This window comes from Gluconacetobacter azotocaptans, from assembly GCF_014174355.1.
GTDB lineage: Bacteria > Pseudomonadota > Alphaproteobacteria > Acetobacterales > Acetobacteraceae > Gluconacetobacter > Gluconacetobacter azotocaptans.
Genome location: NZ_JABEQF010000011.1, coordinates 1 through 57097 on the forward strand (window position 1 = coordinate 1; position 57097 = coordinate 57097).

Below are 57097 nucleotides of genomic sequence, written 5' to 3' on the forward strand. Positions count from 1 at the left end.
GGAAGCGGGGGCCGCCGACGCGGGGGCGCGGGGCGCGGCGGGGGCGGCCATGGCGGGCGCGATGCCCGACACCGCGATCAGCCCGGCCAGAATCCACCGTCGCGCCGGGGACGTCCCGGTCCGGCCGTGTCCGGCACTGAAGGCTTCCGTCATGATCCCGATCCGTGGCTGTTGCAGGCGATGCATGTTCCGTTGCCTAGCGGATCGGCGGGGGCGTGACCAGTCCCGCGACCGCAAACATACAAGATCGCCGATGAACGGCGCGCCCGCCTGTGCCATACTCGCCCACGCCCCGGCGGACATGGATCGGCCGGGTGATGCCGGGACGCCCATCCGGAAAGGCAGAACCATGACATCAGAATACAGGATGAAGCGGCACGGGACGATGGCCCTGGCCCTTCTGGCCGCCCTGCCGCTGCTGGCCCGCACCGCGCCGGCCCGCGCGGCGGCCCCGCCGGCCGCCCCGCATTCGGCTTACCCCGACGGAACCGGGGATTCGCTGATCGATCGGCTGAACGCGGCGCAACTGTCCCCCAATTATCGCGGGCAGATCTATTATCCCGGCCAGCCGATCCCGTCGGCGCAGCCGATGGATGTCCAGCAACTGCCGCCCGACGTGCCGCAGGTCGTCCCGCCGCCCCCGGTCGGCGAACGCGCGCCCCAGCCGTCGATGCGCCCGCCGGGCATGGGTACCACCCTGCCGCCGCCGGTACCCGCCTGCGCCGCCACGTCCTCCTGCTGAAAATCGGTTCGGAAACGCTGTTTTAGGGCGCTCCGGCATGCCGAAAGCACCACGGCATGCCGGTTCGTCATAATTTAGTTACATTTCAAACCTATGGTCACGATGTGACGTCGGTGCGTGATGCAAAATGTTCCCGGCGTCACGCCTCTTTGCCTGTCGCCTTACAGCCGCCACAGCAGCGGCGTGTGCGACAGGAAGATCAGTCCCAGCCCCGACACGAACAGCGTCTTCAGCGCCAGCGGCCCGCCGGCCGACACCAGCGCGTCCAGCGTCAGCATCTGCATGCAGGGATCGACCGGCCCCTGTCGTCCGTCCGGGGCAGCCGCCCCGGGTGCGGCAATGCGCGCGCGCCAGTCCTGGCGTTGCCGCGCCTGCTCGCCCTGCGAAATCCTGGCGCGGCTGTAGAGAAGGCCGACAAAGCGATCCAGATCCTCGACCCGGTACATCAGGTCGCGCCCATGGCGCACCGCCGGGCGGGGGCCCGCGCCCAGCAGGCCCAGCACCCGCAGCCGCCGGGCCGGCACGCCCAGATAGGCCGCAGCCTCGCGCAGAGGCAGCATGCGCCGCAAGGGGAAAGGGTGGACAGTCGCCGCACCGTCGCTGGCGCCGTCCAAGGGCGACCGGCCGTTCATTTCCCCGATGGTGTTGTGGATCGGCTTTTGCTGTCAATGACAACCTGCACAGCCCGCCCCGGCGATTTTCTATAACCCCTATGCGCCGTGCTGGAGGCGGCCACCTCTGAGCAGGCTTTCAGCGACAGACGTGGCGGTGGCCGTCGGCGCCGATAAAGGTGCTGGTCAACGGGTCGAAGCACGCACTGGCGACGCAGCTGTTCCCCGATACCAGGGGGGCAGGGTTCACCCTGGCCCCGGCGGCAACGGCCTCGCGCGCCGCCGCGCCGCAGAGCGGGGTGTTCAGCGGGGCGGACGGATCGTTGACCAGTTGCGCCTCGTTCGCCGGGGGCGGGGCCTCGACCACCGTGCCGGGCGCGAATTGCAGCGGCGGCCGGCGGGCGACGGGGGCCTGCGCCACCGGCCGCGTCGCCGGTTGCGGCGCGCAGGCCGCCAGCCCCGAAAGCATCAGCGCCGCGACCGCAAGGCGCGCGACGGAGGGCCGGGGACGATCGTTCATGACATCTTCCTGTCAAAGCTGTGCACCAGACATGCCCGCCGGCACCCCGGCGCGACGATGCCGCATCCCCCCACTGTCGCGCGACACTCCGCATTTGCAAACAGCCCTTTCGCGTCGTCCCACCTATGGCCCCGGCCGAGGGGTATCAGATCTGCCTGGGGTAATAGTTTCTGTAGGTACGGCCTATGCTGGGAATCGCCTCCCTGACGATGCTCTTGATCCCGAGCGCCTTGCCGTTCCGGCGGAAGTTGAAATTCTCGACCAGGCGCCGCATGACGTCTTCCGGATAGGTCGCCGCGAAATACCCCAGCGCGTTGCACGCGGCGAGGCGTTCGTGAAGGAACGACCCCTTCGGGGGCGCCACGTTCTTCCAGTACCCCATCCTGACCAGGATGTTGTTGATGAGATGAACCGTGATGGCGGTCCTGCATGTTTCCGAACATTCATCCCTGAATTCCGGCAACAGCAGCTTATGGATATCGCCATGTGCGATAGGGCAGAACATGGCCTGCGGGGACAGGCGCGGCCGGTTCCTTTCATCGCGCAGCAGTCGCGTCAGCAGCAGGGGCCCGGTCTCGCCCCATTTCAGGTTCCTCCCCACCCGCTGCATCGCTTCGTGGGCCAGGCCTTTCAGCAAGGCCGCGTCGCCGGTGTAGAACACCGCGCCGTTGACGCCGGATTCGTCGAGAGGGAAAATATCCCGTGCCCGGAATGGCGTGTTGTCGGACAGCAGCAGCACATCCAGATCGATCCAGACCAGATCGCGCGTCGCAACCATGCGATAGCGAAAGAGATCGGAAAAACGGCCGGGATCGGGCTTGCCGTTATACAGGAAGCGGGATTCCAGATCGCGCGAGACGATGGCGTTCGCGTCGTCCACCCGCACCCCGTCGGGCACATTCGAAATCCGTTCAAAGGAGAACAGCGTTACGTCATATCCCCTGGAGGAAAATGACGCGAGGCAGGCCTGTTCCATGGCCGAAAGCGTCGTGCCATGCCAGAATGTTCCAAAGCCGCGCCCTGGAAAGCGAGTTCGATCCATTCCAGAGCCTCTTTGCGTTTTCCCCGCGAGAGAACGTCCCCTGGTCAAAACGGTTCCCGCGCGGGCGTGAAGGAAGGTCGGGCGCTGCCCGAACACGCCAGGGCCTGAGCCCCTGGACCCCGATCAGGAATAAACGATCGGGCTTCCAAAGGGCGCCGCCCTTTGGCGGGTTTCAGGGCAGCGCCCTGAGGTTCAGAGCCGGTTTGAAATGTGGGCTGGCAAGCGAGAGCGGAACGCAGTGAAGCGCCCGGCGTGTGGTTTCGAACACCGAAGCGGAGCGGCCTTATCGGCCGTGAGCATCGGAGCGCAGAAAATGCGCGTCGGATCGCCGCCAGCGCGCATTTGCAAACCGGCTCTCAGATGTCCAGCAGCCCCTGGGCGGCCTCGGCCGGCTTTTCGATCTTCGCCATCGCCTCGCCGTCGGCGAAGGTCAGCACGACGCGGTGGCCGGGCCGCAGATCGGCCGCCCGCGTCACCGGCACGCCCGCCGGATTGCGCACCAGCACGTAGCCGCGTTCCAGCACCGCCATCGGCGACAGCGAGTCCATATGACCCGACAGCCCGGCCAGGCGGGTGGCGCGTTCGCGCAGCAGGGCGGCCAGCGGCGCGGGGGACAGGCGGGCGCGATCGGCCCGGGCGCGCCGGTCGCGCAGCACATGCCGCAACCCGGACTGCAGATGGCTGGCGGCCAGCATCAGGCGCGTCCGCCGGTCGCCGATCAACACCGCCGGGGGAGGCATGCGGCGTTCCACCGCCACCAGCGCCGCCCGCCGGCGATCGACCAGCGCCGGCAGCGCAAGGTCCAGCCGATAGCCCCGGTCATCCAGCCGCATCCGCGCGGTGCCCAGCAGCGACGGCAGGTCGGGCAGCCGCCCCGCCGCGCGGTCCAGCCGCAGGCGCAGCATCTGCGTGCAGCGCGCCAGGCCGCTGGTCAGCCGCGCGGCGCGATGCGCCAGGTCGGCTACCAGTTCGGTCCGTGCCGGCGCGGCCAGTTCTGCCGCCGCCGTGGGCGTGGGGGCGCGCCGGTCGGACACGAAGTCGATCAGCGTGGTGTCGGTCTCGTGCCCCACGGCGGAAATCAGCGGAATCGTGCAGGCCGCCGCCGCGCGTAGAACGGCCTCATCGTTGAAGGCCATCAGATCTTCCAGCGACCCGCCGCCGCGCGCGACGATCAGCACGTCGGGGCGGGGGATGCCGCCCCGCCCGTCGATGGCATCGAACCCCGCGATTGCCGCCGCGACCTGCGCCGCCGCCGCCTCGCCTTGCACGGCCACCGGCCAGATCAGCAGCCGGCGCGGGAAGCGCCGCGCGATGGTGGTGCGGATGTCGTGCAGCACCGCCCCCTGGGCCGAGGTCACGACACCGATCACATCGGGCAGGAACGGCAGGACCCGCTTGCGCGCGGCGTCGAACAGCCCTTCCTCGGCCAGTTTCAGGCGCAGCCGTTCGATGCGCGCCAGCAGCGCGCCCTCGCCCGCGTATTCCAGCCGGTCGATGATGAGCTGGTAGGACGAACGCTCGCCGTAGGACGAGATCTTGCCGGTGGCGATGACCTCGACGCCGTTTTCCGGCTTCAGCCCCAGGCGCGACACCGACCCGCGCCAGACGACGGACGAGATCTTGCCGCCTTCGTCCTTCAGCGAGAAATAGAGATGCCCGGACGGGTAGCGCTTGAATTCCGTGATTTCGCCCCGCACGCGGATGCGGCCGAACGTGCCTTCCAGCGTGCGGCGGATGGCCCCCGAAATCTCGGAGACCGAATATTCGGGCACGTTGCCCGCCCCGGCGGTGCCGGAATCGCGAAGTGGTTCGTCCATCGCCGCAGGGTATGATAGAGACGGCCCGCCCGGAAGGCCGGGCGTGCAGATGGAACAGGGAAACGGATTGATGCGGGTGCTGCTGGTCGGATCGGGCGGACGGGAACATGCGATGGCGGCCGCGATCGCGCGCTCACCGCTGCTGGAAGCCCTGTTCATCGCCCCCGGCAACCCCGGCACGGCGGCCTTGGGCACCAACGTCGCCATTGCCGCCGACGACGTCGCCGGGCTGGTCGCCCTGGCGCGCGCCGAGCGCATCGACCTGGTGGTGCCCGGCCCCGAGGCCCCGCTGGTCGCCGGCCTGGCCGATGCCTGCGACGAGGCCGGCATCGCCTGCGCCGGCCCGACCCGCGCCGCCGCCGAACTGGAAGGCAGCAAGAGCTTCACCAAGGACGTCTGCGACGCCGCGCGCATCCCCACCGCGCGGTGGGAGCGGTTCGACAGCATGGCTCCGGCGCTGGAGTTCGTGCGCCGGCGCGGCGCGCCGATCGTCATCAAGGCCGACGGGCTGGCCGCCGGCAAGGGCGTGGTCGTCGCCATGACCGAGGCCGAGGCCGAGGACGCGATCCGCGCGATGATGGACGACGCCAGCCTGGGCGACGCCGGCCGGTCGGTGGTGATCGAGGAATGCCTGGTGGGCGACGAGGTGTCGCTGTTCGCGTTCTGCGCCGGGGAAACCGCCGTGCTGATCGGCGCGGCACAGGACCACAAGCGCATCGGCGAGGGCGACACCGGCCCCAACACCGGCGGCATGGGCGCGGTCTCGCCCCCCACCGGCTTCGATCGCGCGCGGCAGGAAGCGGCGCTGGATGTGCTGGTCCGCCCCATGCTGGACGAGATGGTCCGGCGCGGCACCCCCTTTCGCGGCGTGATCTTCGCCGGCCTGATGCTGACCGACGACGGGCCGAAGCTGATCGAATATAACGTGCGTTTCGGCGACCCCGAGGCCCAGGCCCTGCTGATCCGGCTGGAATCCGACCTGCTGCCCGCCCTGGCCTCGGTCGCCGACGGCACGCTGGATACGACGGACATCCGCTTTTCCGACGACCATTCCATCAGCATCGTGCTGGCCGCGCGCGGCTACCCCGGCAAACCCGTGGCGGGCGGCGTCATCGACGGCATCGCCGAGGCCAACCACCTGCCCGGCGTGCATGTCTTCCACGCCGGCACCCGTCAGGACGCCGAAGGCCGCATCATCGCCGCCGGTGGCCGGGTGCTGACGGTCTGCGCCACGGGCACGACGCTGGCCGAGGCCCGCAGCCGGGCCTACCACGGCGTGGCCGCCATCCGCTGGGACGACGCGATCTGGCGCCGTGATATCGGCGAGCGGGCGTTGCGGGGGGAGTCATAAAGCCCCCTCCCCCGGCCGGCCGTCGCGGGTGATAGGACGGATGGCCGGGAGCGGACCAGCAGCTTTGGGCATAGATATGCGAAAAGCTGACATCGGCCGGAGTGGTACATATTACGCTTTCGCCTCAAGTAGGCTATCAAATCGTAACTATGTCACCTTCTGAAAGCAGATACCGAGCGCATAGAGACCAAAATATGATCATGGAACGGAAATGCGATGCTCTGGGTCTTGCATGCCAGTTAGTTACGCCCAAGGGTATTAATAGGCCAAGTTCTAACAGCCAAATCGGCTAGATGAGCTTGACGATTTTCGATTTCTTCTGGGCCCCATTTTTTGTATTCAGCAACGCCTTTTGTTATTACGAATGGGCTCTTGGAAAAGGCGAGACGTTTAGATGTAAAATCTGCATTACCTGCTGATGAATTGAGCCTCGCATTAAGAAGTACTAAATTGCCCAGTCTTGTCGTATAGCTTGCCGCGTCTTCGAAAGACTCAATGTCGAAGCTTTCAGGCTTAATTGGCAACACGTGTTCCAGATTAACAGCTTTCGTGTCTTCATTCGGAACTTGTTCGGGAAGGCCAGAATTATCAGCAGATCGCTCGAGGGCCATAAGATAGTACCTTGCCAGCTTTGTCTTGGAAACATGACACTTCGCGAAAGCATCTCTGAAATCTCTATCATTTGCAACATGTGGCGCCATGCGTTGCACTAAAGCTTCTGCTGTCCTAATTCCGATTTTTGTATGAATATTATGAGCGAGCGATGCATAGATAGACTCAAGGCGACCCACTCGACCGCTATCTGCAATAAACATCCTTACTATCCACGAGACAAATAACTTAAATGATCTATCCGCCTCATGCTTGCTGAAATGATGCGTCACCGCTAGCATCAGGTGACGAATTTGGGTTACCCCCAACAGGTTGAGAGTTGCAACGGATCTGCGAATGCTTTCAGGATAGCTCTCCCACTTAAAATGATGTGGAGTAAGCATTGCAACATAGTCATTAGAAAAACTGTTAATGGTCTCTAAAAATGTAACAGCTTTTATAGGTGATTCTGTCAGCGGCTTTATTCTTTCGAACACCTGACGCTCTCTTGTTAGGCCATTGATTAAAGTACTCACCAACCTAAGGTAATCAATTGCCGTATCTTCCTTGTCGACTGTCTCCAAAGATCTAATCATTGATGCCCATTTGGCTTTCGCCTCATCAAGTCTATTCCCTGCCTGACCAAAAAGATAATTTTTAACGAGATCTGCCTGTGAAACACGAAGGCCTCTATCGTTTAAAGTTTCAAACATAACATATGCATTGACGTCGTCAGATACTGTAAGAACAATCAAATTCGCATGCTCTCTCAAATATGAGAGCCAGTCTTTCAAATGTTTTTTTCTTGTCTCCACAGTCATTGTTTTGGTTTCACTTTCCAGGAACCGACGCAAAATGGTGGCAGCATTTTTTATCCGCACATTGGAATGAGTGCCTACCGCAGGTTTGGCTTTTCTCTTAACATCTGAAGGCCTAGGAAGAATGCAGTTTTGGTAAAACTCGTGATCTCTTACGTTGAGGTGAAATTTAGGAGTGTCTTCTTCTGTATCCAAGTCTAAGCCGAATAAATAAGTTTCCTCTATCCCATGCGCCAGTCTCACTTCGTCCATTGCCAGCAACATATCTCTTATGACGGCGATCAATATGGTTGTAGTTGCGAGTCTCTGCTGCCTATCGACAACTTCAAGATAACCATCTTTTGTTTTCGTCAGAACAACCGTTCCAAGAAAATAGGATTCTTTACTCTCTGACAATGCGTCACTGATATCGCTACAAAGAGCCTCTACATGCTCATCATCCCATGCATATTCACGTTGGTTTGCTGGAACACGCAATCTTCCAGCAGAAATCAACTCACCAATACCTTTATACGTAAAGTCTATAGCGCTCATCCGCTTCTTCCTTAGATTAATTCATTTCCAATTAATGGAATGAACGAAAAGATTTTAGCATGATACCTTTTCACTTTTTGTCGGGGTCACAAAGTGAAAAAATATATTTCCACAACATATGGGGATTAGCAGGCTTGGATAGCGAAGCGGCTGATTGGAAATTCGACCGTCTACCTTTTGTTATTGCAGTATCTCCACTAATACCAATCCAGTGTTAGCTAATTTCAGGCTCTCGACCCAATGTCCATTTGGCAATTTCGGCCGTATTGCGGACAGTCTCGTTTCCCCGCGCGGCCCGATGTCCGCTTCCGAGACATGGACTGTCCTGCCTGAATGACGGGATGGGGTGCATAGCGGCTGACAGTGGTTATTGCGGGATGTCGCTATTGGGATCGGAAGCCGAGCCGTTGACCGTCCGAATGGGGTCGAAATTACACGGTCCTGTTGACATCATCCGAAGGCGAGGAAGGCGGTGACGAGGAAAATCATGGCGCATTCGAAGTGGGGCTCCTCCGATAGCACCGATCGCACCGCCCCCCTTCCCCCCTCAGAACGCAGCGGACAGGCTGAGATTGAACGAACGCCCCAGGCCGGGCAGTGGTCCCAGGAGGCCGGTGGCGCGGTAGTCGCCCAGGGACAGGCCGCCCAGTGGCAGATCGTATTTCTGGTTGGTCACGTTCTCGATGCTGGCGTCGAGCGTGAGGTTGCGCCAGCGGTAGGTGCCGCCCAGGCCCAGCAGCGCGTAGCCGGGCGTGCGCGGTTCGTTGCGTAGCCAGTCTACCGTGCTTTTGGCTTTCACCAGCGTGACCTCCACATGGCCGGTCCAGTTCCGCCAGGTCTCGTGCAGGCTGATTGCGCCGTTGGCGGGCATCTGGTGGTACAGGCCGGAATGCGTCACCAGGTCCTGGCCGCGCACCCAGTTGAGGTTGGCGTGAAGCTCGCCGGTCCCAAAGGCGTCGGATTTCCACAGGCGGACGAAGGCGGAGCTGTTGATGCCGTAGCTCTGGGCGTCGTGATTGGCGAATTGCAGTTTCGACAGGCCGCTGGCGAGTGCGCCGATCCGCACCACGTTGATGTAATGGTGCGTGTAGGTGTAATAGGGCTGCACCTTCACCTGCCAGGCGTTGTCCACCGGGTCGTGCCAGGTGATCGTGGTGCTGGCGGTATTGGCGACTTCCGGCGTCAGGTTCAGGTTGCCGACATAGCCGTTGCCGTCGCCGAACCAGCCGATCATCGTGGTGGCCATGTTGCCCATGCCCCAGGCATAGCGTTCGTACAGGTTCGGCGAGCGCGTCTTGCGGGCATAGCCGCCGTCGATCATCAGGCTATCCAGCGGATGCCAGTGCAGCAGCGCCGTGACGTCGAAATTGGTATCGGTCCGCCCGCGCGACGCCGCGTTGAAGCGGCGGGCCGCCATGGCGTCGCTCATGCTCATCATGCCCGTCCAGGAATAGGGCGCGACCGGGCCGGCATTCATCATCACCAGGTCGCTGCGCAGGCCGAGTTCGGTCGAAAAGCGCGGCAGCCACTGCGCCTTCCATTCGACGTAATGGCCCAGCCGGTCGCGGTGGCCGTCGTTGATGTTATGGAACGTGCCCGGCCCCATCATCATGCTGCCCTGCAGGGGCGGCCACCAGTCGTTCACCCCGTTATGGTCGAACGAACTGCCCAGGCCCAGCGTATGGCGCGGGCCCAGCGGAATGGTCGCCTTGATGGAATAGGCGGCCGTCCGCGTATCGGTGTTCATGGGCATGCCGGTGGTGGGGCTGTGGCCGCCCTTGTCGGACAGCATGTTCATGGCGTGGTCGACCCGCTGCCAGAAGCCCCGGGCCTCCAGCGTGCCCCAGTTGAAATCGCCCGTGTACTTGCCGTTGACGAAGGTGGACCGGTTGTTGGTCATGTCCATGTACTGGTTGGCGAATCCTTCGTAGGGGATGTCCTGCTGCCCGAACGTCAGCGCCAGTTGATGGTTGGCCTTTCGGACGCCCAGCGTCACGGCATGGTTGAAGCTGAGATAGTTGGTCGACAGCACGCGCTGGCCGCCGCCGCCCGCGTGATAGTCGTCGGCATGGCTGTACGAGCCGGTGTAGCGCAGGCTCAGCCAGTCGTTGGCGACGGTGACGGAGCCGGAAGCGCCGGAGCCCCCGCCATTGCTGCGATAGTCGCCGCGCGCATGGCCGGTGACGAGGATTTTGGAATTGCGGGCGAAGATCGGGTCCTTGCGATCGACCTCGATGGTGCCGCCGGTGCTGTCGCCGCCCTGGCTGACCGAGGTGATGCCCGCGATCGCGACGGCGGTGGAAACCGCGTCGGGGTCGATATAGGACATGGCGGGATTCATGTGGTTGGGACAGGCGGAGGCGATCCGCATGCCGTCCACGAACGTCGCGACGCGATCGTCCGCCATGCCGTTGAGCACGGGCAATGCCGAGACGCCGCCGGCCGAATAGGTGCTGAACCCGAGGCTGTGCCGGAACAGGCCGGTGGTGTCGTGGCCGGTCGTGAGGGTGCGACGCAGGCCGTTGACCGTGATCACTTCCTGGTCGGCGGCGTCGATGGCCGGTGCAATGGCCCGCGTGACGGGGTCCTGGGCCCGGGCGGGCGCGACAGGCGCCAGCAGCGTGGCGGAGCAGCCGCAGGCAAGCAGCCCGGCGCGGGACGCGCGCCGGACACGAATGAATGTCATGACGAAAGAACCTTCAGCGGAACGAAGACAGCCGCCGCCCCGCCCCTTCCGGTGGTCCGGAAAAGGCGCGGTCGCGCGGCGCTTTATGCGTTTCGGCTGAAGGCGGGCGGCCCCGTGGGGGGCGGAAGGACGACCGGGCGCGCGCAGGGCGGGGCGCGCGGCATGTGCGCGCCGTACAGCAGCCGCCGCCAGCCGGTGACGGTCAGCACGATGGCGGGGGCCGCGCCCAGCACGACCATCGGGAGATGCAGCAGCGGGCACAACGGGCAATACCCGTCGTCATGGTGATGCGTGTGATGACCGTCGGCCATGCCCGCCATGTCGGACATGTCCATGCCGGGCATGGCCGCCGAAGCATCGGCCGGGCCGATCGACAGACCGGTCAGGCGTTCGAACGTCGCGCGCGGCGTCTCGTCAGGGCGGGCCTGCCCTTGCAGCACAAGCTGGCCCACCAGACCCGCCAGGACGCAGACGACCAGCAGCCAGCGCGGAAGGCTGGCCGGCGGAAGGCTCCGACATCCGGGATGGGTCGCGCGCAGGGGCCTGCCTTTCACGTCGCCGCTGATGCGGGCAAAAAAAACGGAACGCGCCGACCTTGTAAACCCCAAGGCGGAATGCCTCAGCCGCCCGCCAGCGGGAAATGGCACGCCACCTGCCGGCCGTCGCCCGGGTCACGCAGGGCCGGCGGGTCGGTGCGGCAGCGGTCCTGCGCGATGGGGCAGCGGGTGTGGAAGCGGCACCCCGGCGGTGGCGCGATCGGGCTGGGGACGTCGCCGCGCAGCGGGGGCGCGCGGTCGCCGTCGGGCAGCACCACCGGTTCGGGCACGGCGGCGATCAGGGCGGCGGTGTAGGGGTGCGCCGGGCGGTGCAGCACGGTATCGGCGTCGCCCAGTTCGACGATGGCGCCCAGATACATCACCGCGACGCGGGTCGAGATCTGGCGCACCACCGCCAGATCGTGGGCGACGAACACGTAGGTCAGGCCCAGCCGGTCGCGCAGGTCCATGAACAGGTTGACGATCTGCGCCTGGATCGACACGTCCAGCGCCGAGACCGGTTCGTCGGCCACCACCAGCCGGGGCGACAGCGCCAGGGCGCGGGCGATGTTGATCCGCTGCCGCTGGCCGCCGGAAAATTCGTGCGGGTAGCGCGCCAGCGCCGCCTGCGGCAGGCCCACCAGGGCCATCAGTTCGGCCAGCCGCGCCGCGATATCGGCCGCCGTCCGCCGCCGCCCCTGCCCGTCGCGATGCACGCGCAGCGGCTCGGCGATCAAATCGCCGATGCGCCGGCGCGGGTTCAGCGAGGCGTAGGAATCCTGGAACACCATCTGCATTCCCTGCCGCAGCGGGCGCAGCGTGCGTTCGGACAGGGCGGTGATGTCGGTGCCGTCGAAGACCACGCGGCCCGCCGTGGGCCGGGCCAGGCGCAGCAGGCAGCGCCCCAGCGTCGATTTGCCGCAGCCGGATTCGCCCACCAGCCCCAGCACCTCGCCCGGCCGGACGGCCAGCGACACCCCGTCCAGCGCGCGCAGCACCTGCCCCCGGCCGACGCGGTACTCCATGCGCAGGGACTGGGCCTCGATCAGCGGTGCGGTCATCGCGTTCTCCTTGGGGCGCTGCCCCAAACCCCGCCAAAGGCAGTCGCCTTTGGAAACCAGTTGTTGGGAGGCTGTTTCACAAGGCGGTCTGCCGAGCGAGAGTGCCGCGAAGCGGCACGCCCGGCGTGTGTTTCCGAGCACTGGAGCGGAGCGGCCTTGATGGCCGTGAGCACCAGCGCGCAGGAAACGCGCGTCGGATCGCCGGCAGACCGCCTTGTGAAACAGCCTCTGGGGTCAAGGAGCCTGCGGCCCCTTGCGGGTGCGGGCAGAGCCCGCGTTCTTTTCCCGATCATACGGTCACGCACCGCGCCGGCAGGTCGCGCCCTTCGGCGGGCAGCACGCAGGCGATGTCCTGCACCCCGCGCGGCAGCAGCGGCGGACGCACGGCGCAGGCGTCGTGCGCGTAGGCGCAGCGCGGGGTGAAGGGACAGCCGGCCGGGCGGTCGGCGGGGGCTGGGGGGCTGCCGGGGATGGAGGGCAGGCGCGCCGGCCGCGCGCCATGCAGCGGCGGGATCGAATCCAGCAGGGCGGCGGTATAGGGGTGGCCCGGCCGGGCAAACACCGCGCCGGTCGGCCCGCGTTCGGCGATGGTGCCGGAATACAGCACCATGGTGCGGTCGCAGGTTTCGGCCACCACCCCCATGTCGTGGGTGATCAGCAGCACGGACGACCCGTATTCCCGCCGCAGGCGGCGCAGCAGGTCCAGGATCTGCGCCTGCACGGTCACGTCCAGCGCCGTCGTCGGTTCGTCGGCGATCAGCAGCGAGGGGTTGCAGGACAGCGCCATGGCGATCATCGCGCGCTGGCGCAGGCCGCCCGAAAGCTGGTGCGGATAGCGGTCGGCGACGCGCGCGGGGTCGGGCACGCCCATGTCGCCCAGCAGGCGGATGGTGCGGGCGCGGGCGTCCTTGCGCGTGACCCGGCCGTGGGCGCGGATCTGCTCGTCGATCTGCCAGCCCACCGTGTAGACCGGGGTGAAGGCGGTCATCGGATCTTGGAAGATCATCGCGATTTCGCGGCCGCGCAGGGTGCGGAAGGCGCGCTGCGGCAGGCCGACCAGTTCGCGGCCCTTGAAGCGCGCCGAGCCGGTGATGCGCGCACCCGGCGCGTCGATCAGGCCCATCAGCGCCAGCGCCGTCATGCTCTTGCCCGACCCGGACTCGCCGACGATGCCCAGGATTTCCCGCGCGCCCAGCGTGAACGAAACGGAATCGATGATGTTCACCATCCGCCCGCCGACGGGCAGCGCGATCGTCAGGTCCCGGACCGCCAGCAGCGGGGTTGCGTCAGCGTCCATCAGGCCCGTCCATCCCGCACCCGGGGGTCCAGCAGCAGATACAGCATGTCGACCACGGCATTGGCGATGACGACGAACACCGCCGAATACATTACCGTCGCCATGATCAGCGGCAGGTCCAGATTGCCCAGCGCCTGGTAGGTCAGGCGCCCCACGCCCTGCAGGCCGAACACGACCTCGGTCAGCAGCGCGCCGCCGCCGACTAGCTGCGCGAAATCCAGCCCGAACAGCGACACGAAGGTGATCATGGAGGTGCGCAGCCCATGGAACAGCAGCACCCGCGCGGGCGACAGGCCCTTGGCGCGGGCGGTGCGCATGAAATCCTCGCCCCGGACGGCCACCAGGTCGGCGCGCAGCACGCGGCTGTAGATGCCGACGAACAGCACCGCCAGCGTGATCCACGGGATGACCAGCGCCCGGAACCAGCCCAGCGGGTCCTGCGTGAAGGGCACATAGCCCAGCCCCGGCACCCAACTGAACAGCCAACTGTCGTGATAGCGGCTCTGCGTCAGCAGGTTGGCGACCTGGCCCAGCCAGAAGACGGGGATGGAAATGCCCACCAGCCCCAGCATCATCAGCCCCCGGTCCACCCATGTGCCGCGCAGCGCCGCCGCCAGCGTGCCCATCGCCACCGCGGCCAGCACCCAGATGGCCGCCGCCCCGGTGACCAGCGACACCGTGACCGGGGCCGCCTGGAAGACCTCGGGCACCACCTTTTCCCCGCGATTGACGTAGGACGTCAGGTCCCGCGTCACGAACAGCTTTTCCATCATCCGGACGTACTGCACCGGCAACGGCCGGTCGAAGCCATATTCGACCCGCACCCGCGCGATGGTCTGGGGCGAGGCGTTGCGCCCGGCGATGCGCGCCGTGGGGTCGGCCCCCGGGGTGGCGAAGAACACCAGGAACACCAGCACCGAAATGCCGAAAAGCACGAACAGCGTCTGCCCCAGCCGCCGCAGGATCGCCATCGCCATCAGCCGCGCCCCCGGTCGCCGTCGCGCACGTCCAGCGCGTCGCGCATGCCGTCGCCCAGGATGTTCAGCGCCAGCACCACCACGATGATGGCGAGGCCGGGGGCCACGGCCACCATGGGGCGGGTGTAGATCAGCCCCTCGCCGTCCTGGATGATGGTGCCCCACGACGCGGCGGGCGCCTGCACGCCGATCGACAGGAACGACAGCGCCGATTCCGCCATCAGCGCCAGCGCCGTCATCAGCGGCGCCAGCACCACCAGCGTGCCGGTGACGTTGGGCAGGATGTCGCGCAGCACGATGCGATGGCCCGGCACCCCCAGCCCGCGCGCGGCGGTGACGAATTCCGACCGGCGCAGCGCCATCACCCGCCCGCGCACCGGCCGCGCCGCATAGGGCACATAGACCAGCGCGATGATGCAGATGGGGATCAGCAGATTGTCGCTGGCCACCGTGAACGGCCCGATGCGCAGCCCCTGGCTGACGGTGACGATCGACAGCGAGATGGCGAACAGATAGACCGGCACCGCCCACATGATGTCCATCATCCGCGACAGCACGGCATCCACCACGCCGCCGGCATAGCCGGCCACGATGCCCACGCCCGCCGCCACCACGATGCACAGCGCCGCCGCGCTGAAGGCGATCAGCAGCGAATTGCGCCCGCCGTACAGCAGCCGCGCCGCCACGTCGCGCCCCTGGCTGTCGGCCCCCAGCGGATAGGCCGGAACACGCCAGGTCGGCCCGATGGGCGACAGGCCCAGGTGCAGCGGGTTGTCGTTGGGCTGCATGATGTCGAGCTGCCGGCCGTCCAGCATCACCGTCCCCGCGACGTTCGAGGTGAAGGGGTCGGTATGGGCCACGTCGCGGGCATAAACCGGCGCCAGCAGGCAGGCCACGCCGACCAGCGCCAGCACCGCCAGCGACGCCATGGCGCCCCGATTGCGCAGCAGCACGCGGCCGGCCGTCCGCCACGGGCCGGCCGAGGCGCGCCCGGCCGCGGCCGAAGAGGGGGCGGCAGGCGAAGAGGGGAACGCGGTCGTCATCACGCCTCCTTAGCGGACCCAGAGCTGGGCGATGAGCAGAAGATAGTACGGGCTGACCGCCACATGGCCCACCCGCGCGGACACGACATCCACCCGCCGGGTCTGGACCAGCGGCACCACCGGGGCCTGCGCCATCACATCGCGGCCGACCTGCCGCCACAGGGCGTCGGCCCGCGCCGGATCGGTCATCTGGGCCAGCGACGCCGCGCGCATCGCGCCGTCCAGCGCGGGGTCGCACAGGCCGGACATGTTCAGCGAATTGTCCGACCCAGGATGGAAGCTGTCGCAGGCGAACAGCGTGTGCAGGTAGCTGGCGGGCGCGGGATAGTCGGATTCCCAGCCGGTAAAGCCGATCTGCACGTCGTTGGCGGTGTTCTGGAGGTACGAAAATTCCACCGTGGGCGTGATCGCCCGCGTGGTGGCGCGATAGCCCAGCGCCGTCAGCACGTCGCGCACCTCGCCCGCGATGGCGATGGCGACCGGCGCGGTCTGGGTCACGATGGACACCGCCTGCCCCGCCGTGCCGCTGGCGCGCACCAGCGCGCGGGCGCGGTCCATGTCCGGCCCCTGCCAGGACGGCGCCGGATGCTCGGCCGAGGCGCCGCGTCCGTAGGCGCAGGCCGGGTCGTATCCCATCAGGCCGCGCGGCAGCATGCCGCATGACGGCAGCGCCAGCGCCGGGCCGCCTTCGTGGATCACCACGGCGTGCCGGTCGATGGCGTCGTTCAGCGCCCGGCGCACCGCCGGATTGTCGAAGGGCGGCCGCCGGACGTTCAGTTCCATGTAATAGACCACCTGCATGTCCGAGATGTGCACGCGCGCGGTGTAGCGGTCGCCCAGTTCGCCCAGCCGGTCGCCGGGCGGCGTGTCCAGCATCCAGTCGTACTGGCCATTTTCCACTGCCGTAACCTCGGCCTCGGCATCCAGGCCGAAATCGTACTCGATGCGGTCGGGATAGCCGTCGGGCTGCGCCACCGGGTTCCAGGCGTGGAAGTAGGGGTTACGTTCCATCCGCAGCCCGCGGTCGGGATCGTAGGAAGTGATGCGGTACGGCCCGGTGCCCGGCGGGGCAATGTTGCCGGTATCGGCGCCGGGCGTATCGGCCGGGACGATCGCGGCCTGGGGAAAGGCCAACTGGTACAGGAAATCCGGATCGGGCCGCGCCAGATGGAAGGTGACGGTGCCCGCCGCCGCATCGGCCACCACGCCGCCGGCCAGGGTGCAGTCCGCGCCCCCCTTCAGGCAGGGGCCGGCGCCGACCAGATCGCCGAAATAGGGGCCGGCGGCCGGGCTGTTGACGCGAAAGATGCGGCGCATCGTCGCCGCCACGTCGGCGGCCGCCAGCTCCTGCCCGTTGGAAAAGCGCACGCCGCGCCGCAGGCGAAACACATAGGTCAGGCCGCCGTCGCGGATGTCGGGTGGCCCGTCGGCTAGGTCGGGGATCGGCTGGTCGCCGTCGCCGGGGCGGACGGGGCCGCTTTTGGGAAAGGCCATCAGCCCGTCGTAGACCGGGGCTTCCAGTTGCAGGTTTTCATGTTCGTAGGCGATCTGCGGGTCCAGCGACCCGCCCGATACCGTCGCGGTCAGGCGCAGGGTACCGCCGCGATGGCCGGGATCGGCCGCCCCGGCCGGGCAGGCCGCCGCCATCCACGCGGCCCCGGCGCAGGCGAGGCCGGCCCATCGGCGCGCCCTCATGCCGCCCGGCATCCCGCCCCGGTCACTGCACCCATACGCGCGAAAAGCACAGGTGATAGAGGTTGGTGTAGAAATAATGCCCCAGCCGGCGCGACACTAGGTCGATGTAGTTCATCCGGATCATCGGCACGTCGGGGCTGTCGCGGTCGATCGCGCGGTTGGCCTGCGCCCACAGGTCGGCCGCCTGCGCCGGATCGGTCGCGGCCTTGGCGCGGTCCATCAGCGCCTGGGCCGCGCGGTCGCAATAGCCGGCGATATTGATGGAATTGTCCGAACCGGGATGGAAATTCTCGCACCCCAGCAGATCGTCCAGGAAGTTCGACGCCGACGGGTAATCGGCGAACCAGTCGGAAATGCTGATCTGGACCTTGTTGGCGGTGTTCTGGATGTAGCCGAGCTGCACGGAGTGGGCCAGCGGCTTGACGCTGGCGTCATAGCCGATGGCCTGCAGCATGTTGCGCAGATAGACACCCATGCTCATGTCCACGGCGGTGTTCTGCACCACCAGGGTCACATGCTGCCCGCGCGTGCCGCTCTGCGCCACCAGGGCGCGGGCGCGGTCCAGGTCCGGGGCCTGCCATGTGGCGGCCCGATGGTCGGGGTCGGCCCCGCGCGTATAGGAACAGCCGTCGATCGCCCCCGGGATGCCGTTCGGCACCATGGTGCACAGCGGGGCCGCGACCCCCGTGCCGCCATACAGGATGACCATCGCCCGCCGGTCCATCGCGTAGTTCACCGCCTGCCGGGCCAGCCTGTTGTCGAAGGGCGGCAGGTTGACGTTCATCGGGGCGTAATACATGCCGAACAGCGGACGGACATGGACCTGCGCGGCATAGCGCGACCCCAGCTCGCCCAGCCGGTCCAGCGGCTTGTTGTCGAACATCCAGTCGTACTGGCCGTTTTCGATCGCCGTCACCTCGGCCTCGTCCGGCAGGCCGAAATCGTAGGTGATATGATCGGCGTAGCCGTCGGGCTGGGCGTCGGCGCTCCAGACCCGGAAATACGGATTGCGCTCCAGCTTTGCGCCCCGGTCGGGGTCGTACGAGGCGAAGCGGTACGGCCCTGTGGTGGGGGCCGGCACATTGCCCAGATCGTGGTCCGGCAGGTCGGCCGGCAGGATCGACGCATGGGGGAAGGCCAGCTTCTGCAGGAATTCGGCGTCGGGATCGCGCAGGTGGAACACCACGGCGCGGGTCGCCGGATCGACCTCCAGCCCGCCTCGCAGGGTGCAGTGCGCCGGGTCGCGCAGGCAGGTGTCGGCGCCGACGATATTGCCGTAGAACGACCCCGCTGTGGGGCTGCCGACGCGGAAGATGCGGCGCATCGACGCCGCCACGTCGGCCACCGTGACCGCCCGCCCATCGGAAAAGCGCAGGCCCTGCCGCAGGACGAAGCGCCAGGTGCGCCCCCCGTCGACGGGCTGCGGCACCGCTTCCGCCAGGTCGGCGACGACTGCGTTGCCGTCCGGCCCCTCGGCCTTGGGGAAGGTCACCAGCCCGTCGTACAGCACCGCGAACAGTTGCGCGTATTGCGAGGTGTAATTCAGTTGCGGGTCGAGCGTCCCGCCCGACGACGACGCCGTCAGCCGCAGGGTGCCGCCCCGATGCGGGCTACCCAAAGTCTGCCCGTTATCGGCTGGCCCGCTATCGGTGTGCCGGGCATCGGCGGCCGCGCCCCCGCGATCCTGCGCCCCGGCCGGCGCCGCGCCTCCGGCCGCCGCCAGCAGCAGCCCGGCGGCCAGGGCGCGCGACGGCCAGGCCCCCATTCAGTGCGCCGCCATCAGGCCGTTCAGGCGGGCCGCGATGTCGTCGGCCGACGCCGTGGCATCGATGGTGCCGGAATAACGGCCTTCGGGCGACATGATGACGATGCGCGGCGACGGTTCCATGCTGTAGTCGCCGTCCTTGCCCTCGTGCCGGACGTAGGGCGCGTGATATTCGCGCGCCACCGCCTGGATCATGTTGGGCGCGCCGGTCAGCGCGAAGATGCGCGGGCCGAAGCGCAGGGTATAGGCCCGCAGAAGCTCGGCCGTGTCGCGCATCGGGTCCAGCGTGATGAACAGCGGCGCCACCATGCGCGCGCGCGGGCCCAGCCGGTCCATCGCGCCGGCCATGGCCGTCAGCGTGGCGGCGCATTGCGTGTCGGGGCAGCGGGTGTAGCCGAAATAGACCAGCATCCACCGGCCCTGGAAATCGGTGTCCGACACCGCGCCGTCGGCGGCGCTGACCAGGCGGAACGACCCGCCGACCTCGTTGCCGTTGCTGGACAGGACCGGGCCGATCCGGTCCGCGATCCGGTATGCACCGTACCCTGCGATAATGGTCGCCACGACGATGATCAGGATGACCGTCAGCCTGCGTTTGTCCCGTTGCTGCATCAATGCGCGTCCGCCCAGTTCGATCCGGTCCCGGTTTCCACCACCAGCGGCACCGAAAGGGACGCGGCGGATTCCATGACCTGTTTCACGAGGGCCGACAGCGCATCCGCGTCGCGCGCCTGCACCTCGAACAGAAGTTCGTCATGGACCTGAAGCAGAAGCGATCCGTCAAGCCCGGCATCGGCCAGCGCCGCCGGCAGGCGCACCATCGCGCGCTTGATGATGTCCGCCGCCCCGCCCTGCAGCGGCGCGTTGATGGCCTGCCGTTCGGCATAGGCACGGCGGGCGGCGTTGCGGTCGTCGATGCCCGGCACCCAGCAGCGCCGGCCGAACGGGGTGGTGACGTAGCCCTGCGCCTTCGCCTCGGCGCGCATGCGGTCCATGTAATCGCGGATGCCGGGATAGCGGGCGAAATAGGCATCGATATACGACCGCGCCTCGCCCGGAGAAATGCCGAGCTGCCGCCCCAGCCCGAAGGCGCTGATGCCGTAGATGATGCCGAAATTGATCGCCTTCGCCCGGCGGCGGGTCAGCGGGTCCATGCCCGCGATGGGAATGCCGAAGACCTCGGACGCGGTGCGGGCGTGGATGTCCTGGCCCAGCGCGAAGGCCTCGCGCAGCGGCGCGATGTCCGCGACATGCGCCAGCAGCCGCAGTTCGATCTGCGAATAATCGGCCGACAGCAGCACATGGCCGGGTGCTGCCACGAAGGCCCGGCGGATGCGCCCGCCTTCCTCGGTGCGGATGGGGATGTTCTGCAGGTTCGGCTCGTTGGACGACAGGCGGCCGGTCGAGGTGATGGCCATCTGGAACGAGGTATGCACCCGCCCGCTGCGCGGGTCCGCCTGGCCGACCAGCGCATCGGCATAGGTCGATTTCAGCTTGGCCAGCTGCCGCCAGGCCAGGATGCGGCCCGGCAGGTCGTGCCCCTTGTCCGACAGGTCCTGCAACACCGATGAATCGGTGCCCCATGCGCCGGATTTCATGCGCTTGCCGCCGGGCAGGCTCATCTCGTCGAACAGGATCTCGCCCAGCTGCTTGGGCGAGCCGACGTTGAACGACCGGCCCGCCAGCACATGGATCTCGGCCTCCATGCCCGCCATGCGCTCGGCGAAATCGGCCGACATGCGGCGCAGTTCGGCGACGTCGATGGCGATCCCGGCCCGTTCCATGTCGGCCAGCACCGCCACCAGCGGCCGTTCCAGCTCCTCATACACCGCCAGCGAGCGGTGGATGCGCAGCAGCGGGCGCAGCGTCAGCCACAGCCGCAGGGTCACGTCCGCGTCCTCGGCGGCGTATTCGGTGGCGCGTTTGACATCCACCCGCGCGAAGGGGATGCGGTTGCGGCCGGTGCCCGTCACGTCGTCATAGGTAATGGGGGTGTGGCCCAGGTACAGGCGCGACAATTCGTCCATGCCCTGGCCGTGGCGGCCGGCGAACTGCGCGTAGGAAATCAGCATCGTGTCGTCGATCGGGGCCGGCTGCGGCGCGCCCGCGCGCGTCAGCACCAGCAGGTCGAACTTCGCGTTCTGGAAGATTTTCAGCACCGCCGGGTCGGCCAGCAGCGGCCCCATGACCGCCAGCACCAGCCCGACCTCCAGTTGCGGGCCGACCGGATCGGCTTTCGGACCGGTCTCCGCCTCGCCTTCCAGGGGCAGAAGCTGGGGCTCGGCCTCGGGTTCCGCCTCATGCCGCAGGGGGATGTAGCACGCCCGGCCCGGCCCGACGGCCAGCGACAGGCCGATCAGCCCGGCGTGCAGCGGGTCCAGCCCGTCGGTTTCGGTATCCACGGCGCAGACCCCGGCGCGGCGTGCCTCGGCCACCCAGGCCTCCAGCGCGTCGGTGGTCGTCACCGTCACATAGGGGCCGTAGGGCACCTGGTCGGGGGCCACCGGCGCGACGTCCGGCGCAGCACCCGGGGCTGGGGCCGTGACCGACGGGGCGACGCCGATGGCGGCGGCCGAGCCCTTGAGGCCCATCCGGTGCAGCAGCGAGCGGAAGCCCATCACGGCCAGCCATTCGCCCAGCTTTTCCTCGTCGGGCTCGCGGCAGATCAGCTCGTCCAGCGGCATGGGGCACGGCGCGTCCTCGCGCAGCGTCACCAGCGTGCGCGACAGGCGGGCCTTGTCGGCGTACTCGATCAGATTGTCGCGCCGCTTGGACGCTTTCATGGCCGGCGCGGCCGCCAGGATGCTGTCCAGCGAGCCGTATTCGGCGACCAGCGCCGAGGCCGTCTTCGGCCCGATGCCCGGCACGCCGGGCACGTTGTCCACCGAATCGCCGATCAGGGCCTGTACGTCGATCACCTTGTCGGGGGTGACGCCGAACTTGGCCTCGACCTCGCGCGGGCCGATGGGCTTCTGGCGAATCGGGTCCATCATGTCGACGCCGGGGCGGATCAGCTGCATCAGGTCCTTGTCGGACGACACGATGGTGCAGGTGCCCCCGGCCTCGGTCACGCGGCGGGCATAGGCGGCGATCAGGTCGTCGGCCTCCCATCCCGCCTCTTCGATCCCCGGCACGCCGAAGGCCGCCGTGGCGTCGCGGACCAGGGCGAACTGCGGCCGCAGTTCCTCGGGCGGTTCGGGCCGGTGGGCCTTGTACTGGTCGTAGATCTGGTTGCGGAAGGTCAGCCGCCCGGCGTCGAAGATCACGGCCAGATGGGTGCCCGCATGGTCGCGCAGCAGGCGCGCCAGCATGTTGGTGAAGCCGAACACCGCGTTGACCGGTGTTCCGTCCGGGGCGGACATCGGCGGCAGGGCATGGAAGGCACGGAAGATGAACCCCGATCCGTCGACCAGGATCAGGTGAATCGGGGCGTCGCTGGACATGATATCGCGATCAGTGCGCGCTCTCGTCCCCCGCGTCGGGATTCAGCACGAACAGGCGCGAGCAATAGGGGCAGAACGTCTGATGGTCGGCGATGCGCAGCCACACGCGCGGATGGCCCAGCGCGCCCATCCCGCCGTCGCAGGACAGGGTGCGGGACTGGACGATGATCGTCTCGACATGCCCCAGGCGGGGTCGCGGCGTCGGATTGAGCGTCTGGGCCTGCATGATGTTCGTTCCGCCTTGGTCTGTTGTCGTGGGGTCTGTAGTCAGGGAGGTCTGTGGTCAGGGGTGACGGGGGATGATACGCAGGATTGCCGTGCTTTCAAACCTCCGCCTCTCACGCCTGCTTTATCTGGCCCTGCTGGCCCCGCTGGCCGGCGGGTGCGCCCTGCGCGACATGCCCATCCCGCGCCCGCCGCCGGCCCATGCGGCCGACGGGGCGCTGGTGCCGCCCGACGGCAGCATGGCCCTGTCCGACGGCGTGCGGGTGCCCTATCGCATCTGGCCGGCCCGTGGGGCGGAGCGCGCGGTGATCCTGGCTCTGCACGGCTTTGACGACAGCCGCGACGCCTGGGAATTTCCCGCCCCCGTTCTGGCGGGGCGCGGGATCACGCTGTACGCGCCCGACCTGCGCGGGTTCGGCGGCATGCCCGACCGCGGCGGCTGGGCCGGCGCCGACCGGCTGGTCCGCGACGTGGCGGACGAGGCCCGTATCATCGCCCGCCGCCATCCCGGCGTGCCGCTGTACCTGATGGGCGAGAGCATGGGCGGCGCGGTGCTGACCTGCCTGATGGCCGGGCCGGACGCGCCGCCGGTCGCCGGCACCATCCTGCTGGCGCCGGCGGTGTGGAAACTGGGGCCGGGGGCCGAGGCGCTGCTGCGCCTGATGGCGGCGGGCGTGCCGGGCTGGCGCCTGACGGGGCACGAACTGCCGGTGCATGTCGTGGCCGGCGACGATCTGGCGGCGATGCGGCGCCTGTATTACGACCCGCTGACCCTGCGCGCGACGCGGATGCAGGCGCTGTCGGGCCTGGCGGCACTGATGCATCGGGCGGCGGACGACGCGCCGCACATGCGCGGGCCGGTGCTGGTGGTCTACGGCGGGCGGGACCAGCTGATTCCGCCATCGGCCATGGCCGATCTGTGGCGGCGCCTGCCCGCATCCACCCGCCGGGACTACATCCCCGGGGGCTACCATCTGCTGATGCGCGGCCGCACGCGGCAGGCGGTGATCGACGATGTGACGCAGTGGATCGCGGCCCCCGACCGCTTCCTGCCTTCGGGCGGCGACGCCGCCGCCGCCGCCTGGTCCGCGCTGCCGCACGACGGCAGCGACACCCCCCCGCCGTTGCCCGCGGCCCTGGACGGGCTGGCGGCCAAATAAATGCATGATCGGGACTGGCGCGTCCTATGGGTTCGAGGTATGGAGGCGTCACTGGACTCGTAGCTCAGCTGGATAGAGCGTCGCCCTCCGAAGGCGAAGGTCGAAGGTTCGAATCCTTTCGAGTCCGCCATTTCCATAAAAATTGATAAATAAAATCAATCTCTTAGATTGATCGCGCCGCTGCCTGCGGACAATCGTCAGGCCGCGACCTTCCCCAAACACCGATAGACGGACGTCCGGCCGATCCCCAGCCGCTTGGCAATCTCGGTGGGGCTGCCCCCCTCGGCCGCCAGCTTCTGGACCTCTTCGGCCTGCGACCGCGCGGTGGACTTCCGCTCCAGATAGCGCCCCTCAGCCTTGGCCTTGGCGATTCCTTCCCGTTGCCGCTCCAGCATCAGGTCGCGCTCGAACTCGGCCACCGCCGCGAGCATCGACAGCATCAGCTTGCTGGTCGGACTTCTGGTATCCAGCGTCTGGCCGCCCATCGAGAGGATGACCAGTTCGCACCCCTTGGCCTTGATCCGCCCCACGAACGCCAGCAGGTCGGCCGTCGATCGCGCCAGGCGATCGGGCTTGCACACCACCAGCGCGTCGCCCCGGCGCAGATAGTCGATGGCTGCTTCCAGCTCCGGCCTAACGGTGACGGTGCCCGACACCTGTTCCGTGAACACCCGATCGCAACCCTGCGCCTCAAGGTCCCGCACCTGGGCGGCGAGGCCAGCCGCTTGGTCCGTCGTGCTGGTCCGCGCATAGCCGAGGCGTTCGGCGTTGTGGTTCCGGATCTTCCGGGATGCTTCTCTGCTGGCGACACGTTCGACGAAGCGGTGAGCAATGCTTCCGAAGCCATTGCTCTGTGGGTCGAGGATGCCATCGATAACGGCCAGCCTGTGCCGCGCCCGTCGTCGCTCGATGGCCTGCGCGCCAGCCCAGAATGGTCCGGACCGGAATGGATCTGGGGCTTTGCCGGTGTCGATCCCGCGTTGTTCGACGGTACCGCCTTCCTTGCTCCCCATGGAGGTGAAGGCGCGCCCCTATCGACTTCCGGAGAGCAAGCGGCCCCAAATGGCTGGGGATGGATTCTCCTAAGCACGAATCCGTTCCAGTTTCGTGCCACTCTCCTAACACAAAACTGACCAAACCTTAGCTTGAATCATGACTTAAAGATGTGGCCAATATAATGGCAGGATGCACACAGATTACTGATAAGTGATATATGGTCGACCTGATAGCCATGGCCGAGCGCCTGGAATCCGCTCACAGCCGTTCGACCCTGCTGCGGTCCTACCTAAAATCCCTCAAAGAGGTTGGTGATTTTTATTTTGCGTTCGGACGCTTTGACCGGTCCCAGAATCAGCCTCACGAAATTATCCATGTGAGTTATCCGGACGACTGGATCGAATACTATACGGATCAAAAATATATTACCGAAGACCCAACAATCACAAAGGTGGCCCAAACTCACACCCCATACTGCTGGAACGAGTTGCGCGACCTTTTGCCGTCTCAGCGAAATATCTTTTCCGGACTGTCGACCTATGGAGTCCGGGACGGCTACACGATACCGCTCCATTCCCCTGACGGCATGGTCTTCGTAGCCTCCTTTGCCTGCCGCGCCTCCGTTACCCGGATTGACAGGGTGATACTGACCACCCTGACCACCCAGTTTTATTTTCGATATCAGGCTCTGACTCTATCGCCGTCCCCGTCCGTCGTGCTCTCAGACCGGGAGAAGGAATGTCTTCGCTGGGCAGCCCGTGGGAAGAGTTCTTGGGAAACCGGAATGATCATCGGAATTTCCGAAAACACCGTTAATTTCCACATTAAAAATGCACTGAGCAAGCTGCGATGCAGCAGTCGCATTGTGGGCGTTGTGCGAGCAATCTGCTTAGGTCTGATCGTTCCGTAACCCTACTAGATCTAGTAGCTGACTCATTGGTTAAAAACAAATACTCCACAATAGTCATCTGGTGGAGTTATATAATGATTGACCTGCTGACCCTAGAAACTTCACATCATTATGGATCGGCATTGGCCGAACAGTATCGTTTCAGATACAGGCACTTTATTCTTAGGGAACGATGGGATGTTCCCAACTATAATGGCATGGAATACGATCAATTCGACACGCCCGCTGCGGCCTACCTGGTCTGGAGAGACACCGACGGGGCGGTGCGGGGAATGGTCCGGCTTCTCCCGACGACGCGCCCCTACATGACCGAGAGCCTGTGGCCGGAGTTGCTCCCGGATGCCGGAGCGCCTCGTAGCCCCTCCATTTGGGAAAACACCCGTTTCGGGGTGGACCGGGATCTCCCTCCAACCGTAAGGCAGCGGGTCACGGCCGAGTTGATTCTGGCGTCCATGGAATTTGCGCTCAACCGCGGTGTCCAGTCCTTCCTTCTTATCTCCCCGCGCGCGATATTGGCACGCACGCTGCCTCGAGCCGGCCTGTTCCCCGCGGTGCAAAAAAATACGACGCTCCCGTCTGGGCATGTCGTCTCATCCGCGTACGTCCACGTTACAGCAGAAGCCCTTGAGGCGGTCCGAAACAAAATTGGTGTGAGCTATGCAGTGCTACGCCATCATGGAAGCGAACGCCTCCGTGCCGCGTAATCTCCACCCTCGCCCCGTGCGACTATGCTGCTGGCGTGTCGAAAAGGCGCGGCAGATTGCGACGGCCCTGGGTTATCTTCACCGCGAAGCAAAAAGCGCTGGACTCTCCGACTTTGCGGTCGAGACGATCGCGCGGGCAGAAGAAGCCACCGCCGGCGAGCGGCACGATTCGTCCTGCGAGGCAGTCACAAACTAATATGCCTTTATGTCATCAGACCAGATTCTTGTTTTTAACAATAAAATAGGCGAATAATTAACGATATGATAAAATAATTACGTTCATCTACCTTCAAACAGTTGGTTAGAAAAGGAGAACGTAATGGGGCAGCTGTTTGATAATGTTTTCCCCAACGGTCACAAATATAGAGAGATACCGTGGGAAATAACAAACAATCCACTTGTCATTGTGGAGATAGTTGAAACCGCTCGACGGGTAATGCCAGAGGCCATCGATGTTATCGCCGGATTGGTACATCGTCTGGATAGTCGAGAGATTGCTCTGCAGCATATTTGTTCGCCAGGCCCGAACCAATCTCATCCCTAGAGTCTAAGCGCCGCCGCCTTCTTTCCTGAACTCCGGCGGTGGCGCAGCTCTGACGCTTGCACGCCAATCCGATCCTTCAGCACATCACGTTATCACCACCTGATAGACCGGCGCCGGACCGCCCTCGATCTCGGTGACCTGCTTTGCCTTGCCATAGGCACGGTCCAGGATCTCCTTTCCCGCCGACACCTGCACCTCATGCGATTCCCCGTTCAGGGCCAGCCATGCCAGGCGCTCGAGCACCTCCGGACCATACTGCCCGGCCATGGCCCGCACGTCGGCCGTCACTTTGTTCGGGACTCCCTTCGTCCGTCCGCCGGTCTTGCGTCCTTCAGCCATGATCTACTTTCGTCTACTTTCCCCGGGAAAACCCGCGTTTTTGGTCTATTTTTGGTCTATCCGTGCTGTTTGCTCGAAACTCGGAAGCCTGCCTTGAGCGCCGATCCGAACCGGCTGCCAATAGCCGGCTCCCAGACGTCACCCCTCTTCTACAATCCATATCGTCCATACCGCCCCATTGACCCGACTCGTCGCTTGCTGGCCCGATGTGTTCTCAAAGGAGGCGTCGGATGCTTTCTAGTCCGCCATTCCTCGGGAAATTCGGCAGAAATCCGCCAATTATGACGCAGGTTAGACACTGCATCAGTCCGAGTTAGACAATTCCCCCAGCCTTGACATGGCAGACTCGGCCAGCATTCGTGGCTCGACCACTTTGGTGTATCGACTGATCTCCACCAGCGTTTTGTTGCCCGTGATCGCCGCGATCTGGTGCGTCGAGCACCCGGCTTCGGCAAGCCTTCGGGCCGCCGCCTTTCGCAGACCCATGGCCGCGTGATTTGATCAAATCAGTCTCCGCCAATCCCGGCGTGGCTCAGTCTCCAATGGTAGATCACGTAAGAATGTGTCACCAGTTAGGCTGACGCAAAATCGGCGCGGAGCCGGCAGGGGTCGGCAGATGGATTTTGTCGGTCGTCTGCGGAGACCGGACCGGTATCAATGTGCCCCAATTGGTACGTCTCGCCATCTCTTCTTGCATGGCTGCCGGTATGATAGGTTTACCCTCGCGCACCTCCCAGCCTCCACCCAGAGCCTTATAAAGAGCGACCAGGTAAGTAGCGACAGAGGCCCTCGTATCCGCCAGCTTGTTTTGCGCTTGCAACAAAACGCGTTGAGAATCAATGACTCGCTGAAAACTATCAGAACCTTCACGATAACGAATCAATGCCAGGTCCACTGAGCGTTGAGCGGCGTCGACGGACCTCTGCGAACTTCTTGTACTGTCCTGTGCCTTAAGAAAACCGACAAGTGCGTCTTCTGCCTCCCGCGCCGCTCTGATTACGGTGTCCTGGTAGGTGACAATGGCGCGCTGAAAACGTGCATCCTGTGCACGAACGTCATTTGCGATACGGCCGTAGTTCAGAATCGACCATCTGAATCCTGGCCCTGCGGTAAAGAACAGGCTGTGAGGGGCGAAGAAGTTGGCCATATCACTGCTTTGCACCCCAACTTCCCCGAAGAGAAAGAATCTGGGATAGAGATCCGCCTTGGACACTCCGATACGCGCGCTCTCCGCGGCAGCGTTCAGTTCAGCGGCGCGGATATCCGGACGTCGTCGTAGCAGTTCCGCCGGTATGCCGATCGCCACTTTTGTGGACGCGATCGGGATTTGTTGGGGACCGTAAAGCAAGGAGTCGACGCCGCCCGGCGGCTTCCCGAGCAAGGCGCTCAGAGCATTTTTGGTCTGCTGGAGACTGGACTGGAACCGAGGAATGTCAGCAAGGGTGCTTTCCAGCAGGGTTCGTGCCTGATTGACGTCGAGTTCCGAGGTGGCGCCGTTACGGAAACGAGACAGCGCGATGTCCAGTCCCTCTCCTTGGACCCTAGCGTTTTCGACAGCTATACGAATGTACACCTCAAAGGTCCGCATGGCAGTGTAGGTGCGGGCCACTTCAGCAGTAAGTGAAACAAGAGCGTCATCATAGTCGGCTTCCGTTGCGAGCATGTGCGCGCTGGCGGCCTCGACGTTGCGTCGGAAGCGGCCCCAGAAATCCAGTTCCCAAGCAGCATCAAAACCCAGATTAAAATTTGCAAAGGAATGTCTGAGATTTTCCTGGTTGGCGAACTGAGAGCTGAGTAGGTTCTGCTGTGCAGTGCCGAAGCCCTCTTGCGTCTGCGGATATTGATATCCTATCGCGACGCCTAATTGCGCCCGGGCCTCCATGATTCTCAGACCGGCAATTTGTACCGGGAGGTTCTGTTCCGACGCGATCTGAACCAGCCGATCGAGCACCGGATCGTCGAACGCCCTCCACCAGTGACTCATGACCTCATTCGTGGCCATGACCCGTGGATCGTTGCCCTCGATCCATTGATCCTGAACTTTTGCCTTTGGCTGAACGAAGTCGGGGCCGACCGCGCATCCGCTCAATATCAGCACCATGGATATGGTTGGAGACCAACCCATGATCGCTAAAGATCTGTAGCGGAAAAAGCGCTGTGTGTTTCGATGATTGCCCATTGCCGCGCCTCGTTGTCCGTTGTTTGGCACTGACCTGCTCATCGGCTAAGCGGTCCTACTTCGTGACCGCAATTGATTTTCGGAAGAGCGCCAAGCTGTAAATGAAAAAAGCCAGCCCGACTACACTCACCATTGCAAATTGGGGCCAAACAGCGTCGAGCCCGCCACCGCGATAGATGATCTTCTGGGAAAAGCTGACAAAATGGCGCGAAGGCAGGAAGAAGGTCATGTACTGGAGCCAGACTGGCTGACTCTCAACGGGAGTCGATCCGCCGGAGAGGAGTTGCAGCATGACGTTCACAAAAATGATCAAGAGTGCAAACTGCGCCATCGAGCGTGAGATAGTGCCGAGGAATATGCCCAGCGCAGTGGCGAAAAAGAGGTAGAGCAAGACGCCGGAAAACCACAGTGACACCGACCCGGAAAATGGGGCGTGCAGCACTTTCATGACGATAAAATAGAGAGAGAGAGCGGTCGCGACGAGAATGACGCAACTGTTGGCCCATACCTTTGCCATTGCGATTTCGAAAGCGGTCAGCGGCATTACGAGCAAGTGCTCCAGAGTTCCATGTTCACGTTCGCGGATCACTGCGGCCCCCGTCAAAACGACCGTGAGCAGAGTGATTTGATTGATAATTCCGACGACGCTCGCAAACCACGAGGTCTCCCCGTTTGGGTTGAACAGCCTACGAATAATCAGATTTATGGACGGTTGCGCCGAATCATCAGTGCGTCTGAAAAAACTCGAAATGCGCTCATTAATGATATTCTTAATGTAGCCGCCGCCGATAGCGGCTTGCTGCATGGCGGTTGCGTCAATGTTCAGCTGGATGTCGGGATGGCGACCCGCGCGCAGATCGGCTTCGAACTGCGGCGGAATCACGACCACGAACATGAACCGGCCTTCATCCATTGCGGTTTCGACATCCGTCACGGCGATTGGCTCCGGCGTCTGGAAGCGGGGCAGATAGAAGGCTTCCGCCAGTTGCCTGGACAAAGCGGAATTGTCTTCGTCAGCGAAGGCGATCGACGCGTTATTGACCTCGCTGGACGAGCCAGTGGCCTGAGCGTAGATCGCGCCGGTAAACGAATAGACGACGAAAATGAGCATGACCAGGTCACTGCTGACGCTACGAAGTTCTTTAAGACCGAGCCAGAAAATATTGAGGAGCGAGGTCACCTCTATCTCTCCTGCTTGCTTAGAGCGAGGGCGCTCACGGTCCAAAGAACGGGAATGCTGCAAGCGAGGAACGTCAGGTCCGGCGCGAGGAGATTCGCGTGAAGTCCCTTGGTGAAGACGCCTTTGCTTGCGTGCATGTAGTAGGTGGTGGGCCAGATCGAACCCACGAATCTTGCCCGACCTGCAAGCGTTGAGACCGGCTGCAGAAAGCCGGAGAACTGGATGGTCGGTAAAAGCGTAACAATTGTCGTTACGAAGACGGCGGCAACCTGACTGCTCGTGAAGGTCGAAATGACCATGCCGATGCCCGTTGTCACGGTGACGTAAAGGAGCGTGCAGAGCGTCAGCATCAGGAAGCTGCCCTTTAGCGGGACGTCAAAAACCAGGAGCGCCATCGTCACGAGAACGAAATAGTTCATCATGCCGATCGCGATATAAGGCAGCTGCTTGCCTATCAGATATTCCAGCCGGCCTGTCGGCGTGACGTAGAAATTGATCATGGAACCGAGCTCCTTCTCGCGCACGATACTGACCGCCATAAGAATTGCCGGAAGGAGGATCAGCAGGATGGGGGGGATGCTCGGAACCATCGCGTAGACACTTTCAAACGTCGGATTATACATGTAGCGATCTTGAAAATTGGCGGTGTATTTTTGTGGCTTGATCCCAATCCCATTGTTGGGATCAAGCAGCATCGCGTCCTGGACACTTTGAACATATTGCGCGACCGTCTCGCCACGGAACGTATCGGCGCCGTCCACCTCTGCCAGAATTTCCGGTCTCGATCCCTTCCTGATATCGCGACCGAAATTCGGGGGTATCTCCAGGACCAGAGAGATTTTGTCCGACTGCATTCTTGAGAGTGCGTCTTCGACGGAGCGAACGTGTGCCTGCTGCGCGAAGTACCGCGGTGCGCCCGCGAATTGTTCCAGATAGGAGCGGCTCTCCAACGTCTGGTCGAGGTCGAAGGTCGCGTAGCGCACATGTTCCACGTCAGTCGTGATGCCAAATCCGAAGACAAGCATCAGCAAGGCTGAACCGACGAAGGCGAAGGCAAGCCGAACCGGATCGCGCAGGATCTGCATGGTTTCATTGATGGTGTAAGCCAGAAGTCGGCTAAGGCGCAGTGAAAGACCGGAACGCACTGCATGTTGCGAGGCGTCGGTGCCTGCGCGCAAGTCCGCGTCCTCCTTTGTCTGGCCATCGGTCGTGGTCTCTCCGATCGCGTCTTCCATGTAGCCGATGAAGGCTTCCTCCAGCGTGGCAGCGCCGCGCGCTTCGATCAACTTCTTCGGGACATCGGCGGCGAGCACCTTGCCGGCATGCATCAGCGAGATTCTGTCGCAGCGCATAGCTTCATTCATAAAATGAGTCGTTACGAAAATCGTAACGCCTTGGTTGCGCGAAAGGTCGATCAGCAACTCCCAGAAGTTGTCGCGCGCAACTGGATCGACCCCTGAGGTCGGTTCGTCCAGGATCAGCAGCGCTGGACCGTGCAACACCGCGACGGCCAGAGACAGGCGTTGACGCAGGCCCATCGGCAGGTCGCTGGCCAACGCGTCGAGATAGGGGCCAAGCCCGAATTTTTCGACAAGCTCCTTGATGCGTGTCTCCGCCTTGTTCGGCGGAATATGATAGAGGCGCGCATCAAGAACGAGGTTTTGGCGGACAGTGAGCTCACCATAGAGTGAGAAGGCCTGCGTCATGTAGCCGATGTTCTTGCGTACCTCGATGCTGCCGGCGTCGACAGGCTGACCGAATAGCTTCGCGCTTCCTTCGGTTGGCGGCAGCAGTCCCGTCAGCATTTTCATGGTGGTGGACTTGCCACACCCGTTTGAGCCAAGAAAACCGAAGATTTCTCCCCGCTCGATCGTCAGGGAGACGTGGTCGACGGCGACGAAGTTGCCGAAGCGGCACGTAAGCCCCTTTGCGTCGATGGCCACCTCGGATTTGCCGGTCGGGCGCGGTGGAATGGTCAGGTCGACGTGACCCGTGCGCTTTTCCTCCGGGAGCAGGGCGATGAAACACCTCTCGAGATCGGAGGTGCCGGTCCGTTCCATGAGCGCCGCGGGTGTTCCCGTCGCAAGAACCCGCCCGGCATCCATGGCGACGATCCAATCCCATTGTTGGGCCTCATCCATATAGGCGGTGGAGATAATGACGCTCATGCCGGGCCGACCGGAACGAATTTCCTCAATAAGCGCCCAGAACTGTCGACGCGAGAGTGGATCGACGCCGGTGGTCGGTTCATCAAGAATGAGGAGGTCGGGTTCGTGAACCAGGGCGCCGCAGAGGCCGACTTTCTGTTTCATGCCCCCCGACAATTTGCCTGCCGGACGGTCGGGAAAGGGCGAGAGCCCCGTTGCACGCAGCAGCTCCCTGATACGGGAAAGGCGCTCCCCGGCAGTCAGGCCGAAGAGCCGCGCCATGAAGTCGACGTTCTCCTGCACGCTCAATTCAAAGTAGAGATTTTTTCCCAAGCCCTGAGGCATATAGGCGATCCGGGGACAGGTCTCGCGACGATGCCTCGCGCCGGCAATGTCGCCACCCAGGACGATGACTTTCCCCTGCTGGATCTTTTTGGCGCCTGCGATCAGAGCCAGAAGCGTCGATTTTCCGACGCCGTCCGGCCCGATGACGCCGACCATACGCCCGCTTGGAATGTCGAGGGAGAGTCCGTCGAGGCCTATTGTCGTGCCGTAGCGGTGAGTGACGCCATGTATCGACGCCACCGCAGCACGATCGTCTATGGCCATAGACACATGAGACTCGGGAATTGGCATGGGTACGTTCTCTGGCGTGTTGGGACAGGCGTTTCGCTGGCGTGCCGGCTCATTGATGTTCTTCCTCCAGGCTGTGCAGGCCATGGAGTCACTTTGAGGCATGCTCCGCGTCCGGCGGTTCGGGGTTCGCCCTATTCCGCGCTTCGTCCTGGTTACAGGGCGTTTTGCATTGAAGTCGGCCAGGACGCGGCGTCATCCGCCTTCACGTAACCAACGCCTCGAACGCCGGTTTTAATGATATCTATGTAGGTCTCGACTGTCTTTTCGGGGACGCGAAGCTTCACGCGGAACATGAGTTTTTCTCGCTCACTCCGCGTCTCGACCTGTTTGGGCGTAAACTCCGCCTCCGGCGACACGAAACTGACATACCCTTTGATTGGGCGGTCGGGTCGGACGTCGAGAAGAATACGCGCCTCCGCTCCGATTTTTAGCCGTGCAGCCTGCTCGGCAGGAAGAAATATCTCCATGTAGACGTCATTCAGATTCACCAACGTCAGTGCCTTTCCGCCCGGCCCCAAAACCTCGCCGACTTCGACCAGTCGATAGAGCACCCGTCCCAGAATAGGAGACTTCAGGGTCGCATCGTCGATTCGGGTCTGGACCGTCGCCACTTTTGCCTCGGCGACCCTTACCTCCTGCCCAAGCGTGCGGAGCATGGCCTGGTTTTCCTGAAGGCCGGCTGAGGTTGTTTGTAGCGCCGCGTTACGGACATCGAGTTCGCGCTGCGAGCCAGCGCGTTCGGCGACGAGGGCGCTGCTGCGTCTGACCTCGATCTTGGCGAGTCTGATTTCACTTTCCGTTTTAACGATAGCAGCCTGTGCGACGGCCACTTTTTCCTGCGTGGCAGCGACGTTTAATTTCGCCTCTTCCAGCTCTGCCTGCAACGTGGCGGTATCCAGTAGAACCAGCACCTCTCCAGGTTTGACAAGATCCCCCTCATCAACACGGAGTTCCTGCACCCGGAGCGGCTCCTTGGCGACGACATCGACGAGCTTCGCCTCGATGCGCCCGTTACCTGATGCGATCCCCTGCGGCAGGGCGGATTGCAACTGCTGCCAATATTGGTAGCCGAAGTAGCTTACGCCCAGAACGACGGCCGCCAAGATCCACGCGATTGTTTTCTTTGACATCAGCGCCGTTCTCCCAGGAACGATCTTCTCGGCATGAGAGGCTGGATGCCGTAAGCCGTGTCGCCACATGTGCGACCGCACCGGACTTCGGCTTCGCGGTGTAAAGTTCATATCCGCCGGTAAGTTTCCAACGACCCGTCACAATCTTGCGTACATTATATCTGTGCGAGTCATGACGGCTTCGTGTTCCTGCCATGAGGTGTCCCGGTCGGGATTGCGTTTGGTTTCGGCTCTACCGCCACGGTAAGCTGCCCCGTCACCATCAGACTGAAATCCTCTCAGGAGGAGGAGAAAATGGGAAAATCCAGTTCGAAGAAGGAGTCGGCATCGGAAAACGCAAATGAGCCGATCGCCTCTCCTGGCACCGAGAAGCTGCGGCGGAAGGAATACGAACGGGAGTTGGAGCGGCTCCAAGTCGAACTCGTGCAGCTTCAGGATTGGGTCCGTCGTGAAAAGAAAAAGATTTGCATCGTCTTCGAAGGTCGCGACGGAGCTGGCAAAGGTGGCGTAATCAAAGCAATCACGGAGCGGGTGAGTCCGCGCACGTTCCGCGTTGTCGCGCTACCCGCGCCAACTGAACGAGAAAAATCCCAGATGTATGTGCAAAGGTATTTGCCACATTTTCCCGCTGCGTCGGAGATCGTTATTTTTGACCGCAGCTGGTATAATAGAGCGGGTGTCGAGCGCGTTATGGGTTTTTGCACCGAGAGGGAACTGGAGGTCTTTTTTTCCGGCGCGCCATGGGTCGAGAAGGCGATGGTCGATTCCGGGATTATTGTTCTGAAATACTGGCTTGAGGTCAGTCCGGAAGAACAAACCAGGCGTCTCGAGTCCCGAATTACCGATGGTCGCAAGCTCTGGAAGCTATCTGAAATGGACCTCAAATCCTATGCGCGTTGGGATGAGTATTCGCGAGCCCGAGATGACATGTTTCTAAAGACAGATACGTCCTGGGCACCTTGGTACGTCGCAAGATCCGACGACAAGAAGCGTGCGCGCCTCAATATAATCACCCACATGTTGGGAAAGATACCCTACGAAAAAATGCCTACCCGGGAGATAGAACTCCCAAAGCGTCGCGAGACGAGCGATTATGTGGCGGCTGATTACACATCCAAGGTGATTCCTCAACTGTTTTAGCCCCCAATATCGTTCACCTGGCCTGCAGTTTATGCCATTCTGGGGCTTCACGGGAGGGGTGCCAGAATGGCCCGAACGGTCATGGAATTGCCTTCGACCAGCGCAATCCATGTGGCGTAAAACGCAAGATGTCCCGTTTCCCAATTGGGGCTAAAGGACCTCGCGCCGCGTCCGGCGTGTCACAGAGCGATTTCAACGACCTCGGGGCCGGACGAAAACGTCCCATGGTCCTATGGTCGCTTTGACGCCAGCGGGATCGGGACGGATGACATGCCGAGCGTAAACCGGAGCCTTGCCGTGCTGCTCGGCGGATTGACGATCGGCCTGTGCGGCTGCGCCGGCCCCGGCGGTCCGGTGTTCGGCGACTGGTACGGCTACCTGCCCCTGCCCGCGCCACAGGCCCGGGTGGCCGTCGAACTGGTGCTGGACGGGCCGCCCACCGCCCGTCAGGGCGGGTTCCGCCTGCACATGCAGACGATGTGGATGGTCGGCGCAGCGGACAATGTGTCGGATTATCTGACCGGCACCTGGTCGGCGCACCCCGTGACGATCGACGGCGTGGCCTGCCGGCGCATCGACCTGTCGGGTCTGGACAGCAGTCGGCATCATGCGATGCTGGTCTCCCACTACATCGAACTTCCCAACGGCGTGCTTGTCCCCGCCACGGCCGACGGCCGGCCGGACCTTACCCCCGGCGGCCTCGATTATCGCCTGGCGCCGCGCCCGCGCGGCAGCTTCGGCTACGGCCGTGCCTGATCCGGCCCGGGGTCAATGCCGGTGGTCGTGCCGGTGCCGATCATGCCAGCCGCGCCCACCCTCGTCATGCCAGCCGCCGCGACTATGCCACCCCCGCCACATCCCGCGATCATCATACCAGCCGCGATGACCGCCGTAGCTGCCGGAGTACCAGCCCGGGTTCCAGCCGACGGGCCGGTAGTCGTAGTCGCCGTCGTATTCCTCGGCGCATCCGCTCGCCGCCAGCAGGGCCGTGACGACCACTGCATGCCGTAGAAACTGTCTGAAACGGTTTCCCGGACGCAGCATAGCACTCTCCCCCAGCATGGTGAACGCCGGCCGGTGCATCGGGTTCGCCTCCCGGCGGCGCGCACGCATGGCACATGCATTGACAGGCCGTTTGGCGCCATTCCATGATTTTAAAAATCATTCTCAACAAAAGAACCTGTACAGATGGTTCATTATAGTCAGGAACCATGACCACGATCGTTCGTTAGGGCAACGTCCATCTGTTATGACATCATAATCATAATCATTCATCTCATAACGCCGATGCCAGACCCGCTCGTTTCGTCCCCGTGACCTGATGGTGTGCCCATATGGAGGATACGGTCCAGATGCGTTGGGCCGTCGACGATTATATACTGATTGTCATTTTCCTTTTTATACGCGGCTGTCTGTGCGGCCCTAAAAATACGGAGCGCGGAAGTCAGATGCCAGTTATCGAATTGAAAAACAGCAGCAATGATGAGTCCGTTTCCCTTATGGAGTGCGACCTGTGTATCATTGGTTCGGGGCCCGCGGGAAGCACGATTGCCCGCGAACTGTCCAATACCGGTCTGAGCATTACTTTACTTGAGAGCGGCAATTTTGTGCGGAGCCCCGAGGCTGACATCCTGAACGAGGTCGAGAATGTCGGGCGTGCGCGTATCGTGGACCAGTGGGGCGTGCGTAACCGGATCGTGGGCGGGACCTCGCACACATGGACGGGCCGCTGCGGCCCCTTCGATGCCATAGATTTTGAAAAGCGTTCCTGGGTGCCGGCCTCCGGCTGGCCGCTCGACATCGGGCAACTCTCGCCCTATTTCGATCGAAGCGCGCCCTATCTCGGCCTCGCGACCGGTAGTGGATTCAGCGATGATCGGTTCTGGCATCTTGCGGGGCGCAAACAGCCCAGGTCGCGGCCCGACCCCACGATGCTGCTGCCGTTCTTCTGGCAATATAGCCGTGATGATACGAATCCTTTTGAATATATGCGGGTCGGCCGCCGCCTTGCCAGCCGGATTGGGCCGAACGTCACCCTTGTCACCGGCGCGACCGTGCTGCGTATCGACCCGGTCGAATCCGGTCGGGCGGTGCGGTCTGTCGCGTTCGCGTCGCCGGACGGGCGTGAGCGAACGCTGTTCACCCGGAACGTGGTCCTGTGCTGCGGCGGGATCGAGAGCGCCCGCCTGCTGCTGTTGTCCAATACGGTGACGCCCAACGGCCTTGGCAACGATCACGACCTCGTTGGTCGCTACCTCATGGACCACCCGCGTGGGTCCGTAGGCACGTTCGATGTGTCGGATTCGGAAACGCTTCGGAAGTGGATTGGGATTTACAAATTTCGTGGCAACCTGTTCCGCTCGGGCCTGCGACTGAGCCCGGAGGTCCAGAAAGCCGAAGGCCTGCTCAACTGTTCAGCGTGGCTTGGCGAGTCCGTCACGCCGGATGATCCGTGGAATGCCCTCAAGCGCATTCTCCGTGGCAAGCCGCAGTTTCCGGGGGATGCGTTGGCCATTGCCGCGAACGCGGGGCTGTTTGTCCGTGGCCTCAAGGATTATTTCATCGACCGCAATGGTCTGCCGCGCAAGCTGAACAGCCTGAACCTCGACTGCATGTGCGAGCAGCGGCCGGATCCCGACAGTCGCGTGACGCTGTCCGAGCGGCTGGACCGCTTTGGCCGCCGGCTGCCGCGCATCAACTGGCGGATTCATGAGGACGAACCGCGCACCATGCGGACGATGGCGGAAATCGTGGCGCGGCAGTTCGTCCAGATGGGGCTGCCCGCGTTGAAACTCGCCCCCTGGGTTCGCGATGGGGCAGGCTTTCCACCGGCCTTTGTGGATGTCGCGCACCCCACGGGCACAACCCGGATGTCGGATGACCGGACGAAAGGCGTCGTCGATGCACAGTGCCGTGTCCATGGCGTCGAGGGGCTGTACGTCGCCGGCAGTTCGGTCTTCCCGACAGTCGGTCATTGCAACCCGACGCAGATGATCGTGGCGCTGGCGCTTCGTCTTGCGGATCACCTGAAGGCCGGGGCGGAGAAAACCCTGACGCCAAGCGTGCTGGCGGGTTCCACAACAGAGGCGGCGTGACGACAGTCCCGGTGACGGATGCGACGGGCGACATGGGCCGCAGGATGAAAAACGATGCGCTATCTTTTATTGGCAATATTTCCCGCAACGGCCCTGGCAATGGCCCTCATGGCGGGCACGGCTTCGGTCATGGCACGGGACAGGGCCTCGCCGGTCCTGCTTTCGGCGCAGGCCGCGATCGACGGCGCCCCCGGCGCGCGGCTGGCCGGCTATCTTAATTTCTGCATTACCAACGCGCTTGCCGCACATGAGACCACGACGCCGTTGCTGGACAGCCTGATCCGGAAGACGGGCGCGGTGCCCAGGAACCATTCGGGGAATGTGGACTATGCTTACGGGACGGCGGGGGTGCTCCGTTCCGAAACCGCGAACGTCATGAGGTTCACGGATTTCGACATCCCGGAGCGGCGCGGCCTCTGTGACCGGGCCACGAGGAAAGCCGGCGCGACCTCCTGACGCAACGTCGCCCGGCGCGGTGCGTTTGGCCGCCAGCAACCTGTTCGGTGTAACGTAGATGCGTGGCAAATTGTGGCTGCTGGCGGCGGCGCTGTCCCTTGTGGGATGCATGGACCACACACGGCCGATTTTCGGGGATTGGCATGGCTATCAGAACGGAAACCCCGATGGTTGGGACAGATCCGTGGCGCTGGTCCTGGAGGGACCGCCCGATGCCCGCCATGGCATCTACCATCTTCGCGTCCTGCGGCGCCCGTCCGCCCTGTCCTCGCCGAGTGTGGGCATGTCCCATGATGTCCGCTGGCAGGACATCTGGGTGGAACACACGGTCGCGGCCGGCGGCAATCACTGGACGGTCATCGAACTGCAGTCCGCGCCCAGTTCGGAATATTCCAGCTATATCCTGATGCCGGAGCGCACGCTTGTGCCGGTGGCCCCTGACGGCGGGACGCCGGATCTGTCGGACGCAGGGCAGAAAGCGCGCCTGACGCCGCGCCCCGTCACCGCCCACGGCTATGGCCGGATTTGACGCGAGGCTGGGGTTTCCCCCGCCGTGCGGGCTCAGGACCCCAGGGCCACGATATGGACCCTGCCGGCCAGGTCCTGGCCCGCCCGCGCGCCTGGCGACACCAGAACCGTGGCCCGGCGTGACGCATGCCCGCCCTGGCCGTCATCCATCGCGACGGTGACAAGAAGGGTCACGGGTTTTCCGCCCTCGGGCGATGGGCGCACATGGGGCGCCCCGGCCATGTCCAGCGCCCGGCGGACGGCCGGGTCGGCCACCGCGAGGTCGGGATCGTTCTGCTGCGTCACCGACAGGTACGGCCGCACCGCGCGCAAAAGCCCCGGCGTCATGCCCAGCACGAGGCCGATTTCATCCATGCTGCGGAATATGTCGCCCGGGGGTGTATAGGGCCGTCCGGCGGCGAGATAGAGCGCCTTGGTCCTGGCGGCGTTCCCCTGCCCGGCGGTGCTTCGCCATTGCACCATGTTGGCGGCGATGTCGTCCGCCTGCTTTTTCTGTGCCCCGCACACCTGCAGCAGCGCGGCCAGAAGCGCCCGCGAGGCGATGTTGGGATTGACCAGCCCGGCCTCGCTGGCCAGTCGTATGCGCGAGGTCAGGCCCCCCGCCGTCCGCACGTGCTCGCGCCCGTCGGCGTTCCAGTGCCCGGGCGAGCGGTCGAGGGCGTGAAAGATCCCGACCCAGATTTCGCCATCCGCCGCCGCGCGCATCTGCGCCGCGCGGCGCATGGCGTAGACGGTGCGCAGCTGCCGGTCGACCGACGTCACGACGACGGACACCAGGAACGACAGCAGCACCAGCGTCCAGAGCACGATCAGCAGGGCGAAGCCCCCGTCCTGCTCCCCGTCACGCCCCCTGCCGCGCCGGCCCGTCACGGCGACAGGCCGACCCTGTGCCGCAGATGCTGCTGCGGATCGGCGTTGCCGGTCGCGCCCATCATCTCCAGTTCGTCCGGGACGACCGCGGCGTTGGGGTGGCTGTCGCGCAGGTCTTCCATCAGCGCCACTGCGTCGCGCTGGTCGTGCATGACATGGGGGGTGATGAGAATCAGCAGTTCCGTCCGCTGGCGATTGTTGTTCTGGTTTCCCGCGAGTACGCCCAGCACCGGAATGTTCTTGAGCCATGGGATGCCGCTGTTGGTGCGGGTGGAGGTGTCGGTGATCAGCCCCGCCAGCCCCACCGTCTGCCCGTCCTGCACCACCACGCGCGAGGACACCGTGCGGTCGTTGAAGGTGGGGTTGGTGGTTGCGCTGCTGGTGCTGGAATTGGCCGAGGTCACGGAACTGACTTCCTGCACGACGTCCAGCGTGACCAGCCCGGCGTCGGTGACATGCGGCGTCACCTGCATGATGACGCCCGTCGGCTGGTAGGTGAACTGGTTGTAGATCGACGTGCCGATGGTGCTGGATTGCGATCCGATCTGGATGGGCACCAGTTGCCCGACCTGCAGGCGGGCGGCCTTGTTGTCCTGGACCATGAGCTGCGGCGACGACAGGACGTGCACCGTGGTCACGTTCTGCAGGGCGTCGATGGCGAACGGCGCGCCGCCGCCGCTGGCGCCCCCGATGATGAAGCCGGGCAGCGTGTGGCTGAAGGCGGCGGTCGCCAGGGTGCCGGTGGTGATGGTCTGGCTGTTGCCGCTGAGCACCCCGTTGATGCCGCCCGATTTGAAGAAGAACTGCGTGCCGTACTGCAAGGCGTCGTTGAGCTGGACCTCGGCAATGACGGCGTCGATGCGAACCTGCAAGGGCATGACGTCGATTTTTCGCATCATCTGCTCGACCGCGTCGCTTTCCTGCTCGGTCGCGTAGATCAGGATGGCGTTGTGCTGTGCGTTGGAGATGATGCGCATCCCCTGGCTGCGGCCTTCGTTGCCGGCGGTGCTGTCCAGCCCGCCCAGCAGGGGATTGCTGGATGCCGCCTGCTGGCCCCCGCCCGGCTGCTGGCCGGCGGCCGGGGTCGTACCGCCCTGCTGCCCCCCGCCGAACAGGGAATTCGCGTTTCCCAGCCCGCCCGTCATGGAATTGTTGCCGCCCAACCCGCCACTGTTCAGGCCGCCGCCGGCCAGCCCCCCGCCGGCCAGGCCGCCGCCCATGGCGTTGGCGCCGATGCCCCCCTGCTGGCCGGTCTGGGTGGAGGCTTCGGGGGGCATTGCCGTTACGTCGCCCGGCGTGAACGCCTGCTGCAATGTGTAGGCCACGTCGTTGACGTTGGAATTCTGCACGTAGAACACATGCCACGACCGCAGGGTGGCGCGCCGGTTGCGTTCGATCAGCGCGAACAGGCGTCGCGCGTCGTCGACATAGCGCGCGGTGCGGGAGACGACCAGCACGGCATTGACCCGCGCCAGCGGCAGGACCTGGACGATCTGCGCCAGCGCGCCGCCGCTGCCGTGCAGGGCGGTCTGCAAGGCCGTCGCCATGTCGCGGGCGCTGCCCGATTCCACAGGCAGCAGGGCGTAGGACTGGCTGGCCAGCCAGTCCACGTCGAAGGCGCGGATGACCTCGACCAGCGTATTGCGCGCCGAGGGCTCGCCGCTGACCATCACGGCATTCGCGCTTTCGACCGGCGTGACGCGCGCCCCGGCCTGCACGAACGGCTGAAGCGCCCGGGCCAGGTTTCCGGCGGCGGCATAGCGCAGCGGCACCATGACGCTGCCGCCCAGGGCGTCGCCTTCGGCCAGGCCGGGCGTGCCCGCCCCCTGCGCGGTGCCCCCTTCGGCCTGCGCCGGCACGATGCGGTACAGGCCGTTGCTGCGGATGAGGGTGGCGTGGACCTGCGACAGGATGAGTTGCAGGGCCGGCATGACCTGCCCCGCTGTCAGCGGCGACGCCGTATGCAGCGTCACCTGGCCCCTGACCGCCGGGTCGATCGCGTAATTCACGTGCAGGATGTCCGTCAGGATCTGCGACACCGCGTCGCGGATGTCGGTATCGGCGAAATTCAGCACGATGGTGCCGACGCCGCCCGCCTGCCCCGACGCCGGAACGCGCGGCACCGCATCGCGCCCGTAGCTGTACTGGACCGGACCGAGCGCATTCACCGCCCCGATCCGGCCGTTCGTCATGTCGGGTTCGGCGCGGCCCAGCGGCATCGGGCCGGGCAGCGGCCGCACCTGCGGCGCATGTGCGGGGGCGCACCCCGTGACGGCCAGGCACAGCGCCACCCCCCCCCAGCGCGCATGTCGGCGGCAGGTCGTGCGGGAAGAGGAATCATCGCGAAAAATCATTGTGTGCCGCCTGGTATCTGGTCTTCGGGCTTCTGGTCGTCGGGTGGGGAAATGCCGGGAGATGGGGCGCCTGCCTTGCCGTCGGCGCTGCGGTCGCGGTCCGGCCGCAGGGTCTGCGCGCCGCCCGCGCCGGTGACGCGCACGGAATCGATCCCGATCGCGACGATCTGCCAGGGGCCGACGGTCGCGCCGACATCGACGACCTGCCCCCGTCCCGTGCCCTGCGTCATGAAGATGGCGCGCCGTCGCCCCAGGCTGACGACGATGCCGGCCAGCCGGGGTACGGAGGCGGACGTGTCCGGCGTGGCCTCGGGGCGACGGGTGCGGCTGAACAGCGGACGCGCCAGGATGGCCGTCTGCCAGTCCGCGATCCGGGCGGCGTTCGCCAGGCCCTGCGCGGCCGGCGCGGCGGCGTATGCGGAAAAGGGAGGGAGGAGGGCGGCCAATCCGATACCGCAGGCCATGGCGCGGCCCCGACGCGACGCGGAGACTGTCATGCGGATCATGGCGCGGGTGCGGCCGGCGGGGGCGCGCTGCTGTCGGTCCGGCGGAACGCGTACACGGACATGTCGCATTCCATCATCGTGGCCGGCGTGTTCTCGTCTTCGGATTTATGAATATGCAGCGCGTCGATAACGACGGCGGGCGACGAACGTTCCAGCGTGGCGATCAGGCGGACCAGGGTGGGGAACGCGGCGCTGACGACGATATGCAGCCCGATCCGCTGGTACGGGCCGATGGTGGCGGCGGGCACGTTCTCGGCGCTGGAGATGCTGGCCCCCATCGACGAGGCCGTCTGCTGCAGCGTCTCCTCAAGGTTGGCGCTGGCGATGGCGTCCGTCGCGCCGCCGATCAGCAGCGCCGGCCCCGGCGCAGACGTGGCGGCGGCGCGGCGCAGGCCCGGCAGCGCGGCCGACAGGGCTTCCATCCGGGCCACCGTGTCGCGCTGGATGCCGAGGCTTTCGGCGCGCTGCGCGTACCAGCCCCACAGCGGCGCCACGACCAGCAGCCAGGCCAGCATCACGACCACCGCCGACAGGCCAAGGGCGGCCAGACGGCCCGGCCGTCCTTCGGGCAGGGCGCGGATCAGGGCATGGCGCGACGGGAGTGTGTGTTTGGGAATAAGCGACATCACTGTCCGACGCCGGCGTGAATCGAAAAGAGACTGGCATTCTGCCCCTCCACCCGCGTCACCGGGGCGACGAAGGCGGGGGTGCGGAACAGGGGATCGGTGCTGAGGGCCTGGATCAGCCCCGTCGCGGCCGAGGCCTGGCCGCTGATGATCAGTTGCCCCTGCCGCAGGATCAGGTCGGTCAGGAAGCTGTCGTCGGGCAGGATGCGGGTGACGGCGGCCAGCACCTCCAGCGGGTCGCCCAGCCGCCTGCGTTCCCGCGCGATCAGCCCCGCCCCGGCCGAACGGTCCTCAGCCTGGCGGCGCAGCACGCGGGCCTGCTCGGCCTCGGGGCGCAGCAGCACGATCCGCGCCGCCAGATGCCCCTGTTCGACCGACTGCCGCCAGAACGCCGCACCCCCCGCCACGGCCGGCAGCAGCGCCGCCGCGACGATCATCGCCATGCGGGCGCGGGGCAGCCGCCCCTGCCCGGTCGCGGCGTCGCGCATCGGGATACCGGCCCGGCCCGCCGCGTCTTCCAGCCTGTCCGGCCGAAGCCCGACCCGCGCGAGGGTGGCCAGCGCGGCGGCGATCGCCGCCCGGGGCACGATGGACAGCCGCACATGCAATTGCTTGTGGTCCGGGTCGCGGCGCAGGATGTCGTAGGCGTACCAGATCCGGTCGGCAGGAAACGGCGTCAGCCGGTCCATCTCGTAGCCCAGCACCGTGTCGAGGCTGCCGCCCGTGGCCGACGGCAGCACGACGTCGCGCTGCATCGGCAGGCCGGGCGGCAGGCGCAGCACGGTCGAGGCCGGCGCGGCCCCCCCCAATGCGTCGGACAGGGCATGTCGGCAGGCGGCCACATCGCCGTCGTCCGCCCCGTCTGACAGGCCGCAGCCACCCACAGGCGTGGGCGTGCCCTGCCGGACCACCGACACGGCCAGCCGTGCGTCCTCGATCGCCGCGACGACCACCGGCCTGGCCGAAAAGCGTGACAGGCGCCATCGTTCGGGGATCATCCCCCCGATCTGTCGCCGCCACCAGATGAACAGATCGCCGACGATCATGAGGCGCGCGTTAGGGACGTACTGAGCAAGGACAGGGTTCCGACCGGCTGGCAAAGGGGCACATACAGAATTCGACAGATCTTCGTTCTTTTTTGAAAAAAAGAACCAAAAAACTTTTAGTCGTTCAGGGTCCATGTGCTAGCCCGGCAGGGGCTCCGTCGCCGGTGCGGCAACGATATCCGGCCAGTGGCGCCGATCGTCATCGGGGAAAAGGATGCGGATCCGCACGAGTTCAGGCAAGCCATTTCCATACCATCCATTTTCCCATTTCCCGTCTGAAAAATAATCGCAGTCGATGCCCCGCACGCCGTCCAGCAGGATGTCCTGCCGCGTGGGGGGCGAGGGTTCGATCACATGCCGGTAGGGCATCCAGACGACGATCAGCCGGTGACGATCGTCCACCGACAGGCGCATATCGGCCAGCGGCGTATCGGCCCCCAGCGCCAGCGGCAACCGCCCGCGCAGGGCGAAGCCGTGGGCGCGGCCGACGAAAACCTGCCCGTCCCGCGCGCCGCCGCCGTCCGCGTCCTCGACCAGATGGCGCAGGAAGCGATCGACCGCGCCCAGTTCGGCCTGCGCCGCCAGCATGCCGCGCTGGCGTTCGAAGACCATCGTCGCCGCCTGGAACCCGCGTTCCAGCGCCAGCAGCACCAGCGAGAAGACCACCAGGGAAATCAGGATTTCGACCAGCGTGAAGCCCTGCTGCCCCCTGTTGCCACCGGCCCTCATGGCGCACCCACCCGCGTGCCCAGCCGCCGGGTGCGCAGCACCACCGTCCGATGGCCGCCCGCTGTGGTCGCGTCGGGCCAGGATTCGGTGACTTCGACCTGATACAGCACCATGGCGGGGCCCTGGTCCGCCACGCCCGACTGGTCGGGCACGATGCGGATCTGCCAGGTGAAGCCGCTGCCGTCGTCGCCGCCCTGCACCAGCGGGGCGATGCGCAGGCCGTGGCCCACCGCCGCCAGATGCGACTGCGCGCGCGAGATCGCTTCCTCGGTGCGGTTGGACAGTTGCGTGGCCGCGATGCCGCCGATCATCCCTTCGTAGACCACGCCCAGCGCCAGCATGGCGATGACGAAGGCGATCAGGACCTCGATCAGGGTGAAGCCGGCGTCGCGGTCGCGCATGACGGGGCTCATGGTCCGTCCACGGTGACGGCGCCCGTCAGCCAGTTGGTGCGCAGGGTGACCTGCCGTCCCTGTTCGACCAGCGCCAGCCGGGCGCCGGAGGCGCTGCCGTCGGGGTAGAAGGTGACGCCCGTGGCGCTGCCGGCGGCCAGCGCCACGCCGCGCGGCAGGGCCTGGCGGGCGCCGTGCCCTTGCGCGTATTCCATGTGCACCGGGTCGATCGTGACCGTGGTGGCGGCGCCCGAGACAATCGCCTGCATCCGCGCCTGGCGCAGGGCGAGGGCCAGCGATTGCGCCGCGCCGCGCAGGTCCAGCGTCGTCGAATGCAGCGGTCCGCGCGCGATCAGCATCGTGCCGATCAGACCCAGCACCAGCACGACCACGATCATCTCGATCAGGGTGAACCCTGCGTCCGGCGCGCTATTTCGCAAGGTCGTTCAGGCTCAGCATGGCCAGCAGCAGCGACGACACGATGCCCGCGACCAGCAGGCCCATGACGATGGTGATGGCGGGCACCAGCAGGGCGACCAGGCGCTGGGTGACGACGCGCACCTGGTCTTCGTGAATGTCGGCGGCCCGCAGCGCCATCGGCCCCAGCCGGGCGGTTTCCTCGCCCAGCCGCAGCAGATGGACGGTGCGGCGGGGAAACAGCCCTGCGGCCTCCAGCGCGCCGGACAGGCCGCGCCCGCCCTTGGCGCTCTGCGTCGCCGCGTCGATGGCCTGCACGGCCGCCAGGTTGGTGATGGCCCCCCGCACGATCGCCAGCGCCGCCAGGATGGGCACCCCGTTTTCCAGCAGCGTGCCCAGGATGCGGGCGAAGCGGGCGGCCAGGATTTCGCGCAGCAGCGCGCCGATGCCCGGCAAGGTCAGCAGCCAGCCATCCACGCGCAGCTTCGCCGCCGGACGCCGCAGGATGGCCCGGCCCGCCACGACCAGCGCCAGCAGGACCAGCGGGATGAGGATGCCGTAGCGGCCCAGCAGGTCGCCGGCCCCGATCATCAGGCGCGTCGAGGCCGGCAGCACCGCCCCGTTCTGCGCGAACAAGGGGGTGAATTGCGGCAGCACGTCGGTCAGCAGCAGATAGATCGAGCCGCACGCCGCCAGCGTCAGGATGGCGGGATAGATCATGGCGGACTGCACGGTGGCGGCCAGGGCGCGCTCGCGTTCCTGCAAGGCCGCCAGCCTGTCCATGGTGGGGGCCAGGTCGCCCCCGGCCTCGGCCGCGCGGACCATGCCGACATACAAGGGCGGAAAGCTGCCGGGATAGCGCCCCAGGGCGACATGCAGCGCCTGGCCGTCGCGCACCATGGCGCGGACCCCGTCGCACACCGCGCGCACCCGCGCGCTGGGCGCGGTTTCGACCAGAAAGCGCAAGGCGCGGTCGACATCCTGCCCCGCGCCCAGCATGACGGCCAGTTCGCGCGTGATCGCCGCCAGTTCGCTGCGCCGCAGGTCCTTCCGGCGCAGGCCCATGCCCGACGGCCACGTCAGCGCGAAGCGCGCCGGGGCGCCGACATGCATGGGGATGTGCCCCTGGCGGCGCAGCGCCGCCACGGCGGCGGCCTCGGTCTCGACATTCAACGTGCCCCGGACCAGGTTGCCCTGCGCATCGACGGCGGTGAAGCTGAAGTCAGCCATCGGCCCCGCCCGGCATGGATTTTACATCAGCCCCGGACACTGCGGGTCACTTCCTCGATGGTGGTTTCCCCGCGCAGCGCCGCCATCAGGCCCGAGGCGAACATCGGCACCATCCCGGCCGCGACGGCCGCGCGTTCGATCGCCGTATGGTCGCTGCGCGAAAAAATGAGATGTTCGATGGCTTCGTCCGGTTCCAGCAGTTCGGCGATCGCCTGTCGCCCGCTGTATCCGGTGTTACGGCACTGGGCGCAGCCCACCGGGCGGAACAACGTGACCGGCGCGTCGGGCGACAGCGCCCGCAGGCCCAGGCGCTCGACCAGTTCGGGGGGCGGGCTGTAGGGCGTCTTGCACCGGTCGCACAGGCGGCGCACCAGCCGCTGCGCGACCACGCCGCGCAGCACGGCCGTCAGCAGGTAATCCTCGACCCCCATGTCGCGCAGGCGGATGATGGCGGCGGCGGCGGAATTGGTATGCAGCGTCGACAGCACCAGATGCCCGGTCAGCGCGGCCTGCACCGCGATCTGGGCCGTCTCGATATCGCGGATTTCACCGACCATGATGACGTCGGGGTCCTGGCGCAGGATGGAGCGCAGCAGGGTCGCGAAGGTCAGGCCGATCTGCGGCCGGACCTGCACCTGGTTGATCCCGGCGAGCTGGTACTCGATGGGGTCCTCGATCGTCACGACCTTGCGCGTCACGGCGTTGAGGTCCGACAGGCCGGTGTAGAGCGTGGTGGTCTTGCCCGAGCCGGTCGGGCCGGTCACCAGCACGATCCCGTTCGGCAGGGCCAGCAGTTCCCGCAGCCGGGCGACGATGGCGGCCGGCAGGCCCAGGGTTGCGTAGTCGAACGTCACGCTCGACCGGTCGAGCACGCGCAGCACGACGGTTTCGCCATGCAGCGAGGGGATGGTGGAGACCCGGAAATCGATTTCATGCCCGCGCACGGCCAGCTTGATCCGCCCGTCCTGCGGCAGCCGCCGTTCGGCGATGTCGAGGCGGGCCATGATCTTGATGCGCGAGACGATGGCCGGGATCAGGTGCGCGGGGGGGCTGTCCATTTCATGCAGCACGCCGTCGTAGCGGTAGCGGACGCGCAGCCGGTCCTCGAAGGGTTCGATATGGATGTCCGACGCATGGGTCTCGACGGCGCGGCCGATGATCTGGTTGACCAGGCGGATCACCGGGGCCTCGGACGCCAGGTCCTTGAGGCGTTCGGCGTCGTCTTCCAGCGGCGCGGATTCGTCGTCCGGCAGGGCGGCGGCGTGGTCCTCGCGCGGGTAGAGACGGTCGAACGCGGCGTCCAGTTCGATCGGCAGGGCCACCAGGGGCGACACATGCAGCCCCGTGGCCGCCGCGATCGAGGCCGGCGCGAAGGAATCCAGCGGGTCGCGCAGGGCCAGGGTCACGCCATTCCCGCTCAGGGCCATGGGCAGGGCGTGGACATCGCGCAGGAAGCGCGCGCCCAGTTGCTCGGCCAGCACGGGCTCCGCCGGGTAGAGGTCCGGAGTGGCCAGCGGGATGCCCAGCAGTTCGGCGTAGCTCAGCGCCATGTCGCGCTCGGACACCAGGCCCAATTGCAGCAGGATGCGGTCCAGCCGCCCGCCGTTCTGGTCCGCCGCGCGACGTGCGCGTTCGATGGCGCGGACGTCGCATCGGCCGGTATCGACCAGCAGGCGCGCCAGATCGGCGACCGGGCCGCCCCTGGGGCCGTCCACCTCGATGTCCTGGATGTTGGGCTCACGCTCCATGGATTGCGGTGCCATCCTTTGCGGTCACAGGGCCAGCCCGGCCGGCCGGGCCTGCCATAGCCATATCCCCCACATCGCCAGCGCCAGCCCGGGCCCGAACGGCACCGCCAGCCGCCGGTCCAGCCGGCCGCGCCCCGCGATTGCGGCCCCGCACAGCGTCAGCAGCGCCGCCAGCAGGACGATATGCGGCAGGGCCTGGAGGCCGAGCCATGCGCCCCCGGCGGCCAGCAGCTTCGCATCCCCCATGCCCAGCCCATCATGACCGCGGACCCGGCGATACAGAAGGGAAATCGCCCGGAAGGAGCCATACCCCAGCACCGCCGCCCCGCCGTGCCACAGCACGGAGGCGAGGCCCTGCGGCACCGCCATAATCAACCCCGCCGCGACCAGCGGCAGCGTCAGGATGTCGGGCAGGCGCAGGCACGCCAGGTCGATCGTGCCCAGGGTCAGCAGCCACCATCCGAACACGCATCCGCCCCAGACCGGGAACGGCGACGCCGGCCCGCCGTTCCACGGAAGGCCGACCGCGCACAGCACGATCGCGGCCACCACGACCGCCAGTACCTCCATGACGAGATGCGACACATGAATGACGCCGCCACATGTCCCGCACCGCCCCTTCCGCGCCAGATAGCTGACGATCGGCACCAGATCCCGGGGGCCGAGCACCGCCCGGCAGTGCACGCAGGCCGACCGGGCGAACACCACGGGCTGCCCCCCGGGCAGGCGCGACGCCAGCACGCCGAGGAACGAGCCCACGAAAGGTGCGAGCACCAGCGGCAGGTACGGCGAACGCAACAGGGGTCCCATCATCAGGGATTGCAGATCCGCGTCGCGGCGGCATCGGCGTTGCCGCCATTGGCCCCGGCCGAGCACAGGTCGTACTCATGGCCCGCGCGTTCCGACGGGTTGCGGTAGAGGTAGGGGTGATGCCAGGGGTCCTGCGGTTCGCCGCCCTCCTTCACATACGGGCCGTTCCAGTTCTCGGCGTCCGCCGGGCGGGCGACCAGCGCCTTCAGCCCGTCCTCGGTGCTGGGATAATTTCCGACATCGAGGCGATAGAGATCGAGAATCTGCCCCAGCCGCTGGATCGATTCCCGCGCCACCGAATTTTTGGCCCCCCCCAGTTGCCGCAGCGCCGCCGGGGCGACCAGGCCGATCAGCAGGCCCAGGATGGCGATCACGACCAGAAGTTCGAGCAAGGTGAAACCTTCCTCGCCGGATCGGAAAGACTGTCTGGATTTGGGCATGTTCAAGCTGAGTCCCTGTGAGAGTGGATCAGGGCTCTGCCCTGAAACCCGCCAAAGGCCGCCGGCCTTTGGAAACCAATCTGTTGATCCATGAGCGGAGTGCATCTGTCATTGCGTCCGCCGGTTGGTACAATGTTATAAAACCGCGCGCCCATAGCGGGTCGATCACGGAAAGGCCGGGGCCCGCCATGGGAATCGCATATCTTGGCTGCATGGTGCTGGCCGCGTCGATCTATCACCTGCCCCCCCGCATCCTGCCGTCGATCCAGGCCGTGGAGGGCGGGTGGAACGGGCTGGTGCACCATAATGCGAACGGCACGGACGATCTGGGCGTCATGCAGGTGAATACGCGCTGGGTCTTTCCCATTGCAACATATACGCATGTTCCGCCGCTGCTGGTCTATCGCAACCTCCTGGAAAATCCCTGCTATAATATCAGCGCGGCCGGGGCCGTGCTGCGTACCTACCTCAACGAAACGCATGGCGACCCGATGCGGGCCATCGGAAATTACCATTCCCACACCGCCCCGCTGAACGAAGCCTACCAAATGCAGGTGCTGTCCTCGGCCCGCCGGCTGTTCGGCCTGCGTCCCCGCGAGTGACGGCCCGCACGGCTCATTTCCCCAGCACGGCCACGCGCATCGCGCCGAAGGTCGCGCTCCCTCCTTCCACGAACAACGACACCCGATCGCTTCCGGCCGGTGGAAAGACAAGATCGGTCATGCGCAGGACGCCATCATTGGCGAACACCTCAACCGAATCGCGGTCGATGACCAGATGCAGCGACAGCGTGCCGCCCGGTGCGGCCAGATGGGCGATATGCGCCAGGCTGAAGCGGGGCGAAAAGCCGACGTTTCCGGAATGCGCGCGGTCCAGCGTCAGGGTCTGATCAATGAAATCGTACCCGATGGACGTCCCGATCGTGCCGTCCGCCGAGCCGCGCACCACGATGCCGGCGCGCCGGGCGTCGCCCCGGCGGATCGCCAGGTGAATGTCGAGCACGTCGCCGCCGAAGGGTTGCAAGAGGTGGTCCCCGGCTTTCAGCATCCGATCGGGGTAGGCGTGGACACCGCTTTTCCGGACCATATCGTCATATGCGCGGGGGGGCGCCTGCACCAGGGCAGGACGCCCCTCGATGGTCTTCAGGGCGACTTCCACCGGCAGGGTCATCTGTCCCCGCCAGGGCGATGTCGGAATGTCCGAGGCATAATCCCAGTTGTTCATCCATCCGATCAGCAGGGGATTGCCGTCGCCGGTATTGGCGAAACGCGCCATCGCATACTGGTCCGCCCCGTGATCCAGCCAGAGATAGCGTGATGGATCGGACCCCGGCGCCGGCAGGGCATCGGGCGTGAAAATCGTGCCGTCGAACCGCCCCACAAAATATTCCACGCCCGAGCCGCCGGCGATGCTCCAGGGATTCACGCTGACGATCATTACCCATTTCACGTCATGGGGATTTCCGTCCAGCGGAAGAGGAAGCAGCAACGGCATTTCCCACAGCATGCCGGGCTTCCGATAGCCGGACGGCTGGAAATCGCTGAGAAACGACCAGTGCAGCAGATCGGTGGAACGATAGAGCTTCACCACCTGGGCGTCGCCCACCACCGTCGCCATCACCCAGCACTGGCCGTCGGGGTACCAGAACACCGACGGATCGCGGAACTGCCGTGATTCCGGCTGCAATGTCAGGACGGGGTTACCCTCATGGGCACGCCATGTGTGGCCGCCATCGACACTGTAGGAAATCGACTGCGCCTGCGTACCCTCGGGGTGCGCCGGCGTATTGGAATAGACCGAGGTATAGAAGGCGAGCAGCGGAGGGGCCGCCTTGCTGCCCAGGCCCGACCGGTTGTCACGATCGAGAACCACCGTGCCCGAGAAAATATCCTCGTCCGGACGGGCGGGAATCGCGACGGGTTCCTCGGTCCAGTGGACCAGATCGGTACTGGTCGCGTGTCCCCAGGACGTATGTCCCCAGACCATGCCGTGGGGATTGTACTGGAAGAACAGATGATAGACCCCGTTCAGCAGGAACGGGCCGTTCGGATCGTTCGCCCAATGCCGGGCCGGCGAGAAATGCAGGGCCGGCCGCCAGTGCGGCGTGTCCTGTGCCCGCAGCGCGGGCGACGCCAGCATCAGCAGGGCAAAGGCAAGCGGGCCGGTCCGACGACGCACGATGCCGGAAGGTCGGCGCGGCGATCGGATGAGTGCCTGGAATGGGTTCCACATCACGGGGGATAAATCTGTGGCCGAACGCGGAGTGACCAGCCTGCCTTTCGGGCAGGCTGGTCAAGCCATGTTACTGATTCACGAACTGATTGATCTGCCGTACGACCTGGCCGTTGGCGCCGTTGGCATTGGCCGCCTGGGCCAGCAGGCCGGACTGGCCGCCCTGGCCGAACAGATCCTGGATGAAGCCGGCGATATTGATATCCGCACGATTGGCGGGAATATCACCATAGCCACCCAGTCCCCCATTGCCGTAGCGCAGATCGACGACCGACGCGCTCTTGGCGATTTGCAGCCTGACCGTCGGCGACAGTGCGCCACCCCGACGCCCCTCGACCGTATCGATGAACGATTCCACCAGTCCACCCGGCATGATGTAATGCGAATAGGACTGGAACGCCCGCGGGTTCTGGTCCGGATTGGGATCGAAATCGGTTCCGGCGGCGGTGTTGAGGTCGGTCGGGTTACCCAGCACCAGCCCGCTGCCGTAGTTCATGGGCTGGAAGTCGCTGCGGATACCGTTGCCGACGAAGCCGTACACGCCATCCGGACCATCGACGCCGGCCGCATATGTCGTGCGATGGCTGATGGTGAAGACGTAGTATTTTCCGTCCTTGATATACATCTGCGGCCGCTCGGTCTGGTCATTGACGCAGTTGGACGAAATCAGCGGCGGCAGGAACTTCCACTTCGACAGCGAGCCGTTTTCGGCAATTGCCAGGCCGATATTGGCCTTCTGGTAATAGGCGCCGGAATCGAGCACTTCCTGCAGGGTTTCGGCATGCGGGTCGTTGGGGCGATAGCCCAGGTCGGCTTCGGTGCAGTTCGGAGTACCGCGATCGCCGGCGGTATTGCCTTCGAACACCATGTAGTTCACGCCGGGATGCTGCGGATCCTCGAAGGTGAACGGGTCGCGGAAGCTGTAGAATTCGTTCTGCTGGCCGGTCTGGTAATACGTGCCGTCAGGCCGCAGAAGCGGCGTGTGCGTGCCGAAACCCGTGAACCAGACATGGCGGAAATCGGCATGGATCTGGCCCAGCGTCTGGGTGATGACGGCCACCGGCGGCGTGATGTTGCCCGCATTGGCGTTACGATTGAACGCCAGGTCGGTATAGAACACCGACACGGTATTGCCATGCACGTTCATCAGACGGGCCGAGCCGGACCATTCCGCCTGCTCGGTATAGGTGGTGCCGGCGAAAACCTGCGCGCTGGTCCCGTCGGGGAAAAGATGGCCGCCATAGATCCAGCCGCCGTTGACCGGCCGTTGGCTGGCGGGAATGCCCGCGCGCCGGTAGAAGAAGCCGATGCGGGCATGGACGTGACGATCGTCGAAGGTATAGCCGGCATTCGGGTCGGCCGTGAGTGAGAAGATGACCTCCCACCCATTATAGCTGAACTGGTCGGCGTGCTTGTCGATCAGCGTCCACGTATCCCATATCCAGACGTCCGGACTGGTCTGCGGGAAATCGGCCGGGATGTTCGGCATCGTCAACTGTGCCGGCATGGAATTCTGGCCGACCGCGACGCTGGTGCTGGAATGGGCCTTGATCTGCAGCGCATCGGCGCGCGTCCAGCGCGACGTGAAATCCGAAGCGGGGTCATACGCCTGCTGCGTATGGATGCTGGGCAGGGGAAAACCCGGTACGCCCGACAGCGAACGCCCTGCAAAAAGCTGGGCGCCGTGGGGCATCATGCCCGGACGTGGGGCGACGCGCTGGGCTTCCTGCCTGCGCAAGGACTGTGTCTGGGCCGACGCACCCTGCGCCCCCAGAGACATGGCGATAGATCCCGCCAGCACGATTTTCAGCGCTGACCTTTTCCGGCGTACGTCCGCCATGTAACCCTCCTGAAGCAGAGCCGGACATCGCGACCTTGCGTCACAATTGCCCAGCTACCGATAAATACGTGATTTATAAAGGATTTTTCCTGTGTGCCTCGCGACCCGAGGCGCAGAAGATCACGAGAAATTTACATTTGTCAATTTTATTTTAATTAAAATTTGGTGGCGAAATTGAGGCACGCCCGCGGTATGCGGACGCACGAACGCGTTATATTTTGAATACAGAACGTACAGGTCTTTATTTTTATAAATTGAGCCGTTCCGGATGCACGTCCGCTGGGCCGGGAATGACCAGAGTTCCACCTGGCATTCCTGCTGGGTTCCACGCCCTTTCAGGATCGTGTCCGTTCACGACCCTGGCGTGATGGCATCCCACATACCGCATCCTTTGCGGAATAACAAAGCGTATTCTCGATTGCCGCCACTGGAACGGCCTGCCGGCCGGATAGTTTCCCCTGGCGCGTGCCCCATGATCGACATGCGCCGGAACGCAGGAGGCGCACATGCATGCGTGCCTCATATTTCCTTATTATATAATGGTCTTTTCTATATTCCGATCCACGTCATAACATCGCCTCACAGGCCCGTGTCCCACGGCGGCAGCGGGCCGTAGCATTCGGAAAGATAGTCGATCATGGCCCGGACCTTGAGGGCCACGGTCGCCGCCGGTGGGTACACCGCATGCAGTTCCGGGCCGTCCATCAGCGGCGCGTCCAGGGACAGCGCGCGCAACTGTCCCGCGCGCAATGCGTCGGCCACGATGAAACTGGGCTGGTAGATGATCCCCTGCCCCGCGACCGCGGCTTCGCGCAGCACGTCGCCATTATTGGCGCACAGGGGACCACGGACGGCAATGGCGCGCTCCCCCTTTGCCCCGAAGCGCCATCGCGCCGGGCCGACGGCGTCGCTGAGCGTGTAGCCGAGGCACGCGTGATGCGCGAGTTCCGCGATCGTCCGGGGCGTGCCGTGGCGGGCGAGGTAGGACGGGGCGGCGCAGACGACGAAGCGGATGGGGGCCAGCCTGCGGCTGCGGAGGCTGCTGGGCGTCATCTTGCGAATGCGCAGGGTCAGGTCCCACCCTTCCTCGACAGGGTCGACCGCCCGGTCGTCCACGCCCAGTTCCACCGACACCAGCGGATAGCGCCGGCTGAATGCCCCAAGGATGGGCGCGACATGACGAATGGCGAAGGACACCGGCGCGTTCAGGCGCAGCCGCCCGCGCGGCTCGTCCCGTTCGGCCGCGACCTCGTGTTCCATATCTTCCAGTTCGGACAACAGCCTCTGGCATCCGTCCAGAAACAGGCGACCGGCATCGGTCAGCGAGAGGCGCCGCGTGCTGCGATGAAACAGCGCAACACCCAGCCGCGCTTCCAGCGCCGCGACATGCTTGGTGACCATCGTCTGCGACAGGGACAGCGTACGTGCGGCCCCGGCGAAACTGCCCTGCGCCACCACCCGGACGAACACCTGCATGCTGGTAATACGGTCGAGCACGGTACCTCATACCCCCAGTGTTATCTGACTTTTCAAAATGGGGGATTATCGTAGCGGGGGTGCGCGGGCAAATTCGCGTCACGACAACGGCAAGGAGGCAGGCGTCATGGAAATGCGATCCGTCAGCGCGGACAAGCCGGCCGGGCAGCCGGTGCTGTTTCTGCCCCATGGCGGCGGCCCGTGCTTCTTCATGGACTGGCCGGATACCTGGGACCGCATGGCGGCCTATCTGCGCGGGATCGCGGCGACGCTGCCCCGACGGCCCGATGCGATTCTGGTCATGTCCGGTCACTGGGAAACCGCCGTGCCGACCGTGACCTCGGGCACGCAGCCACCGCTGATCTATGATTATCACGGGTTTCCGCCGCACACGTACCAGCTGCGCTATCCGGCGCCCGGTTCGCCCGCGCTGGCGGCGCGGGTGCGCGCGCTGCTGGACGCGGCCGGAATCGTCAATGCCGA

52 protein-coding genes and 1 tRNA gene (1 of these 53 cut by a window edge) are annotated in these 57097 nt (G+C 65.1%); 15 read left to right on the top strand and 38 right to left on the bottom strand.

The window, feature by feature from the left end; all coding sequences use genetic code 11:
- Positions 1-349 precede the first annotated feature (349 nt).
- Positions 350-742, top strand: a complete 393-nt coding sequence (locus tag HLH34_RS13525) for a hypothetical protein (RefSeq protein WP_244959951.1) — start codon at positions 350-352, stop codon at positions 740-742.
- 161 nt (positions 743-903) lie between these two features.
- On the opposite strand, the gene HLH34_RS13530 is transcribed toward HLH34_RS13525, so the two are convergent.
- The 4 genes from HLH34_RS13530 to xseA form a co-directional block, all read right to left on the bottom strand.
- Entirely contained in the window at positions 904-1356 is a 453-nt protein-coding gene (locus HLH34_RS13530) for a helix-turn-helix domain-containing protein (protein WP_240162176.1), read from the bottom strand.
- Between the two features lie 136 nt (positions 1357-1492).
- Positions 1493-1873, bottom strand: a complete 381-nt coding sequence (locus tag HLH34_RS13535; RefSeq protein ID WP_183120116.1) for a hypothetical protein — start codon at positions 1871-1873, stop codon at positions 1493-1495.
- A 145-nt stretch (positions 1874-2018) separates the two neighbouring features.
- The gene (locus tag HLH34_RS13540) at positions 2019-2915 is read right to left on the bottom strand and encodes a hypothetical protein (RefSeq protein ID WP_240162177.1); all 897 of its coding nucleotides are present in this window, start codon (positions 2913-2915) and stop codon (positions 2019-2021) included.
- A gap of 356 nt (positions 2916-3271) precedes the next feature.
- Positions 3272-4732, bottom strand: a complete 1461-nt coding sequence (xseA, locus tag HLH34_RS13545; protein ID WP_183120117.1) for an exodeoxyribonuclease VII large subunit — start codon at positions 4730-4732, stop codon at positions 3272-3274.
- Between the two features lie 70 nt (positions 4733-4802).
- Here xseA and purD point away from each other — a divergent pair, with 70 nt between their 5' ends.
- A complete protein-coding gene (gene purD / locus HLH34_RS13550; protein WP_183120190.1) occupies positions 4803-6083 on the top strand; it encodes a phosphoribosylamine--glycine ligase in 1281 nt (426 codons plus the stop codon).
- 239 nt (positions 6084-6322) lie between these two features.
- On the opposite strand, the gene HLH34_RS13555 is transcribed toward purD, so the two are convergent.
- From HLH34_RS13555 to HLH34_RS13610, 12 genes are all read right to left on the bottom strand, one after another.
- On the bottom strand, positions 6323-8026 hold the full coding sequence (locus tag HLH34_RS13555) for a DUF262 domain-containing protein (RefSeq protein ID WP_183120118.1): 1704 nt from the start codon (positions 8024-8026) through the stop codon (positions 6323-6325).
- 547 nt (positions 8027-8573) lie between these two features.
- Positions 8574-10712, bottom strand: coding sequence for a TonB-dependent receptor (locus HLH34_RS13560; RefSeq protein WP_183120119.1), 2139 nt, complete (start codon positions 10710-10712; stop codon positions 8574-8576).
- A gap of 83 nt (positions 10713-10795) precedes the next feature.
- Positions 10796-11266: a DUF2946 family protein gene (locus HLH34_RS13565; protein ID WP_264784303.1), complete on the bottom strand. Its 471-nt coding sequence runs from the start codon at positions 11264-11266 to the stop codon at positions 10796-10798.
- Positions 11267-11331: 65 nt separating this feature from the next.
- Entirely contained in the window at positions 11332-12309 is a 978-nt protein-coding gene (locus tag HLH34_RS13570) for an ABC transporter ATP-binding protein (RefSeq protein ID WP_183120120.1), read from the bottom strand.
- Positions 12310-12598: 289 nt separating this feature from the next.
- The gene (locus HLH34_RS13575; RefSeq protein ID WP_183120121.1) at positions 12599-13606 is read right to left on the bottom strand and encodes an ABC transporter ATP-binding protein; all 1008 of its coding nucleotides are present in this window, start codon (positions 13604-13606) and stop codon (positions 12599-12601) included.
- A complete protein-coding gene (locus HLH34_RS13580) occupies positions 13606-14583 on the bottom strand; it encodes an ABC transporter permease (RefSeq protein ID WP_183120122.1) in 978 nt (325 codons plus the stop codon). Before HLH34_RS13580 ends, HLH34_RS13575 begins: the two co-directional genes overlap by 1 nt.
- Positions 14583-15626: an ABC transporter permease gene (locus HLH34_RS13585; protein WP_183120123.1), complete on the bottom strand. Its 1044-nt coding sequence runs from the start codon at positions 15624-15626 to the stop codon at positions 14583-14585. Before HLH34_RS13585 ends, HLH34_RS13580 begins: the two co-directional genes overlap by 1 nt.
- A gap of 9 nt (positions 15627-15635) precedes the next feature.
- Complete coding sequence (locus HLH34_RS13590; RefSeq protein ID WP_183120124.1) at positions 15636-17321, bottom strand: ABC transporter substrate-binding protein; 1686 nt, start codon at positions 17319-17321, stop codon at positions 15636-15638.
- A gap of 22 nt (positions 17322-17343) precedes the next feature.
- The gene (locus tag HLH34_RS13595) at positions 17344-19086 is read right to left on the bottom strand and encodes an ABC transporter substrate-binding protein (protein ID WP_183120125.1); all 1743 of its coding nucleotides are present in this window, start codon (positions 19084-19086) and stop codon (positions 17344-17346) included.
- A complete protein-coding gene (locus HLH34_RS13600) occupies positions 19087-19698 on the bottom strand; it encodes an SCO family protein (RefSeq protein ID WP_183120126.1) in 612 nt (203 codons plus the stop codon).
- On the bottom strand, positions 19698-22529 hold the full coding sequence (gene polA, locus HLH34_RS13605; RefSeq protein ID WP_183120127.1) for a DNA polymerase I: 2832 nt from the start codon (positions 22527-22529) through the stop codon (positions 19698-19700). The genes HLH34_RS13600 and polA overlap by 1 nt, the downstream gene beginning before the upstream one ends.
- A gap of 10 nt (positions 22530-22539) precedes the next feature.
- The gene (locus HLH34_RS13610; RefSeq protein ID WP_183120128.1) at positions 22540-22755 is read right to left on the bottom strand and encodes a zinc-finger domain-containing protein; all 216 of its coding nucleotides are present in this window, start codon (positions 22753-22755) and stop codon (positions 22540-22542) included.
- A gap of 73 nt (positions 22756-22828) precedes the next feature.
- On the opposite strand from HLH34_RS13610, the gene HLH34_RS13615 reads away from it, so the two are divergent.
- Complete coding sequence (locus tag HLH34_RS13615) at positions 22829-23914, top strand: alpha/beta fold hydrolase (RefSeq protein WP_183120129.1); 1086 nt, start codon at positions 22829-22831, stop codon at positions 23912-23914.
- Positions 23915-23967: 53 nt separating this feature from the next.
- Positions 23968-24044 (top strand) — tRNA-Arg (locus HLH34_RS13620).
- Between the two features lie 67 nt (positions 24045-24111).
- On the opposite strand, the gene HLH34_RS13625 is transcribed toward HLH34_RS13620, so the two are convergent.
- Positions 24112-24696 (bottom strand): recombinase family protein, encoded by a 585-nt coding sequence (locus HLH34_RS13625; RefSeq protein ID WP_183120192.1) that lies wholly within the window; start codon positions 24694-24696, stop codon positions 24112-24114.
- Here HLH34_RS13625 and HLH34_RS13630 point away from each other — a divergent pair.
- The 4 genes from HLH34_RS13630 to HLH34_RS13650 all read left to right on the top strand — a co-directional run bounded on the left by HLH34_RS13630 (position 24640) and on the right by HLH34_RS13650 (position 27068).
- Entirely contained in the window at positions 24640-25047 is a 408-nt protein-coding gene (locus tag HLH34_RS13630) for a type II toxin-antitoxin system HicB family antitoxin (protein ID WP_240161918.1), read from the top strand. The genes HLH34_RS13625 and HLH34_RS13630 overlap by 57 nt on opposite strands.
- A gap of 80 nt (positions 25048-25127) precedes the next feature.
- A complete protein-coding gene (locus HLH34_RS13635) occupies positions 25128-25820 on the top strand; it encodes an autoinducer binding domain-containing protein (protein WP_183120130.1) in 693 nt (230 codons plus the stop codon).
- 74 nt (positions 25821-25894) lie between these two features.
- Positions 25895-26524, top strand: a complete 630-nt coding sequence (locus HLH34_RS13640) for an acyl-homoserine-lactone synthase (RefSeq protein ID WP_183120131.1) — start codon at positions 25895-25897, stop codon at positions 26522-26524.
- A 319-nt stretch (positions 26525-26843) separates the two neighbouring features.
- Positions 26844-27068, top strand: coding sequence for a hypothetical protein (locus HLH34_RS13650; protein ID WP_183120133.1), 225 nt, complete (start codon positions 26844-26846; stop codon positions 27066-27068).
- Between the two features lie 84 nt (positions 27069-27152).
- Here HLH34_RS13650 and HLH34_RS13655 read toward each other — a convergent pair whose 3' ends face one another.
- From HLH34_RS13655 to HLH34_RS13675, 5 genes are all read right to left on the bottom strand, one after another.
- A complete protein-coding gene (locus HLH34_RS13655) occupies positions 27153-27407 on the bottom strand; it encodes a hypothetical protein (protein ID WP_183120134.1) in 255 nt (84 codons plus the stop codon).
- 565 nt (positions 27408-27972) lie between these two features.
- Positions 27973-29628 carry an efflux transporter outer membrane subunit gene (locus HLH34_RS13660; protein ID WP_204737617.1) on the bottom strand — a complete coding sequence of 552 codons (1656 nt, stop codon included), beginning with the start codon at positions 29626-29628 and terminating at the stop codon, positions 27973-27975.
- Between the two features lie 13 nt (positions 29629-29641).
- The gene (locus HLH34_RS13665; protein ID WP_183120135.1) at positions 29642-30766 is read right to left on the bottom strand and encodes an ABC transporter permease; all 1125 of its coding nucleotides are present in this window, start codon (positions 30764-30766) and stop codon (positions 29642-29644) included.
- Positions 30767-30768: 2 nt separating this feature from the next.
- Positions 30769-33549, bottom strand: coding sequence for a ribosome-associated ATPase/putative transporter RbbA (rbbA, locus tag HLH34_RS13670; RefSeq protein ID WP_244959953.1), 2781 nt, complete (start codon positions 33547-33549; stop codon positions 30769-30771).
- Between the two features lie 152 nt (positions 33550-33701).
- Positions 33702-34679 carry an HlyD family secretion protein gene (locus HLH34_RS13675; protein WP_183120136.1) on the bottom strand — a complete coding sequence of 326 codons (978 nt, stop codon included), beginning with the start codon at positions 34677-34679 and terminating at the stop codon, positions 33702-33704.
- 294 nt (positions 34680-34973) lie between these two features.
- Between HLH34_RS13675 and ppk2 the strand changes: the two genes are divergently transcribed.
- The gene (gene ppk2, locus HLH34_RS13680; protein WP_183120137.1) at positions 34974-35819 is read left to right on the top strand and encodes a polyphosphate kinase 2; all 846 of its coding nucleotides are present in this window, start codon (positions 34974-34976) and stop codon (positions 35817-35819) included.
- Positions 35820-36089: 270 nt separating this feature from the next.
- Positions 36090-36575, top strand: coding sequence for a hypothetical protein (locus HLH34_RS13685; RefSeq protein ID WP_183120138.1), 486 nt, complete (start codon positions 36090-36092; stop codon positions 36573-36575).
- Between the two features lie 12 nt (positions 36576-36587).
- Here HLH34_RS13685 and HLH34_RS13690 read toward each other — a convergent pair whose 3' ends face one another.
- Positions 36588-36932, bottom strand: a complete 345-nt coding sequence (locus HLH34_RS13690; RefSeq protein WP_183120139.1) for a hypothetical protein — start codon at positions 36930-36932, stop codon at positions 36588-36590.
- A 335-nt stretch (positions 36933-37267) separates the two neighbouring features.
- On the opposite strand from HLH34_RS13690, the gene HLH34_RS13695 reads away from it, so the two are divergent.
- From HLH34_RS13695 to HLH34_RS13705, 3 genes are read left to right on the top strand one after another with little or no spacing between them, the layout of a single operon-like run.
- Positions 37268-38914 (top strand): GMC oxidoreductase, encoded by a 1647-nt coding sequence (locus HLH34_RS13695; RefSeq protein ID WP_183120140.1) that lies wholly within the window; start codon positions 37268-37270, stop codon positions 38912-38914.
- A 54-nt stretch (positions 38915-38968) separates the two neighbouring features.
- Positions 38969-39370, top strand: a complete 402-nt coding sequence (locus HLH34_RS13700; RefSeq protein ID WP_183120141.1) for a hypothetical protein — start codon at positions 38969-38971, stop codon at positions 39368-39370.
- A gap of 58 nt (positions 39371-39428) precedes the next feature.
- Entirely contained in the window at positions 39429-39899 is a 471-nt protein-coding gene (locus HLH34_RS13705) for a hypothetical protein (RefSeq protein WP_183120142.1), read from the top strand.
- A gap of 32 nt (positions 39900-39931) precedes the next feature.
- On the opposite strand, the gene HLH34_RS13710 is transcribed toward HLH34_RS13705, so the two are convergent.
- The 12 genes from HLH34_RS13710 to gspG all read right to left on the bottom strand — a co-directional run bounded on the left by HLH34_RS13710 (position 39932) and on the right by gspG (position 51066).
- Positions 39932-40768 carry a type II secretion system protein GspK gene (locus HLH34_RS13710; RefSeq protein WP_183120143.1) on the bottom strand — a complete coding sequence of 279 codons (837 nt, stop codon included), beginning with the start codon at positions 40766-40768 and terminating at the stop codon, positions 39932-39934.
- Positions 40765-43122 carry a type II secretion system secretin GspD gene (gene gspD / locus HLH34_RS13715; protein ID WP_183120144.1) on the bottom strand — a complete coding sequence of 786 codons (2358 nt, stop codon included), beginning with the start codon at positions 43120-43122 and terminating at the stop codon, positions 40765-40767. The genes HLH34_RS13710 and gspD overlap by 4 nt, the downstream gene beginning before the upstream one ends.
- Complete coding sequence (locus HLH34_RS19485) at positions 43119-43619, bottom strand: general secretion pathway protein GspN (protein ID WP_244959955.1); 501 nt, start codon at positions 43617-43619, stop codon at positions 43119-43121. Before HLH34_RS19485 ends, gspD begins: the two co-directional genes overlap by 4 nt.
- Positions 43620-43624: 5 nt before the next feature.
- Positions 43625-44254, bottom strand: a complete 630-nt coding sequence (gene gspM, locus HLH34_RS13725) for a type II secretion system protein GspM (RefSeq protein WP_183120145.1) — start codon at positions 44252-44254, stop codon at positions 43625-43627.
- Entirely contained in the window at positions 44254-45300 is a 1047-nt protein-coding gene (locus HLH34_RS13730; protein ID WP_183120146.1) for a PilN domain-containing protein, read from the bottom strand. The genes gspM and HLH34_RS13730 overlap by 1 nt, the downstream gene beginning before the upstream one ends.
- Positions 45301-45438: 138 nt before the next feature.
- The gene (locus HLH34_RS13735) at positions 45439-46029 is read right to left on the bottom strand and encodes a prepilin-type N-terminal cleavage/methylation domain-containing protein (RefSeq protein WP_183120147.1); all 591 of its coding nucleotides are present in this window, start codon (positions 46027-46029) and stop codon (positions 45439-45441) included.
- Positions 46026-46442: a PulJ/GspJ family protein gene (locus HLH34_RS13740; RefSeq protein WP_244959957.1), complete on the bottom strand. Its 417-nt coding sequence runs from the start codon at positions 46440-46442 to the stop codon at positions 46026-46028. The genes HLH34_RS13735 and HLH34_RS13740 overlap by 4 nt, the downstream gene beginning before the upstream one ends.
- A complete protein-coding gene (locus HLH34_RS13745; RefSeq protein WP_183120148.1) occupies positions 46439-46861 on the bottom strand; it encodes a GspH/FimT family pseudopilin in 423 nt (140 codons plus the stop codon). Before HLH34_RS13745 ends, HLH34_RS13740 begins: the two co-directional genes overlap by 4 nt.
- Positions 46851-48068, bottom strand: coding sequence for a type II secretion system F family protein (locus HLH34_RS13750; protein ID WP_183120149.1), 1218 nt, complete (start codon positions 48066-48068; stop codon positions 46851-46853). The genes HLH34_RS13745 and HLH34_RS13750 overlap by 11 nt, the downstream gene beginning before the upstream one ends.
- Positions 48069-48094: 26 nt before the next feature.
- Positions 48095-49816: a GspE/PulE family protein gene (locus HLH34_RS13755; protein ID WP_183120150.1), complete on the bottom strand. Its 1722-nt coding sequence runs from the start codon at positions 49814-49816 to the stop codon at positions 48095-48097.
- A 24-nt stretch (positions 49817-49840) separates the two neighbouring features.
- Positions 49841-50629, bottom strand: a complete 789-nt coding sequence (locus HLH34_RS13760) for a prepilin peptidase (protein ID WP_240161920.1) — start codon at positions 50627-50629, stop codon at positions 49841-49843.
- The gene (gspG, locus tag HLH34_RS13765; RefSeq protein ID WP_183120151.1) at positions 50629-51066 is read right to left on the bottom strand and encodes a type II secretion system major pseudopilin GspG; all 438 of its coding nucleotides are present in this window, start codon (positions 51064-51066) and stop codon (positions 50629-50631) included. The genes HLH34_RS13760 and gspG overlap by 1 nt, the downstream gene beginning before the upstream one ends.
- A gap of 188 nt (positions 51067-51254) precedes the next feature.
- Here gspG and HLH34_RS13770 point away from each other — a divergent pair, with 188 nt between their 5' ends.
- Positions 51255-51668 (top strand): lytic transglycosylase domain-containing protein, encoded by a 414-nt coding sequence (locus HLH34_RS13770; protein WP_183120152.1) that lies wholly within the window; start codon positions 51255-51257, stop codon positions 51666-51668.
- Positions 51669-51681: 13 nt separating this feature from the next.
- Here the strand turns inward: HLH34_RS13770 and HLH34_RS13775 are convergent, their stop codons facing one another.
- From HLH34_RS13775 to HLH34_RS13785, 3 genes are all read right to left on the bottom strand, one after another.
- On the bottom strand, positions 51682-53244 hold the full coding sequence (locus HLH34_RS13775) for a glycoside hydrolase family 32 protein (protein WP_264784369.1): 1563 nt from the start codon (positions 53242-53244) through the stop codon (positions 51682-51684).
- Between the two features lie 124 nt (positions 53245-53368).
- A complete protein-coding gene (locus tag HLH34_RS13780) occupies positions 53369-55138 on the bottom strand; it encodes a glycoside hydrolase family 68 protein (protein ID WP_183120153.1) in 1770 nt (589 codons plus the stop codon).
- Between the two features lie 579 nt (positions 55139-55717).
- Positions 55718-56635: a LysR family transcriptional regulator gene (locus HLH34_RS13785; RefSeq protein ID WP_183120154.1), complete on the bottom strand. Its 918-nt coding sequence runs from the start codon at positions 56633-56635 to the stop codon at positions 55718-55720.
- Positions 56636-56747: 112 nt separating this feature from the next.
- On the opposite strand from HLH34_RS13785, the gene HLH34_RS13790 reads away from it, so the two are divergent.
- On the top strand, positions 56748-57097 hold the start of the coding sequence (locus HLH34_RS13790; protein WP_183120198.1) for a DODA-type extradiol aromatic ring-opening family dioxygenase. Its footprint extends 469 nt past the window's final position; only the first 350 of its 819 coding nucleotides appear in the window; it begins with the start codon at positions 56748-56750; its stop codon lies off the right edge, out of view.

What these genes read in the sequence shown, in the direction of transcription:
- HLH34_RS13525 (WP_244959951.1), top strand. Translation starts at nt 350, where the DNA reads ATGACATCAGAATACAGGATGAAGCGGCACGGGACGATGGCCCTGGCC.
- HLH34_RS13535 (WP_183120116.1), bottom strand. Translation starts at nt 1,873, where the DNA reads ATGAACGATCGTCCCCGGCCCTCCGTCGCGCGCCTTGCGGTCGCGGCG.
- HLH34_RS13540 (WP_240162177.1), bottom strand. Translation starts at nt 2,915, where the DNA reads ATGGATCGAACTCGCTTTCCAGGGCGCGGCTTTGGAACATTCTGGCAT.
- xseA (WP_183120117.1), bottom strand. Translation starts at nt 4,732, where the DNA reads ATGGACGAACCACTTCGCGATTCCGGCACCGCCGGGGCGGGCAACGTG.
- purD (WP_183120190.1), top strand. Translation starts at nt 4,803, where the DNA reads ATGCGGGTGCTGCTGGTCGGATCGGGCGGACGGGAACATGCGATGGCG.
- HLH34_RS13555 (WP_183120118.1), bottom strand. Translation starts at nt 8,026, where the DNA reads ATGAGCGCTATAGACTTTACGTATAAAGGTATTGGTGAGTTGATTTCT.
- HLH34_RS13560 (WP_183120119.1), bottom strand. Translation starts at nt 10,712, where the DNA reads ATGACATTCATTCGTGTCCGGCGCGCGTCCCGCGCCGGGCTGCTTGCC.
- HLH34_RS13570 (WP_183120120.1), bottom strand. Translation starts at nt 12,309, where the DNA reads ATGACCGCACCGCTGATCGAGGCCCAGTCCCTGCGCATGGAGTACCGC.
- HLH34_RS13575 (WP_183120121.1), bottom strand. Translation starts at nt 13,606, where the DNA reads ATGGACGCTGACGCAACCCCGCTGCTGGCGGTCCGGGACCTGACGATC.
- HLH34_RS13580 (WP_183120122.1), bottom strand. Translation starts at nt 14,583, where the DNA reads ATGGCGATGGCGATCCTGCGGCGGCTGGGGCAGACGCTGTTCGTGCTT.
- HLH34_RS13585 (WP_183120123.1), bottom strand. Translation starts at nt 15,626, where the DNA reads ATGACGACCGCGTTCCCCTCTTCGCCTGCCGCCCCCTCTTCGGCCGCG.
- HLH34_RS13590 (WP_183120124.1), bottom strand. Translation starts at nt 17,321, where the DNA reads ATGAGGGCGCGCCGATGGGCCGGCCTCGCCTGCGCCGGGGCCGCGTGG.
- HLH34_RS13595 (WP_183120125.1), bottom strand. Translation starts at nt 19,086, where the DNA reads ATGGGGGCCTGGCCGTCGCGCGCCCTGGCCGCCGGGCTGCTGCTGGCG.
- HLH34_RS13600 (WP_183120126.1), bottom strand. Translation starts at nt 19,698, where the DNA reads ATGCAGCAACGGGACAAACGCAGGCTGACGGTCATCCTGATCATCGTC.
- polA (WP_183120127.1), bottom strand. Translation starts at nt 22,529, where the DNA reads ATGTCCAGCGACGCCCCGATTCACCTGATCCTGGTCGACGGATCGGGG.
- HLH34_RS13610 (WP_183120128.1), bottom strand. Translation starts at nt 22,755, where the DNA reads ATGCAGGCCCAGACGCTCAATCCGACGCCGCGACCCCGCCTGGGGCAT.
- HLH34_RS13615 (WP_183120129.1), top strand. Translation starts at nt 22,829, where the DNA reads ATGATACGCAGGATTGCCGTGCTTTCAAACCTCCGCCTCTCACGCCTG.
- HLH34_RS13635 (WP_183120130.1), top strand. Translation starts at nt 25,128, where the DNA reads ATGGTCGACCTGATAGCCATGGCCGAGCGCCTGGAATCCGCTCACAGC.
- HLH34_RS13640 (WP_183120131.1), top strand. Translation starts at nt 25,895, where the DNA reads ATGATTGACCTGCTGACCCTAGAAACTTCACATCATTATGGATCGGCA.
- HLH34_RS13650 (WP_183120133.1), top strand. Translation starts at nt 26,844, where the DNA reads ATGGGGCAGCTGTTTGATAATGTTTTCCCCAACGGTCACAAATATAGA.
- HLH34_RS13655 (WP_183120134.1), bottom strand. Translation starts at nt 27,407, where the DNA reads ATGGCTGAAGGACGCAAGACCGGCGGACGGACGAAGGGAGTCCCGAAC.
- HLH34_RS13660 (WP_204737617.1), bottom strand. Translation starts at nt 29,628, where the DNA reads ATGAGCAGGTCAGTGCCAAACAACGGACAACGAGGCGCGGCAATGGGC.
- rbbA (WP_244959953.1), bottom strand. Translation starts at nt 33,549, where the DNA reads ATGCCAATTCCCGAGTCTCATGTGTCTATGGCCATAGACGATCGTGCT.
- HLH34_RS13675 (WP_183120136.1), bottom strand. Translation starts at nt 34,679, where the DNA reads ATGTCAAAGAAAACAATCGCGTGGATCTTGGCGGCCGTCGTTCTGGGC.
- ppk2 (WP_183120137.1), top strand. Translation starts at nt 34,974, where the DNA reads ATGGGAAAATCCAGTTCGAAGAAGGAGTCGGCATCGGAAAACGCAAAT.
- HLH34_RS13685 (WP_183120138.1), top strand. Translation starts at nt 36,090, where the DNA reads ATGCCGAGCGTAAACCGGAGCCTTGCCGTGCTGCTCGGCGGATTGACG.
- HLH34_RS13690 (WP_183120139.1), bottom strand. Translation starts at nt 36,932, where the DNA reads ATGCGTGCGCGCCGCCGGGAGGCGAACCCGATGCACCGGCCGGCGTTC.
- HLH34_RS13695 (WP_183120140.1), top strand. Translation starts at nt 37,268, where the DNA reads ATGCCAGTTATCGAATTGAAAAACAGCAGCAATGATGAGTCCGTTTCC.
- HLH34_RS13700 (WP_183120141.1), top strand. Translation starts at nt 38,969, where the DNA reads ATGCGCTATCTTTTATTGGCAATATTTCCCGCAACGGCCCTGGCAATG.
- HLH34_RS13705 (WP_183120142.1), top strand. Translation starts at nt 39,429, where the DNA reads ATGCGTGGCAAATTGTGGCTGCTGGCGGCGGCGCTGTCCCTTGTGGGA.
- gspD (WP_183120144.1), bottom strand. Translation starts at nt 43,122, where the DNA reads ATGATTTTTCGCGATGATTCCTCTTCCCGCACGACCTGCCGCCGACAT.
- HLH34_RS19485 (WP_244959955.1), bottom strand. Translation starts at nt 43,619, where the DNA reads ATGACAGTCTCCGCGTCGCGTCGGGGCCGCGCCATGGCCTGCGGTATC.
- gspM (WP_183120145.1), bottom strand. Translation starts at nt 44,254, where the DNA reads ATGTCGCTTATTCCCAAACACACACTCCCGTCGCGCCATGCCCTGATC.
- HLH34_RS13730 (WP_183120146.1), bottom strand. Translation starts at nt 45,300, where the DNA reads ATGATCGTCGGCGATCTGTTCATCTGGTGGCGGCGACAGATCGGGGGG.
- HLH34_RS13735 (WP_183120147.1), bottom strand. Translation starts at nt 46,029, where the DNA reads ATGAGGGCCGGTGGCAACAGGGGGCAGCAGGGCTTCACGCTGGTCGAA.
- HLH34_RS13740 (WP_244959957.1), bottom strand. Translation starts at nt 46,442, where the DNA reads ATGAGCCCCGTCATGCGCGACCGCGACGCCGGCTTCACCCTGATCGAG.
- HLH34_RS13750 (WP_183120149.1), bottom strand. Translation starts at nt 48,068, where the DNA reads ATGGCTGACTTCAGCTTCACCGCCGTCGATGCGCAGGGCAACCTGGTC.
- HLH34_RS13755 (WP_183120150.1), bottom strand. Translation starts at nt 49,816, where the DNA reads ATGGAGCGTGAGCCCAACATCCAGGACATCGAGGTGGACGGCCCCAGG.
- HLH34_RS13760 (WP_240161920.1), bottom strand. Translation starts at nt 50,629, where the DNA reads ATGATGGGACCCCTGTTGCGTTCGCCGTACCTGCCGCTGGTGCTCGCA.
- gspG (WP_183120151.1), bottom strand. Translation starts at nt 51,066, where the DNA reads ATGCCCAAATCCAGACAGTCTTTCCGATCCGGCGAGGAAGGTTTCACC.
- HLH34_RS13770 (WP_183120152.1), top strand. Translation starts at nt 51,255, where the DNA reads ATGGGAATCGCATATCTTGGCTGCATGGTGCTGGCCGCGTCGATCTAT.
- HLH34_RS13780 (WP_183120153.1), bottom strand. Translation starts at nt 55,138, where the DNA reads ATGGCGGACGTACGCCGGAAAAGGTCAGCGCTGAAAATCGTGCTGGCG.